Raw genomic sequence first — 57,671 nt, forward strand, 5'->3', positions numbered from 1 at the left:
TTCGAGTCCTCCGCCGTAGAGGTTGGCCTGAAACAGGTCCAACCGGAAACCGAAGATCAGGATCACGATGAACACGAGAATCGGAATGACCTTGGCGACCGTGACAATACTGTTGATGAAGGCCGCCTGCTGCACGCCCTTCAGGATCATGAAATGAAATAGCCAGATGCCGATCGATGCAACGACGATCGCGACGACCGTATTGCCGTCGCCGAACACGGGAAAAAACGCGCCGAGTGTCGACTTGATCAGCACCCAGTAAGAAACGTTGCCGATACAGCTACCGATCCAATAGCCAAATGCGGAGAGAAAGCCCGGATAGTCGCCAAAGCCCGCTTTCGCATACGCAAACACGCCGGCGTCCAGTTCGGGTTTTCGTTCGGCCAGCGCCTGAAATACGCGCGCCAGCATATACATGCCCGTGCCCGCAATCAGCCAGGCAATCACGGCACCCACCGGACCGGTGGCATTGGCAAAAGTGCGCGGCAGGGAAAAGATCCCGGCTCCGACCATGCCGCCCACCACCATCCCGGTGAGTTGCATTTTTGACATCTTTTGTGGAGTGGACGCCATTCGGATTCCTTTTAGTTACCTTTTTAACAAGGATCTTTAATCAGATTCGAACGAAACGTGTCTCTCGGCCAATCTTGCTGTTGATCAGCCGCGCTACTCTGCAACCACCACACGAAAAGAATGGTCTGTCCGTTGGCGTTTGTCAATTTATCGAAGACAAGGTAACGGACTGTGGCTCGCTATGCGATCGAATCGATCGATGCTGCGTTGCCGAATCTGGTTGAATTTGCGAATTAACTATTCACCACGCATCTGAATCGCTCGCATCGATAAGTCGCTTTGAATATCGATGATTTAACAATGATGCGACCTGCCGCATCACCGCCGCGGTTTTCTCAAATGATGGAGAATCGCTGAAGCGAGCTGAACCGGTGGCCGTTCAGAACTACTGAGAAGCACCAGAGCCACAGCTCGAAATGGCGCGCGGGGTCATTAATAGTCCAAACCCGATGGCGATTTCGTAATGGCGGGCTTTGTGAATTTTTTTGACGGAATCGCCCGCGTGTCCGCGGCGCAAGAGGTCCAACTATGACTCGCGCAACTTCCTCAACGTCAGCCGCGCTTCGAGACCGCCGCCGACGCGGTTGTGCAGCGTGAGCGTCGCGTCCATCGCGAGCGCGAGTTGCCGCGCGATCGCGAGCCCCAGCCCCGTGCCGCCCGTTTGACGATTGCGCGACCCTTCGAGCCGCACGAACGGCTCGAACACCGTCTCCAGCGACTCGACCGGAATGCCGGGACCGCGATCGAGCACCGACACGGTAGCCTCGCCATCGTGCAACGCCCCGATATGGATCTGCGCGGCGCCGCCGTACCTCAGCGCGTTATCGACCAGATTGCCGACGATGCGCTTCAACGCCTGCGGACGCATCGTCAGCGACTGGCCGAAGTGGCCCTGCAGTGACACTTGCTGACCCGCGTCGACGTAATCGCACACCAGGCTGTCGAACAGCGCATCGGGATCGATGCGGCGCGGCACCTCGGTCGTGCCATGCATCGTGCGCGCATAGGTGACCCCTTCCTTGACCAGCGCCTCCATTTCCTGCAGATCCTGGCGCAGCTTTGCCGCCTCGCTGTCGTTGTCCATCGTGTCGACACGCAGACGCATGCGCGTGATCGGTGTCTGCAAGTCGTGCGAAATCGCCGCGAGAATCTGCATGCGCTCGGTCATGTACGTGGCGATCCGGTCCTGCATCGCGTTGAACGCGCGCGCGGCGCGCGCCACTTCGGACGGACCGGCTTCGCGCAGACGCGCGGCCTTCAGGTCGGGGCCGAGCGTGTCGGCCGCGACTGCGAGCTGATTGAGCGGGCGCGTCGCGAGCCGTACCGCCAGCCAGCAGCAGGCCGCGAGCACGAGCAGTTGCAGCGTCAGCACGAGCGGCAGCCAGCGCGACAACGGGGCGCCGGGCATTGGCCGCAGGTCGATGGTGAGCGGCGTGCCGTCGCTCAGTTTCAGGTGCACCTGCAGACGCTCGCGATCGCCCGGCACTGCGTTGACGGTCAACGGATAACGCGTGCCGATGCCATCGCCGATCGACTGCGCGACGCGCGCCGACAGGCTCGCGTCGACCGGGGTACCTGGCACGCCCGGGCCGAGCACGAACTCATAGCTGCGCCGCGCGAGCCGCGGCAGCCACTGGGCGCGCTCGTCGGGCGGCAGATGATCGAGCAGCGCGACCGAGCTCGCCACCTCGCGCTCGATGTAGCCCATCATGATGTTGGTCATCGTCTGGTCGCGCTCGGTCATCGTGAGCCAGAACGACAGCGCCTGCGCGAGCGCGAGCCCGACGAACAAAATCACCGCGAGCCGCGCGAACAGCGTGCGCGGCCAATGCGGCCAGCGCAGCAACGACGGTGATGGAGATGCGTTCATTGCGGATCTCCGATCGCGGTCACGGCCGCTGAAAACACATAGCCCTCGCTGCGCAGCGTCTTGATGTAGCGCGGCTCGCGCGCGCCGTCCCGCAGGCGTTGACGCAGGCGGCTCACCATCAGATCGATCGAGCGGTCGAACGGATCGGCCTGGCGTCCCTGGGTGAGGTTCAGCAACTGATCGCGCGTGAGCACGCGCTGCGGATGATCGAGAAACACACGCAACAGACGGTACTCCGCGCCGCTCAACGCCACCTCGGTTCCGTCCGCGTCGAGCAGATGGCGCGCGGTCGTGTCGAGCCGCCAGTCGCCGAAGCACAGCATCGGCGCCGACTCCGTCACCTCCATGCCGGGCGGCAGCATGCGCGCGCGGCGCAGCACCGAACGGATTCGCGCGAGCAACTCGCGTGCGGCGAACGGTTTGGTCAGGTAATCGTCGGCGCCCATTTCGAGGCCGACGATCCGGTCCGCTTCCTCGCTGCGCGCCGTCAGCATCAGGATCGGCACTGTGCGGAACTTGCCCGCGCGCAACTCACGGCACAGCACGAGGCCGTCTTCGCCGGGCAGCATCAGGTCGAGCACGATCAGGTCGGGCGCGCCGTTCTCGAGCGCGGCGCGCATCTGGCGGCCATTGGCCGCGAGCGAGACACGCACGCCGTTTTTCTCGAGGTATCCCGCGAGCAGTTCACGGATACCGCGATCGTCATCGACGATCAGTACGTGGTCGGAGGTTTCCATCGACGGATTATCTGCTGCGGCGTTTGAGTTGCACGCCGCTCGACTGGATCGATGAACACTGCAACGGATGCGCGAGTTCGGCCGCGAAGCCGCCCGCGACGAACACAGCGATGGCAAACAGGCGTTTCATGCGTCCTCCAGCACGGAAAGACTCGCGCCATCGGCCACGCCGGCTTCGAGCGCGTAAGGATCGACCCCGTCGAGGCAGCCAATATTGACGCGCCATTGCTGCGGATCCTTGCGCGTCTGATGAAAAGGATAGATGCCGCAATGCTTGCAGAAGTAGTGTTTCGCGACCTTCGTGTTGAACTGGTATAGCGTCAGCGAATCCTCGCCACTCAGAATCTTCAACTGACTGGCGGGAAAGAGCGGCGTCATCAGCGCGCCCTTGCGGCGGCACAGGCTGCAGTTGCAACGACCAGCCGGAACGATTTCGGTGCGAACTTCGAACTTGACGGCCCCGCAGTGACAGGACCCTTGCAGCAACCCGGCGTTCATGATGCTCTCCGTGATTTGACGATGCATGCTTTATAGCCCGGTTCATCAGTCGAATTATGTCGTAATGTATCCGGCGGCCGAGACGATACATTACATTGCAATACGCCGCGGCGATTAGCGCAAGGCGAAACAGCAAAGATATACACGCGAGTTAGCATTTAAGCGGCACGCGCAAACGGATAACGCGGATTGCATGATTGCCACCGCATTATCGCGCTCAACCGTGCAAAGATACTCCGCCTATCCATGATTATGTGCGCGGCTTATGTGAGCGGCGCGACGGGGCGCGCCGGTTGGCCTCCCTACACGCTGTTTTTGACCTCGGCGTGACCAACCGGCTTTTCCGTATTCCGCTTGAATGGCCGGCATTGCCAGGCACAATCGCGCGTGGCCAGCAAGCGGGCGATGACGGCCACGAGCCGGTTGCTCGCAAGCTCTGTGAATCAAGTTGAATACGCTTGACTTTTAGTCACCGGCCACTTCCAATACCAATGGTGCAGTGCGATGTTTCGCCTTTGAAACACGCCTCACCTCATTCGGTAGTTCACAGCATTGGCCAGCAGTTCATTCGTCCGCCGTGCATGCGGCGTCAGCTCGCGAAATGGAGCACTCCTCACTACGGAGTCGTCTTGGCTGCAACAAAAAACCAACCAACCCACCGCGAACCCGCCCTTATCGACCTCGCATTGCAAGGCGGCGGATCGCACGGTGCTTTTACATGGGGCGTCCTCGACCGTTTGCTCGAAGAGTCGTGGCTGCAGATCGAAGGAATATCGGGTACGTCGGCTGGCGCGATGAACGCCGCGGTGCTGGTGAGCGGCTATCAGGCAGACGGCGCGGCCGGCGCGCGCGCCGCGCTCGAAGCCTTCTGGCGGCGAGTATTCGAAGCATCGGTGTACAGCCCGTTTCGCCGTACCCCGTTCGACGTGTTGATGGGCCGCTGGACGCTCGACTACTCGCCGCTCTTCATCGCGATGGACCTCGCTGCGCGCGTGTTTTCTCCATACGACCTGAACCCGCGCGGCGTACATCCGCTGGCGAAGATTCTGCAGGACTCGATCGATTTCGCGCATCTGCGCGACGCGCCGATCAAGCTGTTCATCACCGCGACGCGCGTGCGCACGGGCCAGGCGCGTGTGTTTCGCAATGGCGACCTGACGCCTGACGTGCTGCTCGCCTCCGGCTGCCTGCCCACGCTGTTCCAGGCCGTGCAGATCGACGGTGAAGACTACTGGGACGGCGGCTATGCCGGTAATCCGACCATGACGCCGCTGGTACGCGAATGCACGTCGAGCGACACGCTGCTGATCCAGGTCAATCCCGTGGTGCGGGACGAAACCCCGCGCACCGCGCGCGACATCATCAGTCGCCTGAACGAAGTTGCCTTCAACGCGCCGCTGCTGAAAGAGCTGCGCATGATCGCGCTGCTGCGCCGCGCGGCGGACCCCGGCAGCGACGAAGGCCGCCATTGGGCGGCGATGCGCATCCATCGGATCTCGAGCGAGCTGATGACCGAACTCGGCTACTCGTCGAAGCTGAACGCCGAGTGGAGCTTTCTGACGATGCTGCGCGACGAAGGCCGGCGTGCCGCCGACGCGTTCCTCGCCGAGCACGGCGATTCGATCGGCGTGCGCTCCTCGCTGGATCTCGACGCGTTGCTCGACGGAGTCTGACCATGGAAGTCATCACCCTGTCACCGCTCGCGATCGGTCTAGGGCTTTTCGGCATGCTCGCGAGTCTCGCGCTGCTGATCGGCTTCGCGTACCGCGGCTGGACCGTGCTGCTGCTCGCGCCGTTCGCCGGGATGCTGGCCGCCGCGATTTCGGGCGAACCGATTCTCGCGCATTGGACCCAGACCTTCATGCTCAGCGCCGCGCGCTTTCTCGCGCAGTTCTTTCCGTTGTTCCTGCTCGGCGCGCTGTTCGGCAAGCTGATGGAAGACAGCGGCTCCGTGAAGGCGATCGCCAGTTACATGACGGAGAAGCTTGGCGCGCATCGGGCGATTCTCGCGGTCGTGATCGGCGGCGCACTCGTCACCTATGGCGGCGTCAGCCTCTTCGTGGCGTTCTTCGTGCTCGCGCCGATGGCCACCGCCCTCTTCCAGGCCGCCAATATTCCGCGCCGTCTGATGCCGGCCGCGATCGCGCTCGGCACGTCGACGTTCACGATGTCCGCGCTGCCCGGCACACCGGCTATCCAGAACGCGATCCCGATGCCGTTCTTTGGTACGACGCCGTTTGCGGCGCCTGGGCTTGGCATCATCGCGAGTATCGTGATGGTGGTGTTCGGGCTCTGGTGGTTGTCCTTGCAGCAATCGCGCGCGAAGGCGGCCAATGAAGGATTCGACGGACTCAAGGCGGTGGTGAAATCCCCCGGGGCGCCGGCCAGCGACAACCTCGTGCGCGAGCGCGCAAGCGTATCGCAGAGTTTCGATCCGGAGGAAGCGAAGCGCGGGCATGTCAGCGAAAGTCTGCCCTCGTTCGGCGTCGCGCTCACGCCGCTCGTGCTCGTCGTGCTGACGAACTTCGTGATGAACGTGATCGTGCTGCCGCGCATCGACGCCGACTATCTGGCCGAGGTCCGTTGGGGCGAGACGTCGCTTGCGGCGGTCGGCGGTGTGTGGGGCGTGTGCGTGGCGCTCACCGTCGCGATCGTCGTGCTCGTGCTGCTCAATCGGCATCGCCTGCCAGCGCTGCGCGAGACGATCGATGCGGGCGCGAATGCATCGGTGCTGCCGGTGCTCAGCGTCGGCAGTCTGGTCGGCTATGGCGCGGTGATCGCCGCGCTGCCAGCGTTCGCGCTCGTGCGCGAATGGGTGCTGGGTATCGGCGGTGGTCCGCTCGTATCGCTCGCGGTCGCCACCAATCTGCTCGCGGCGCTGACCGGCTCGGCCTCGGGCGGTCTCACCATTGCGCTCGACGCGCTCGGCAGCACCTATCTGCAACTGGCTGCGCAATACGGCATCGACCCGGCGCTGCTGCATCGGGTCGCCGTGATTTCCTCAGGCACACTCGACAGCCTGCCGCATAACGGCGCGGTCGTGACGCTGCTTGCCGTGTGTGGGTCGAACCACCGCGAAAGCTATCGCGACATCGTGATCGTCGCGATTCTCGGCGCGTTACTCGCGCTGGTGGTGGTGATCGTGCTGGGCTCGCTGTTCGGGTCGTTCTGAGCGTTCTGAGCGTCTGAAGTAGCAAGGGGTCTTGCACTGACGTTGCTATCCGTCAGTGCAAGACCCCTTTCTATTTGCCGGTCGGCTCAGTTTGGGCTGCTTTGCAGCCGATTTCCGGCTCACTTCACGCCGCCGCGCGCGCCGCATTCATCCGGCCGAACACGAACTGCCCCAGATACCAGACCAGCTCGGTATTCGCGAAAATCGCATCTTCGGTGACCGTCGACGGTTCGAGCTTCATCCGACGCAGCATCAGCTTGCCTTCGCGCGACGTCGTCCACGCATGCATCAGTTCCTTGCGCGTCTTCGCATCGGCGGCGTTGAAATGGTCGCGGCCCTTGCGCGAATCCTCGTTCATGCGCGCGCGCACTTCTTCTTCGCGCGTCGCGATGCTGTGCGCCACGGTCTTTCTCGTTTCGGTCTTGACCGCCTGTTCCTGCGTTTCGTCGGCGAGCAGTTTGGCCTGTACGTCGACCATCGTGCGCTCGGCGTCGGAGATCTTCCAGTTGTCGCGTAGCGCGCGCATCAGGTAGCCCGCGGGGCTCTTCTTGACCTGGCCGCGCTTGACCCTGAAGCGCGTGTATTCGACGGCCTGCTGGATGCGTTCGTCGGTCCAGAGTTCGCGGTTCTCCGAAATCTCGCTGAACTGCTTGGTCGAGAGCCCGAATTCGTCGGTAAGAATCTTGTACAGATGGCTCGCGTCGGCGAGGCTCGCGAGTACCGCGTCGGCTGTGTCCTTGCGCTTGAGCAGGAAGCGGATGCGGTCGATTTTCTTCGACGTCGTGGATGCAGTCCGCGTCTCATAGGACATCTCGACGTCCGACACTTCGTTGATCTCGCGCACCGCCGGCTCGAGCCAATCACGCTTGAAGTATTTGAAGATGGCGGCATTCGCGCCCATTTTGCCGGGCCAGTTGCGCATTTCCTCGAGCTGGATCCAGTCGGTGCGTCCCGCTGGCACGTTGGGCAAAACTTTGTCGTAGATCGCGCGCGCGAGACTGCGCGTGAACGCGGTGGAAATGCGCAAGCTCAGCCAATGCGATTTCTGCGGATCGCGGATATGCGGAACGAGCCGCGGATGGACGTCGAAACGCATACGTCCGCGATGAAAGCCGACCATGCCGATCAACTGAACCTGCACCCACAGATCGTTTTCGTTGGGATCGCGGTCCGCGGGCGTATTCGTTACGCGAACTTTCGCGTTCTGAGCTTCGTCGGCGATCGTGCGCAAGTGCTTCAGGTTGCGGCTGTCGTAACGCATCAGCCACTTGAAGTAGTTGAGTTCGACGTCGTACTGATCGCGCTGCTCGGGCTCCTGCGCGACGATGAAGTACGCGGCATCGAGAAAGCGCCGCGCCGGTAGCCCCATATTGACGATTTCGGTGAAAAAATCGTTGCGCTGATAACCGATCTCGCGATTGGCCTCGTTGATGCGCAATCCCTGATCGAACATGTCTTCGAAGAGCGCGAGCGCCATCTGGCGTGACGTCGCTTTCGACCTGCCCTCTTCCGGATTGTCCGCGGCCATGTTCTTCATCCACTTTTTCGCTCCCGGGACTGTAAGCATGCGGTGGTGAGCTGTCAACACACAGAACCTCACCATCAAACGACCGCGACGGAGGCCGTTTCGGCGTCCCTTCCGCGTTTCGGCACACAGAACCTCACCATGTTCACAAAGAACCTCACCTTGCGGGCGTGCGTTCGCGCGGCAAGGCCTTATGCGACGGCCCTTTCAACCTCGTTCCCAATAGCTGCACAACCCACCTCACCTTCGTGATTTGACGCAGTGGCAAACACATCGAACCGCACCTTGGTGGGGAATCGGTCTCACCTTGCTGCACAACCAACCGCACCTCTGAGCACAGCGAACCTCACCTTCGACACAACGCACCTCACCTTTTGGAACTTAAGTGCTTGAACGGATTGAATAGTGTTTGGTTGCGTTGGTTTGTGGGTTTGTTCTCGGTTTTAAAAAAAACCTACCAACCCGGCACACACAAATAAATGCGGCTGAAGATTGCGCGGTGCAGCATGGTGAGGTTGATTGTGCGAAACGTTGACCGGGTTTGGAAGGGCTGCTGCCAAGGTGAGGTTGGTTGTGCTGCTACGGTGATGGCAACCCTTGGTGATGAGTTGAACCTCTGGCTGACGGCCTAGCGCCGGTGTGTCGCCGCTTCTGTGGGTGAGGTTGATTGTGCATTTGCGTTCTAAGTGCGGGGAGCGCTCGTAGGGAGGTGGCGAAAATCGAACAATGGTGAGGTCGGTTGTGCAGAAGATCGCCGGAGCGGCCTATCAGAAAATGAGAAAGTGCACAAATGACCTCACCAAGTGCCTAAGTCTCGAGCAGGAGTGCCGACTCCGCTACCCAGATTCCGAAGAAAGGTGAGGTCATTTGTGCCTTCGAGGACGCAGTGTTTCGAGGCTCGTTTAGTTTCCACGGCGATTCCGCAACCGAAAACGGTCTGGAAATACAGAAATTTGCAGAAAATCCGCATAAAAACAGTAATTTAAAAAGCTATTTTCAAGTATTTCCTGTATTCTGAGGTTTCTAGAATTTTATGGAAAAACCTCAGAATGGTCAGAACGAGCCAACTTCCTGCCGTAGACCGAACCGTTCACTTTGAGCAGATCAGTGAGTTCGCAGAAAAGGTCACCATTTTCACTAATGAGCTGCGTGACACGATTCTGGCTCCGCGTCCTCGAAAAACGGCTCCCGTTTTCAAGACCGGCGAGATTGCCGAGATGTGCAACGTCTCACACTCGCAGGTTCAGTATCTCGCGACAAAAGGCGACGGAGAACTGCCTTCGGGCACGGCGGCAGGCACGGGCCGTACCCGGACCTTCACGCTGGAAGAGGCGCGGATCTGGGTACAAAAGATTTCCGACATTTACCAGACTCCACTGGTCACGCGCCTGAAGGAGCCAGACGGGAAGATCATTATCACCGCGCAGCTCAAAGGTGGCTCCGCCAAGACGACGACGACGATGTGTCTCGCCCAGGGGCTGTCGCTGCGGGGACGCAAAGTGTTGGTGGTTGATCTCGACCCGCAGGCGTCGCTTTCGGAACTGTGTGGACTGTACGCGGAAAAAGACGTGACGCCTGAAGACACAGTATTGCCGTACGTCTACGACCAGGACATCGAAGGTGGCCTCGAGGGGCGGGTCCAGTCGACGTACTGGGATGGCATCGACGTGATTCCTGCGCACACGGAACTGATTGGAGCAGAGTTCCATCTCCCGGCGATGCAAAAGATGCGACCGGGTTTTCGCTTCTGGACCGTGCTTCGTCAAGGGCTCGAGCCGCTGCGCAAGAAGTACGACTACATTCTCATGGATACGTCGCCGTCGCTGTCGTACCTCAATCTGAACGCGCTGATGGCCGCGGATGCCATGGTGATGCCGATGGTGCCGGAAAACCTGGACTTCATCAGCTCGCTGTCGTTCTGGCGACTTTTCTCGGACGTGTCCAAAAGCTTTATCAAATTCGAGACGGACAAGAAGTACGACTTCGTGTCGCTGGTGTTGTCGCGGGTCGATTATGGGCGGAACTCGTCGGCGCCGATCGTGCGCGCGTGGGCGCAAAGCGCGTACGAAAACTGGCTGCATTCGATCGAGGTACCGGCGAGCTCGGTGATGAGCACCGGGGCGTTGGCGTTCTCGACCGTCTTCGACATCAGCAGCAATCACAGCGCGGCCAAGTCGTTGCAACGCGTGCGGCAACCTCTCGTCGACTACTGTCGCTGGATCGACGAGATCTATTCGGAAAAATGGAGGAACGCGCAATGAGCAATATGCGAGAACAGTTGCTGGCCAAGACGTCCGGCATTCGCAAAACTTCGTCGATCAACGAGGACGAGGTGAAGCGCAGCAACCGCACGCAAACGGCGCCCGGCCTTGCCGGCGCGCTGGCCGTTGCGCAACTTCGCGTGCAGGAACTGGAATCGACTGGCGTCGCATCGCAACTGGCGGTTGCTGGCATCTTGCCGAACCCTTGGCAGCCGCGTCGCGTGTTCAACGAAGCAAAGTTAGCCGAGCTTGCGGAGTCGATCCGGGAAGTTGGACTGATGCAGCCGATCGTGGTCCGTCGTGTCGCGGATGACTATCAGATCGTCGCCGGCGAACGACGCTGGCGTGCGCACAAGATGTTGGGGCTGGACACGATCAAGGCCGTGGTTGCGGATTGCTCCGACTCGGATATGGCCGTGCTCGCAATGGTCGAAAACATTAGCCGCGACGACCTTGCTGACTATGAAATCGGCGTGGCGATTCGTCGATCGGAAACAGAGTTCCCGAATCGCAAGCGATTGGCGGAAGCGATGGGATTGTCGCGGGCAGGTCTGTATCAGTTCTTGTCGTTCGACAATCTGCCGGACTTCATCAAGAAAGATCTCGATATTCAACCGCGACTATTGGGCGGGACTGCGGCGCAAGCAATTGCAGCGGCTATCAAAAAGCATGGCGAGGATGGCGTTAAAGCCGCTCGCGAAATTTGGCCTCTGTTGGTGAGAGGCGAAATGGATCAGGGCAAGGTCGCGGCGGGAATCACCGCCCTGGCGACCCGGCAGACGACGTCGGGTGGTACCAGCGGACGCAGCATCGAGAAATTTTTCGCGGGACGAGAGCACGCTGGGAGCATCACCAAGGATGTGAGTAACTTCACGATCAAGATCAAGACCGGAGTGATCACCGAGGCGCAAGAAGTTCAGATACGACAGTTGATCGGACAGATGTTCCAATCGCAGCCGAAGACGAGCTGATCGGTGGTTCGGTTGTGGTGTTGAAAGGCCCGCTTAGTGCGGGTTTTTTTTGGTCAATCAAATCGGTCCACCTCGAAGAGTGTCTAGAGTCTAGACACTCACTCAGCAGCCCTACCTTTGCGCCATCCGGTGTCTAGACTCTAGACACTCTCGACGACCCACGCCCGATGCCGGTGAAAGCGTGCCGCGTCCACGCGAACGTACATCCTTCGTGCCTTGCACGACCTGTGGAGCGATTCGCGCAGTATTGCGTTCGCAGCGATCTCGCAGGCACCTGCGGCGGGTCAGCCGCTCGCCATGAGCGAGACAGCCAATGACTGGGGATTTCTGATGCATCCATTGAGCCGGGTTCGGCTGCTTCGTTGACGGGTCGCATTACCCGGAGCACATACAAAATCGCACAGGCGACATATGACGGACGGGATGGAGGGCCAGCCCTCTATCCTATGAACGCAAACTCTATTCCGGCAGACCATCCACGGTCATTCTCAACCCAACGCCGCATCAGCGCGTTTCCCCGAGACGACTCGACTCCGCTATCGTCGGTTCCAATCTTCTCAATGAGAAAGGCCGCGGCCCTTAGTGCGCGACGTGCATTGCACATGGTTGTCCATGAACAACTGTGTTCATGATGGCGCTGTCGGCCGTAGCCAACCTCGGCGAAGATCGTCGACGTCCCGCAAGAATGCTTCACTCTCCCGGTGTACCTCAGGCAATGAACGCGCGCAGCGTTGACGCCACCGCTTATCGACCGCAAAGTCGGCAGTCGTTCTGCCGGAAAAGCTGTTCCGTACGATTAGCAATGAAAGCGGCACGAACAAACGCGCAAAGGAAGGCTGTGAATTGGGCTTGCCTCAGCGAACAGACGACATGCGTCAAGATCCGGCGGGAGCCAGTTATTACTGGAACGTCGTGTTAAGGGACCCTGAATCATGTATCGCGCGTTCTCTCAAACGATGCAGTCGCCGTTCCGCAAACGGTGTTCGCCACGGCGCAAGCTTGTCCTCAAATCAGATCCCGTTGCTGATCCAGCGTCTCGATCGACGACCAGAAAAGTCAATCGCGAACGCCTGCCGGCCGCGATGAATTGGCCGTAATCGCGTTAAACCAACATCCCACCGTCGTCAAGAGAGGACACTCTAAAGGTAGTTGATGTCGGTCGTCACGCCTACCGATCTACCCACCCGCTGGGGAGACACCGAGATAGAGGTATTCGAAGGGATGCATCGCGACCGCGCCGATCATTTTTGGGCAAGCACCGGAGTAATGAGTGACTCGACCGCAACGAATGATCTCCGTCCGATCGTATGTCATGCCACCCGGATGGGCCTGCGTCAGACTACTCGTTCAGCGCGAAATCAACATCGCTGTTCTCAGATCATCCGCAAGAAATCCGTCGGACGATGGACGGCAGGATAGGTGAGGGCAAGCGCCCAAATCTCCCGAACGTAAAGAGTCTCTCCCGGCCCGCCCTGTGATATTGATTAGCAAGACGATCGCGCATCCGCAATGCGAGCGACTGTCAGTCGCCACGCGTGTGGCCAACTTGAACTTCAGCAGATGCAGCAGTCGCGCATCGGCAACCTAACAATATACGGGGGCAGAACACCCGCTCAACTTTTGCGAACTAAATATCGAAAAACAAGTGACTCTTAGCCAATACGAGCGAGAATTTTCGATTCTTCGGCCAATCTCGCCAACCGACACGGCGTGAAACATAGCGGAATGTCTTCTGTTCGTGTCAACCTATTGTTTTAAAAGACTTTTTTCACCAATGCACGCCATTGTTTCACGCCAATCAGTCAAATTGGTGCACGATACCCCATTACTCCCACTAAACGGCGACAACACGCCAGAATGAACACACGTGCCCGCCAATCCGTAACATCCAATACGTAATTTGTAGCGAAAGAATTTCGAGCGGCCGTCGCGATCTTTCGAGCGTTCCGCTGACCTGACCGCTCATTCGAACCAATCTTCCGCGCCTGCCTCGATCACGCTGGCTTGATTCGGAACGCTGTACAGTGATTCGAACAGAGCCCAGCAACAGCAAGCTCGTCAAGTCCGAGCCCAAGTCCGACCCGCCGCAAAAGACAGCTGGCCCGTCCGCCATCACTTCGCTATCCCAACCTCCCCGCAAACCTCCCCGCGCTGATCGATCTGCGCAATATCCTCATGCAAGATCCGCCGAATCTCGAGGATCGCCCGCGGCGTCTCCTGCACACTGTGTCCAGCAACAATCACCTTCTCCGACAGCGCGCCCACGAGATGCGCGCTGCGATAAGGGACCACGCCATCATCGGAATCTTCGAGCGGCCCGTTTTCGCGGCGCCGTGCGATGATCGAATGGAAGCAAACCCGGGGGCTGATCGGCAACTGCGACGTCGCGCGAATCAACGGATCGGTTTCGCGCAGTTGTTCGATGCTGTTAGGCACATGGAAGGTCCGTCCCTGCGGTTCGATGTTCGTCGCCGTCTGCATCACTTCCTCGATCTCGTTCAGGAGGGCAAGCGGCAGACGCACGAGGTTGGCCGCCCAGCGCGACAGCCGGTTGCTCGCGAACGGCGTGCCTCGATGGGGGGCCGCGATAAATATGGCGCGCTCGATTTGCGGCATCGGCGTGAAGTTCAGTAGCCGATCGAGCCGCTCGTCCTCGCGATCGATATCGGTGCCCTCGGGCACGTATTTGTGCTCGAACGTCGCCCAAAGCGCGTCGCCGGAAGTCGACACGAGCAGCCGCGCCAGAACGCCGCCCATGCAGTGACCAATCAACACCATGCCATGCGACGCCGGCGCCGTACCGTCTGGATCGAAGTGCGCGAGCGTCTGCTGCGTGGCGCGGCGGATGCGCGCGAGGTTGACCAGAATGGGCACGTTGGTAGGGTAGTAGACCTGCCACACCTGGAAATGCTGGCGAAGCACTTCATCGCCCTGAATATCGTTGCCGACGTTGACCCATGCCTCGGGGCTGCTCGCGAGGCCGTGCAGCATCAGAATGATCCGTCGATTGAGATCGAACGGTTGCATCATGTAGATGCGGGGCGTATCGATACCGTGTGCGCTTCCAAACAGCGTGCGCAACGATTGCCCGGCGAAGCCCGAGCGCGCGAGCCAGATGCCGTAGCCCGCGCTGAAGTTGGCCGAAAGTGGCGCAGTCTGGCCGTGTCGCTCGACACTGTCTTCGCGATACGGATCATAGACGGACAGCACGACCCCATGCGAAGCAAGCACCTGTTCGAGCGTGCCCTGGCTGAACCAGATCAACGCGGTCACGTTCGGCGACGGCATCTCGCGGAAAAAGCGCGACGCCGGCCTTGGCCGACCCGCGGCTGCTGACGACACGCCGGGGTTGAACGGTGCGCTCGCGGGACCATCGACGCGGGCGGACACACGCGTGTCGGCGCTGGCATTGCCACCCGCATCGCCACCCGCATCGACGTCATCTTCAGGCGGCGGCACGTTCATCACAGCAACGAGTTCCGCCCCCAAACCATCGCGTCGATAAATGCTACGTATCCCCGCGAACGACAGCCGCGACGCCGGGATGACTTCGCGCGGTTCGCGCACGCCTTCGGGTAGCCGGGTTCGGCTCAGGTCGAGATGAATGGACCAGCCTGCGATGTACTGCGTGCCTGGCACGTTGTTGCCGGCATCGGTAGCGAGCGCGCCGCGCAGAAACAGCGCGTGGGCAAGTTCCTGCACCGCGTAGTTGTAGTAGTCACGGACCTGGGTCTGACGATCTTCGAATGCACGTTCGCCAGCAGTGCGTTCACCGAGGAACAGAAACGCATACGCGAATCGCGCGGCCCTGAGTCACAGATCGAATTGCGCGTCGCTCCAATCGCTGGCGTTGGCCGGCGTGTTGGTGATGGCCATCTGCAACGACAGTTCGGCGAGGCTCGACAATCGCCGGTCGGTATTGATTCCGCCGACGGTCGAGATCGTATTGATGCAATCGAGCGGCTCACGTTGGCAGGTGTTCCCATCGAGTGCCGCGATGTGCAGGGTGTCTCGCGTCGCGGCGCTCAGACGGCCGGTCGATAGAATGTCGCCGCGGCGCATCGCGATGTACTGCTCCGGGCCTTGTGAGCTGACGGTGACCATCGCGCAACCGCACAGAAGACTGCCAGTGAGCAGCGCGAGTGCCGCGCACCGCGATGTCCACGATGCGAGCGAGCGCGTCATGATGCGTCGAACCGGTTCGTGCGAGAGGGCAGCCGCGCTACGCCGATGCAAGCGATGAACGCTGGCGGCGGCCCGCGAGTTTGCAATTGCCAACATTCTTTTCACGCAGAGTTGCGTCACCCATCGGCGAAACAAAAATTCCTTGAAACCTATAGCATTTTTTCCCCATGGCATTTCGTGACTAGTACAGCAGAATAGCCATGCTTATTTTTCATCAACAGAAGCCGAAGCAACCATAGCACGAGTCGGTATGACCGTAGCAAGTCGCGAATCGATTGACGGCTTGCGCATTGTTCGGCCATGATGCCTGTGACGAACTGAAAGGGGGCAATGACGCACGCATGACACGGGCAAACCACCAGTGAACTGCGCGAAGTCATGAACGCCTATGACGGCTTTGATATACCGCTTAAGGTAGGTAATCGATACGATCGTGCTGCGCCGCTGAGGCTCTTGACAACGAATTGTTTGGGAACTTTAATAATTTTGCAGCAAGGTTCAATCGAAGGGATCTGATTCAACGCTGCAATCCGCCCGCATATTCATTCGTCTTCAGGTTATGCGGAATCGTCGTGCATTTCATACAGGGCGGACTCGTCAATTTCCTCAGTCTTGCTTCGACATGGCGAAGCAGTTTGGCAGTTCGACAGGATAGTTCGACAGGATGCCTGATGAACGGAGCCGGAATGACGACACATGGGTCGCGGCTGTAGTCCCGACGGCCACAACACCATTGTCGCCGATACACTGGTTTGAACGACGTTGCCGGGCCGACAGAAGGGATGCCGCTGTTCCTCGAGTCTGACCTGGCCGTGGAAGTCGAAGCGGATGCACCCATCGGTCCACTGTTATGGGCCCCTATGAATTGCTGAGCAACCTGTAGGGTCTCGTATTCGCCGGCCCGTGAGCTACGTTGCCGCCGGGCTTACGACATGGGTTGCGCCAGCAGTCAGCCGAGAACGTCATGAATGCAAACCGCTCCGATGCACCTCGGCCTCGCCGATCAGCCGGAATCGCACTGACGGGCGCATTGTCGTGCGCGTTGGCCTGCGCGCTTGTCGTTTCACTGTCGGGCTGCCAACGGCAGACCGAAACACAGAGTGGCGATACGAGGCCAGTCGTGCAGCTCACCAGGGTCGAACCGGCCGACGCTTCCGCCATTCGCATTTTTACCGGACGGGTCGAGCAGACCAGCATCTCGCCGCTCGCCTTCGAAGTATCGGGCCGGGTCGTGCAGATCGCGGTGCTCGAAGGCGCGTCGGTGAAACGCGGGCAACTGATCGCGCGGATCGACGAGGAACCCTACAAGCTGCAACTGCAACGCGCGAACGCGCAGTATCAGCAACTGAGCGACAACCTGAAGCGCCAGGCGGTGCTGCGCAAGGACGGCATTCTGTCTCAGGCTGCTTATGAGCAGCTCTCGGCTTCCACGGACGCCGCACGCGCGGCACGCGACCTGGCGAGCCGCGACCTGCGCAATACCCAGCTCGTCGCGCCATTCGACGGCCGGATCGCTCGCCGCAACATCGAGATCCAGCAGGTCGTGCAGGCTGGGGCGCCCGCGTTCAATCTGGAAAACATCGGCCGTGCCGATGTCGGCGTCGATCTGCCTCAGAGTATTGCCGAACGGCTATTCGTCGACAAGACGCTGAGAGCCGAGGCGTGGCTGCCCGGGCGGCCGCAGAATCGCTTCCCGCTCGTGTTCCGCGAACGGACCACGCAGACCTCGCCGACTTCGGCGGCCTACCGGCTCGTGTTCTCCATCGAAGGACCGCAAAGCGCGATGCTGTTCCCCGGCATGGCGATGCGCGTACAGATTTCCGAAACGGCGCGTCAGGTCGCGCAAAACGACAACAAAGGGTACTTCGCGATTCCGATCGCCGCGGTGTCGATCGGCGCGGACGGTCAGCGCCGTCTGTGGCGCTACGATGCCGCGTCCGGCCGTGTGCATGCGGTGCCGGTCAGCGTGCGCGAAATTCGCAATGACGATGTGGTGGTCGCGGGGGCGGTTGCGGCGGGCGACCGCGTGGTGGCCGGCGGCTCGCAGTTCATGAAAGAGGGAATGGCGGTCCGTCCAATGGATGCGCCTCAATGAATCTCGCGCGCCCCCTTATCGAAAAGCCGCTGATCGCGTGGGTTCTGACGCTCATCTCGCTGGTGGGCGGCATCTTCGCGTACTACAACATCGGGCGGCTCGAAGACCCGAAGTTCACGATCAAGACCGCGGTCGTCGTGACGCTGTATCCGGGCGCGAGTGCGCACGAAGTCGAGCAGGAAGTGACGGACCGGCTCGAAAGCGTGATCCAGCAGATGCCGCAGGTCGACAAGCTGACCTCGCGTTCGACACCGGGCTACTCTGAAGTCCGCGTCGAGATTCGCGACCAGTACACGTCGGCGCAATTGCCGCAGGTGTGGGACGAGGTGCGCAAGTCGGTATCGGATGCACAGCCCCGGCTTCCGCCGGGCGCGGGACCGTCACTCGTGGTCGACCGTTTCGGCGACGTCTACGGGATGTTCTACGCGCTGACCGGCGAGGGCTACACGCAGGCGCAACTGTATCAGTACGCGCGCGAACTGCGCCGCCAACTGCTGACACTCGGCGACGTGTCCGACATCGTGATCGCCGGTGAGCAGCAGGAGCAGATCTCGGTCGACGTCGACCAGGCGCAACTGATCGCCAACAATCTGTCCACCGACGATCTTGCGCAGACGCTGTTCGTGCAGAACGAGGTTCGGCCCGCGGGCCGCGAACGTGTCGGCGACCTGTCGTTGCGGATTGCGCCGTCCGGCTCGCTCGATTCGCTGCAGGCCATTCGTTCGCTGCCTGTCAACAATACGCCCGGCCCGCTGCTGCTCGGCGACATCGCGCGCGTAAGCCACGGCTACGCGACGATTCCGAACCACGTCATTCACTATAACGGCCAGCCCGCGGTTACGATCGGTATCAGCGCGCGGCCGCGCGTCAATGTGGTGAGGGTCGGCGAGGAGATCAAGGCGAAGCTCGCCGAACTCGAGCGTGACCGCCCGATCGGCATCAAGCTGCACTCGCTTTACGATCAGCCGCAGGTCGTCGACGAGAGCGTGCGCGGCTTTATCTTCGACGTGTTCCTGTCCGTGGCGATCGTCGGTGTCGCGCTGGGCATCGCGCTCGGCTGGCGCGCGGGTGTCGTGCTGGGCGTCGAGCTGTTCCTGTCGATCCTCGGCACGCTGCTGGTGATGTACGCGGCAGGCATCGAGCTGCAGCGTATCTCACTCGGCGCGCTGATCATTGTGATGGGCATGCTGACCGACAACAGCATCGTGGTGGTCGAGGGGATGCTCGTGAAGGTTCAACGAGGCATGTCGCATCTCCAGGCGGCGACCGAGATTCTCAAACAAAGCCAATGGCTTCTGCTCGCGTCGACCATTGTGGGGATTCTGGCTTTCTCGGGCATCGGCCTGTCGCCGGATGCGGTCGGCGAATTCTGTGCGTCGTTGTTCGCCGTCGCTGCGATTTCGCTGCTATTCAGCTGGGTGATCGCCATCGCCCTGACACCGCTGTTCGGCACGTATCTTTTCAAGCCCGCGGACATCATCGATGAAGACCCGTTCAAGTCGAAGCTGTACCAGCGCTACGGCGAGCTGTTGTCATGGGTCACCCGACAGCGCGTGTTCGTGGTCATCGGCCTCGTCGCGCTGACCGTGCTGGCCGGGTGGGCGTTCCGTTTTGTCGAGCGGAGCTTCTTCCCCGCGTCGACCACGCCGATCTTCTATGTCGACATGCGTTTGCCGCGCGGCGCCGATATTCGCGCGGTCGTCGAAAAGAGCCGCGAGGTGGAGAAGGTGCTGCTCAAGCATGCGGACGTCACCAACGTGCAGACCTATATCGGCTCGGGCGCGACGCGTTTCTTCCTCGTCTACGATCCGGAGGGGCGTGATCCGTCGTACGCGCAGTTCATCGTCGGCGTGAAGGACCAGGGCCTGATCGACGACATGATTCCGGAGATCGAAGCGGATCTGAAGAAGCGCTTCCCCGAACAGCATTGGACGGTCACGCGGCCGAACTTCGGCCCTGGCGGTGGCGCGGCCATTCAGGCACGTTTCTCCGGACCCGACCCGATCGTGCTGCGTCGCTTGTCTCAGGAAGCACAGAACGTGCTGAAGGCCGACGGCCGCATCATCGCGATCCGCGACGACTGGGAGAACCCGATCAGCATCGTGCGGCCGGAGTTCGACGAATCGCGGGCGCGCTCGCTCGGTGTGACGCGCCGTCAGGTTAGCGACACGATGGCTTATGCAACCGAAGGCCTGCGGGCGGGCATCTATCGCGAAGGCGATCAGCTACTGCCGATCGTGCTGCGTTCGCCCGACTACACGCGTGGCGTCGCGGGTCTGCAGGACCTGCAGGTGTTCAGCGCGGGGCTGCGCCGTTACGTGCCGCTCGGCGATGTAGTCAACGGCTTCATGGTCGGTACCGAGGAAGGCCAGATCGCGCGCGAAAACCGGATTCGCACGCTGACGGTTTCGGCCAACCCGATCTATGGGCAGAACAGTGTCGACGCGTTCAACCGCATACGCTCCAGCATCGAGAACATCAAGCTGCCACCGGGCTATAGTTTCGAATGGGGCGGCGAGCACGAATCGTCGACGCGCGCGCAGCAGAGCCTGTTCCGTCAACTGCCGCTCGGCTTCATCGGCATGGCACTGCTCGTGCTGATGATGTTCGGACGCCTGAAGCCGGCGCTCGTCGTGCTGCTCGTCGTGCCGATGTCGATCGTCGGCGTCACGCTCGGTCTGCTGCTATTTCGCGGCGCGTTCGGCTTCATGGCGTTGCTCGGTCTATTGAGTCTGATCGGCATGCTGATCAAGAACGGCGTGGTGCTCGTCGAAGAGATGGATTCGCAGATCGCCGCGGGCGTGCCGCGCATGCAGGCGGTGACCCACGGCGCGATGAACCGTCTGCGGCCGGTGATACTGGGGGGCGGTACGACGGCGCTCGGCATGGCGCCGTTGTTGTGGGATCCTTTCTTCAAGGACATGGCGATCACGATTATGGCGGGCCTTGTTTTTGCCACCGTGCTGACGTTGGTCGCCGTGCCGGCGCTGTATGCGATGCTGTTCTCGATCAGGCAGGCGGAATGGGAGCCGGGTCGACACCCGGAAGCAAAATGATCCGCGCGCGCCCTTATCTTCTCGCCATTGCGGCCCTGCTGCTCGAAGCCGGCTGTACGGGTTCGTTGCAGCTGCAAAAGCCCGCCGCGTTTCCGCCCCAGTATTCGGAGGCGCAACCGGGCGTGGCGACACCGATGTCCGAGCAGGATCTCGCGGCATGGTGGACGCAGTACAACGATCCGACGCTGAACAAACTGATCGATCTCGCGCTCGCGCACAACTTCGACATCGCCACCGCTTACGCACGCGTCGATCAGGTGCAGGCCGGCATCCGCCTGGCCCGCTCGCAACTGTTGCCGTCGGTCGGTGCTGGCGTGAGCGCCGCGAAGTATCACGGCGCCGAGACGCAGCTCGAATTCGCGGAATTCCTCGGCATCAACAATACCGATGCGCAGTTCTGGCGGGTCGGCTTGCAGGCGCAATGGGAGATCGACCTGTTCGGTCAGGGACGCGCAAGGCTCTCGGCGGCACGCGAACAGGCACGCGCGGCCGCGGGCGACGCGGAGGCGGTACGCCTGAGCGTGGTGTCGGGCGTTGCGGATCTGTATGTGACATATCGCGGGCTGCTGCGTCAGCGCATGATCCTGCTGCAAAGCCGCGCGATCGCGGACGACTTCGTCAACATCGCCGAGAAGAGCTTCAATGCGGGCCTCGTGCTGAGTACGGACATCGAAGCGGCGCGCGCTGGCCGCGCGCAGGTCGATGCGCGTTTGCAGGACGTGGAGAACGGCATCGCGCAGGCACGACTCAATTTGCAGAATCTATGCGGCGTGCAGCCCGCGGAATTCGCGGGAATTCTCGATGAAAGCGACACGCTGATGACCGCGCTGCCGCATATCGAGCCCGGCCAGCCGGTCGACCTGCTGATGCGGCGCCCGGATCTGATCGCGGCGCAGGCACGCGTGAATGCGGCGCTCAGGCAGTCGGATGTCGCGCGGCTCAACTACTGGCCGACCATGTCGTTGAGCGGTTTGCTTGCACGCAATGGTTGGGAGATCGCGGGTCAAAGCCTCGGGCCCAGCACGTTCTGGCTATTCGGCGCGGCGATGGCGCTGCCGCTGATCGACTTTGGCGCGCGGCGCTCGCAGGTGGAGTCGTCGGATGCGCAGGCGCAGCAGGCCATGTTGAACTACGAAAAGACCGCGCTCGGCGCGTTCTATGACGTCGACCGTGCGCTGGCGCGTTTGAACCGGCAGGACGAGTTGTTCAAGGCACGCAATGAAGAAGTCATGCGTCGCACCACGCAGTTGAGCCAGGTGCGACGTCGCTACGAACTCGGCGATACCGGCCGCGTCGATATCGATCAGGTGCGGGTTGCGCTGCTCGAAAGCCAGTCGTCGCAGGCGAGGGAAGAGGTCGGCGAACTGCAGGCACAGTTCGCGCTGTTCAGGGCGATGGGAGGCGGCTGGTTGGCCAATCCGCCAGTGGCCTCGAATGCACGATCGTCGACGGAACCCGCGCCCGCCACCGCGAGGGCACCGGCGCCGGCCTCACAGTGAACGACCAGGAGGAGTGCGGTCCGGTACTCGCAAGGCCGTTGGCTTCAGTCGGGGAGGACTGACAGGAGATGCGCAATGCACGCGTACCTGCTCCGCGTAAGTCCCTGTCTGGAGGAAATCAGCTTCTCTGAAGGGTGGACGATGGCAACCCAGGTCGAGACGAAACTTTCGTTGCCCGCATTGACCGCGATGGTCGTCGGCTCAATGGTGGGCGCAGGGATTTTCTCGTTGCCGCGCAATTTCGCGCGCGCGACCGGACCGTTCGGCGCGGTCATTGCATGGTGCGTGGCGGGCATCGGCATGTATGCGCTGGCGCGCGTCTTTCAGGCGCTCGCGCAGCGACGGCCCGAGCTCGATGCGGGGGTGTTCGCATACGCGCGAGCGGGCTACGGCGATTATGCGGGCTTTCTATCCGCATTCGGCTACTGGATGGCTGGCTGCTTCGGCAACGTGTCGTACTGGGTGCTGATCAAATCGACGCTTGGCGCTTTCGTGCCGGCCTTCGGCAACGGCAATACGGCGACCGCGATCATCGTGTCGTCGGTGGGCATCTGGCTGTTTCATCTGGTGATGCTGCGCGGCGTCCAGCAGGCCACGATGATCAACACGATCGTCACGGTCGCGAAGTTGATTCCAATCGTGCTGTTCATCGTGATGCTGATCGCGTTGTTTCGCGCCGACATGTTTCGCGCGAATCTGTGGGAACGCAGCGATCAGATCGGCAAGGGCCTGTTCTCGCAGGTTCGCGCGACGATGCTCGTCACCGTCTTCGTGTTCGTCGGTATCGAAGGTGCGAGCGTGTACTCGCGCTATGCGAAAAAGCGCTCGGACGTCGGCGCCGCGACGATCACCGGCTTCGTCGCCGTGCTGTGTCTGCTGGTGCTGGTGACGCTGCTGCCTTACGCGACCTTGCCGCGCGCCGATATCGCGGTGATGCGCCAGCCGTCGATGGCCGCGGTACTCGGCGCGCTGCTCGGCCCATTCGGTGTCGTGTTCGTCAGCGCCGGTCTGATCATTTCGATCCTCGGCGCGTACCTCGCATGGTCGCTGATCTGTGCCGAGGTGCTGTTCGCCGCCGCGCGTCTCGAGACGATGCCGCGTATCTTCGCGCGACAAAACGAGCGCAAGCTGCCGGTCGCCGCGATCTGGCTCACGAGTACCGTGGTGCAGTGTTTCGTAATCAGCACGTACTGGTCGACCGATGCGTTTGCGCTGATGCTCAATCTCACGAGCTCGATGGCGCTGATTCCTTATTTTCTCGTGGCCGCATACGGCATCAAGGCCGCGCGTGACGATAGTGGACAGAATGGCAGCACCTTGAGCGGCGCGTTGCGCACCGAGTATTTCGTCGCGATGTTCGCGACGTTGTATACGGCCTTTCTGCTGTTCGCGGGCGGCCTGAAGTTCCTGATGCTATCGGCGCTGCTTTATGCGCCCGGTACGGTGCTGTATGTGGTGGCCAAACGCGAGCGCGCTCATCGGGTGTTTTCGAAAGTCGAGTGGGTCATCTTTGCCGTCGCGGCCTGCGGCGCGATTGGCGCGCTGATCGGCCTCGCGACCGGCACGATGGTCATCTGAGCGGTCGATCATCGTAGTCGCACGAGCGCGGCTCGATCGGAACGTGTTCGCGGGAGAGCGATCGCAGCAATGGACAAGCGCGTCAGACTTTCAGCGCCGGGCCTGATGGCGATGGTGATCGGCTCGATGGTCGGGGTGGGCGTCTTTTCGCTGCCGCAGGCGCTCGGCAAATATACCGGCGTAGTCGGTTCGTTGATCAGCTGGACCATCACCGGCTCCGGCATGCTGATACTCGCGCTGATCTTTCAACGGCTCGCATGGCGCAAGCCGGAACTCGACGCTGGCGTCTACACGTATGCGCGCGTGGGGTTTGGACGCTACACGGGATTTCTATCGGCGTTCGGCTACTGGTGCGCCAGCTGTCTCGGCAACGTGGCGTATCTGGTGCTGATCAAGTCCGCGCTCGCGATCGTCGCGCCTTCATTCGGCGCTGGCAATACGTTTAGCGCGATCGTCAGTTCCTCGCTGATGATCTGGGTGTTTCACTTTCTGATACTGCGCGGCGTGAAGGGCTCGTCGGTAGTGAATGCGTCGATGACGGCCGCCAAGTTGTTCGCGCTTGGACTGTTCGCGGTGCTCGTGCTATCGAGTGTCAAGTGGCAGTTGTTCGTCGCGAACCTGTGGACCGTTCCCGAGCCGTCGGCGACCGGTCTGTTCGGCGAGGTGCGCAAGACGATGTTGGGCACGGTATTCGTGTTTCTCGGCGTCGAAGGTGCGAGTGTCTATTCACGGCATGCACGCGAACGGCGCGACGTCGGGGTCGCGACCGTACTCGGCTTTCTCTGCGTGCTTGCGTTGATGGTCATGGTCACGTTGTTGTCGTATGGCGTGTTGCCGCTCGAGCAGTTGGGCACGCTGAAAAATCCGTCGATGGCTGGCGTGCTGAGCGCCGCGGTCGGCGCCTGGGGCGCGGTCGCGGTCAAGCTCGGCCTGTTGATATCGGTACTCGGTTCTTATCTTGCATGGACGTTGCTCGCCGCCGAAATTCTGCACGCGGCGGGCAAGAGCCGCACGATGCCCGCGTTTCTCGGGCGAGAAAACCGCAACCACGTACCGGTCGCCGCACTGTGGATGACGAGCCTCGTAATTCAGGCTTTTCTGATCGTGACGCTGTTTTCGAAAGAAGCGTTCACGCTGGCCAAGGAGTTCACGACGTCGATGACCCTGATCCCGTATCTGCTCGTCGCCGGCTATGGGTTGAAGCTCGCAACGAGCGGCGAAACGTATGCGGGGCAGCCGTGGTCACGGCGCATCGATTTCATGCTCGCGCTGCTGGGCTGCGGCTACGCGCTCTTTCTCGTGTACGCGGGCGGCCTGCATTATCTGTTGATGTCGACCGTGCTTTATACGGCGGCGACCGTGTGGTTTTACATCGCCGAGCGTCGCAAGGGGAAACGGCCTGTGTTTGCGCTGCTCGAACGCTGGCTGTTCATTGTAGTTTTGCTTACCGGGCTGGTCGCGTTCGTCGATCTCGTGCGCAATCATTTTGCGGCCTAAGGCTCCCGCTCCCGCTCGCGGCCGCGCGGCACACATGATCGCGGCCTCGCGAATGCAGCGGATGAAATAGTCGGCCGGGCGCGTGTGAATCGCGCCTTCGCGCTGCATCAGATGCAGTCTCGCCGTGCGCGACGTTTCAATGAAATCCAGTTTTTTCATCTTCAACGGAATTCAGTACGCGGGGCAGCAACTAGCGGTTTCGGTTCAAATGGGCCCGCGAGGGCGGACCTGCTGTCGCGCGGTCCGCTAGAAGAAGCACGGCGGTGACGCCGGCGGCGATGGGGCATTGCGACGGGCCGACCGGGCTGGATGTTGAAAGCACTTCTTGCACCTATGACGCATATAGGACTCTGCTGACTTTTTTCTTGTCAGTGCATCGTACAATCCGCCTCTGCGCAAGGCGAAGATGTTTTAATTCCTCGCCGACGAGTTGGGGGGCGTTGCGCTATCCCATCTTCATGATTGATCCATGCCAGGTTGTATGCCCAAAAATTGCTTTGTCTTTACCAAAGCACACCGGCTTTCTCACCTATTTTGCATCGTTTTAAAAAACAGTGGTTCGAAAACTTCTATTTGCGTGGTGCCAAAATGCTTTTGTGGAACGATCAAGACAATTTGATATGCGCTATTTGGACTGCACCGACTGGTGCGCTTAGATGATAGGCGTTCCCGACGCCGTTCGCTTCATTAGAAGCAGGAAGGTTGCGGCTCTCGATCTTGCTGCTGAGGTGTGCGGCTATGCCCACGCAAACGCAGCGTCCCGTGGCGACACACAGGATCAGGGAAGTCGACGAGTGGATGGGACGAGATGCCCTGCGCCTTTCTCATCATGTAACGGCGTGAAATGACATGGTACTTTGGTGACAAATCATGCAGGGTGTTTCGGCAAGGAAAAGGTATTTACCTGCGTGGTATGGAGTGTAAGTGAACAAAATAAGAGTGGGTATCGCCGACGATCATCCATTTATTCTCCTCGGCGTCGAGCATCTTCTTCAGCGTTGTCCTGACATCCAGGTCTGCTTCAAAAGCGAAAGTATTGGCCTGCTTCTCCAGCGGTTGGTTGAAGTGCCAGTCGATGTTCTTGTGTGCGACTACGAATTCGAAGGCGATCCGTATGCCGACGGTCTCAACCTTCTTGACCGGATCCGGCGTGTCGCCCCAGCCATACGAGTCGTTTTTCTGAGCACGCATTCTTCCACGCACATCATTTCAGCTGCGCTGAACGCGGGCGCGGCCGGCTTCGTCGGTAAGGGTCCCGAGGGCTTTGTCAGCCTTACCGCTGCCGTTCGCGTTGCCAAAAATAAAAGCGTGTTTCTGCCTGATTCCATTGCGGACAAGATGTTGCGCGCAACGGGGCGCGCAGCGCAAGGCGGATCTTCTCTCAATTTGCTATCTGAAAAAGAATCGACGGTCGTGCGAATGATCTGCGACGGGATGTCGATCGCAACAATTGCCGAGCGGCTCAATCGCAGTCCGAAGACCGTGAGCAATCAGAAGAACGCTGGCATGAAGAAGCTCGGTGCCAGAAACGACGTAGAACTCGTCACGATCGTGCGCGAGTGGTCCTGCTCGTAGCAATTGCCGCGATTCTCAGGCGGATTCTGTCGTTCTCGTGGCGCCTTCTCCCTATCGTAGGGTGGTCCTGTGACCTGTTCAGTTCGAGGAATCGACACGTCGTTTCTCGACTGACCTATTTGGTCTTTCATTTTGGGTATTGGCCCATTAACACCGATCTTCTTCAATGAGATCATTCCTCTGCCTTGACGATCGCTGGACGTCCCGGCTTTACAAGGGTTTGTAGTTCTGAAATGGCAACAAAGAGGAATCTCATGAAAAAACAAGTAACGCAACTCATGATCGCGCTGATGGGCCTGTCCGTCGCGCCGATGGTTTTCGCTCAAGCTGTACCGGGCACAGGTCAGGTAACGTTCAATGGAGAACTGTATGACGACACCTGTGTGATCAACTCGGGTGACGAGGACCAAACGGTCACGCTGCCTCGGGTGTCTTCGCAGACGCTGCCTGCGGCTGGCGTAGTCGGCGGGTCCACGCCTTTCAACATTTCGGTGTCGCAGTGCCCGGCAACGCTGAAACAGGTCGCGGCGCATTTCGAGACCACGAACATGGACCCGGTTACGCGTAATGCCATTAACCAGGCAACTACCTCGCCGGCCCAGTACGTCGAAGTGCAATTGCTTGACCACAATTTCACGAATGGCGCGGCGCAGGTGCTTCCGCTGGGCAGCACGGGCGAGTTCGTTGATGTTGGGACCGACGGTACGGCAACGATGTACTACGCCGGCCAGTACTATGCAACAGACAGAGCCACGGCCGGTAACGTGACGGCTGTTGTTCGCTACACGTTGGCATACCAGTAAGCGAATCTAAGCCGAATGGCATCGGGTTGCTCTTCTAGTTCGAAGGCAACCCGAAGTGGCATTCCGCTTACCTGTCGCGTGGAGGAGCGAGTGTCTTCAATGAAGTTTCCAATGTTGTTCGCCGCAGCTGTCGCCTTAAGTGTGACCTCGTTCGCTGCACAAGCTGCTATCACCATTACCGGTACCCGAGTTATTTATCCGGCGCAAAACCGTGAAGTCAATGTTCGTTTGAACAATGTTGACAGCCGTCCGGTCCTGGTCCAGGCGTGGCTGGACGACGGCGATGCGGCAGCTGCCCCGAATGAAATCAAGGTGCCGTTCACGTTACTGCCGGCGGTATTTCGGGTCGAGCCTCACAGAGGGCAGGCTTTGCGCATCATGTTCACAGGCGGCGACATGCCGAAGGACCGTGAGGCTGTCTATTGGCTGAACGTTCTCGAAATTCCGCCGAAGCCCAAGGACGCTGATGACCGAAACATGATTCAGCTCGCGTTCCGAACGCGTATCAAGATGTTCTACCGGCCGGTATCGTTGCTCGATGACCCAACGGCGGGGCGGGCCCAGCTGAAGTGGCATGTCGAGGCAAATGACAAAGGTCAGAGCATCGTTCGTCTGGACAACCCATCGCCCTACTACATTTCCGTCGGCACGGCAGAGGTAGAAACGGCAGGCAGGAAAGTCGCTCTTTTGCCCGATATGGCACCGCCGTTCGGGCACGTCGATCTCCGTCCACAAGATGGAAAGCTGGATATCAAAGCTCCTGCCACCGTTTCCTATACGGTTCTGAACGACTTCGGTACAGCGATCAAGGACTCGGCGGAAGTGACAGGTGCTCAAAGCGCGGAAGCGCAAAAGAATCAATAATTGAAATACGGGATGTCGGGCGTGCGGAATAGTAAGACGGCGGTTGAAAGAGTATTCAGTAATGTCCCTTTCCGGTTTCACCCACTGGCTTGGGCGGCAATCATAGCGTCGGGCTGGGTCTTTTGCTCAAATTCCGCGGTCGCCGCGTGCGCGCCGGACTCAGCGGCGACGCCATCCAGCGACTGCTCGGCGTCCGAGTTGCCGCAACAGGAAGCCGGTGTCGACGGAGAGGCTGCGCGTACGGATGCGTCATCTACCACGGCGACATCAAATGCGCCCGCTGCGGAAGTTCCGCAAGAAGTCGAGTTCAATCCAGCATTCTTTACGGGCAACGTCGCCGATTTGTCACGCTATACGCGAGGCAATCCTGTTGCTCCCGGTGTTTATCCGCTCGAACTGCTCGTCAATGGTAAGAAGCGTGGACGCTTCGATGTCCTGTTTCAGGCAGTGCCGGGCTCGGATATCGCAACGCCCTGTTTCACGATGCCTGGCCTCGACCGCGCTGGCGTAGATACCGAGCGCGTGGCCCAGCGGTTGAAGGAAGCAGGAAAGGGCGACTTCGACGATATGGACGCGTCAGTGCAATGCGTCCCGCTGGTTGAAGCCGTACCGGGATCGGTTGCATCGTTCAACACCGCCGATCTGCAACTCGATCTGTCGATTCCACAGATCGAATTGCGCAAGGAGGCTGCCGGTTACGTTGATCCGTCCCGTTGGGACAACGGGATCAACGCAGGCTTCGTGCAATACAGTCTCGCCGGCTATACGACTCACCAGAACAATGGTAGCGGAGACTTCAGCAGTGTCTACCTCGGTCTGCAAAGCGGATTCAACGTGAACGGCTGGCGTTTCCGCCAGTGGTCCACGGTAAGCTCGCAGAACCGGGGTTCCGGCACGCATTGGCAAAGTGTCGCGCTGTTTGCGCAACACGATGTGACGGCGCTTAAGAGCCAACTGACGATCGGCGACAGCTCGACGAGCGGTGACGTCTTCGACTCATTCAACGTGCGTGGCGTCCAGCTTTCGAGCGACGACCGCATGTTGCCGGATTCCATGCGCTCCTACGCGCCGGTTGTGCGTGGCGTGGCTGATACCAATGCACGCATCATCGTGCGTCAGAACAACATCATCGTGGCCGAGACCAGCGTGCCGCCGGGGCCGTTTGAACTGAACGACCTGCCGGCTACGGGTTATGGCGGCGACCTTCAGGTCACTATTACAGAATCCGACGGCCGTCAGCGGACTTTTCTGGTGCCGTTTGCGTCCGTCCCGCAGTTGCTGCGGCCTGGCGTTGCACGTTTCAATCTGACGACCGGTGTCTATCGCGATACCGTGCTGAATAACCATCCGTGGGTGGCGCAGGCGGTTTATCAGCGCGGCCTGACAAACCTGTTGACCGGCTACACCGGTGCACAGTTTGCGGAAGGTTACTGGGCTGGCCTGGTGGGTGTCGCGCTCAATACGCCGCTCGGCGCATTCGCGTTTGACGTAACGGCGGCGGGAACAAATATTCCCGGCGTGTCTGGTGGTCGTCCCGGCTACAGTACGCGGATCAGCTACAGCAAGCTCCTTCCAGGGCCCAACACGAATTTTTCGGTTGCGGCTTACCGATACTCGACCTCACGCTTCTATAGCCTGCATGACGCGATGTACGCGCGATATGGCTCCCGAGACACCACGGGTCAGTATGACTACCGCACGCGCAGCCGTCTGCAGCTGAATATCAACCAGCCAATCGGCGAATCGAGTTCTTTTTATATCGCCGGCAGTTCGCAGAACTACTGGGGCGCGTCGAAGGGCTACGATCTGCAGTATCAGGTTGGTTTCAACAGCGCGTACAAGCGGGTGTCCTACTCGCTATATGCGCAACGCACGCGCCTGCAAAACTCGAAGATCAGCACGCAGGTAGGTTTGAACCTGACGATTCCGCTCGGCAAGGTCGACTCGAACGAGCATCATATGTTCGACTATCTGACCACCAACGTTTCGCGCGGCTCGAACGGGGATAGCACAATTCAGGCCACTGCGTCGGGCAACACGAGCGGAGCCACGCCGATCACCTACGGTGTCAACGCGTCACGGATCGTCGCCGGCGACAACCGGACCGTTTCCGCGGGTGGTTACGCGATGTATCGCGCGCCGTTCGGTACTTACAACGTCAATGCATCGATCAGCAATCAGACCCGTCAAGCCGCGTTCAACGCCGACGGCGCGGTCGTCGTTCACAGTGGCGGCATGACGCTGAGCCCGCCGCTTGGGCAGGCGTTCGCGCTTGTCGAAGCGAAAGGCGCGGAAGGTGGCCGGATCGTCAATGGCCAGGGTGCGAGGATTGACGCTAACGGCTATGCGGTGGTGTCTTCGCTGATGCCATACCGGGTCAACACGGTCGCGCTGGATCCGAGCGACGTGTCGCTCGACGTTGAACTGGGCAACACGAGTGAGGAAGTCGTGCCGCGCGCGAGTTCGCTCGTCAAGGTGAAGATTGCGACCACGCAGGGCACGCCGATTTTCGCCGAGGTTTTGGATCGGGAAGGCAAAGCCATGCCGATGGGCACCGAGTTATTCGACGAGTCCGAGAAATCGGTGGGCATCGTCGGTCAGGGTGGCCTCTCGTACCTGCGTGGCCTCGAGCACGAAGGCAAGCTGCTGGTGCGCTGGGGCAATCGCGCAGCGGAGCAGTGCGTGATGCCCTACACGATGCCGGACGACGACAAGGCGGACAGCGGTCAGCGCGCGGGAATCGTGGCGCGCATCAAGCTGAGCTGTGATCCAGCGCTAATCTGGTCTCCGCCGGCAAAGTCCGTAGCGCGACGTTCAGCGGGCGCGGCGCTTGTCAGTTCGCTTCGCTGAAGTGCGAGGGTCGATACCCGGTCAGCGCCAGCGCTGCGGCTTAGATGATTCCGCCGACAGTAGAGGTCAGAAAATGAAAAATATTTGCAGATACTTTCGGATTGCCGGACTAGTTTCCGGATTGATCGCAGGTGCGCTGTTGGGATCGGTTTGCGTACATGCGCAAGGCTCGCCTTCGGTCACGCTCAATTTTAGTGGCACCTATAACGCGGAGACGTGTGCGCTGGTGAGTTCGCCCGACATGACGGTCACGTTGCCGACGCTTTCGACGCGATCGCTGCCGACGGCCGGAGTTATAGATGGCTCAAAGTTCTTTACCATCACGATTCAATGTCCAAGCGGTGTAACGGGGGCGCGCGTGTATTTCGAGAGCGGTTCGTCGACCGATCCCAACACCGGGAATCTGGACCTGCAGAATGCGAGCGGGGCGGCGTCGGCAACGAATGTACAGGTCATGCTGGCCAATGCGGACGGATCGCGGATCAAGGTCGGCGACCGGTCTACGATGAGAGTCGTTCCGATCACGTCCACGGATCCGACGCCGGTGGATTTCATTGCCAGCTACTACGCAACCGGTCGAGCCACGGCTGGCACCGTCAATACATTCGTCACCTATGTCGTCGAAATGCCTTGAGGTGCCGGCGCGAATACGTTTCTTATTATGTTTGACTCAACAGTCGCGCTCATGCGAGCGACTGCGTTGCATGCAGCACTGCTGTCCGACGGCGCGGAGCTGCCGGCTATTCCTTTTTGGCGCGCGCGTTGCAGTACGTTGGTCGAGACGCTACAGCAGCAAATGCTGGATCGAACTTTTCCGGCAACGGACATCCGGGAAGTCAGCCTCGCACAATGCGTTCTGCTAGATGAACTGACGTTGCATGCATTGCCGTCCAGGCAGCGCGAGGAATGGTTGCGTGACCCGCTGCAGATGCGTTTTCATGGCGTGCGTGATGGCGCCGCATGGGTATGGCACCGGATCGAGGCGGTGGTGGACGGCGGCGATCCGGACCCCGTCGGACTTGAGTTCTACTCCATGTTGCTGGGGCTGGGCTTCGACGGCGGACGAGAAAACGCCAACGCATATCTGGAGCGTGCGAAATCGGCGTTGAACGGGCATCTGCGTAATAAGGCGGCGTTCTCCATACCCGACGCACCGGATAACGCCATGCCACTGACCAATTCGCTTCGGCCGTCGGACGTGTCACGCATCTCACATTCACGCAGAACCGCCGGCGGGGTGATTGCTGGTGCGGTTGCCATCGCGTCACTATGGACGGCGATGGACCTTAGTCTGGACGTTGCGACACGCGGTCTACCTCAAACTTCGTCGCCGCAGAGTAGTCCTATGCAGACGGAGCGTTCGCAATGATCTCCGAAAACAGCTACCGGGCGGCGCTGATCTGGATCGCTGTCTCCGTAGTTGGACTGATATGGCTATGTTTGCCGCTTGCTCTCCAACCATCGTGGCCCGTTGTGCTCAGTCTTGTTCTGTTGACGGGGGTGGGCGCCGCCGCGTTGCCAGCTTACGGGCGACCGCATCCGACCCACGAGGATCAGGATTTTCAGCTAGGGAACGTGCGTCAGTTATCGATCGTTCTCGTCGTCGGGCCGCATGCCGGCGCGTTGTTTGCACGCGATGGCCAGACATCCACACTGCGACGTAACGGTGATGCGCTGTGGTTGCGTGTCCGGTCCCCGCAGCAGTTGTCCAGCGTGTTGGCCACGGTGATGGAGTCGCATCAACGTCCGCCGGATGCCGTGTTGATGCCCGTTGTTCCCGACGGTGAGTGCGACGATGCTGTGATTCGCCGCGAATTTTCCCGCTGGAAGCGTCAAATCGACGCTTGCATCGGTCCCCGGGCGTTCGTATTACCCTGCTATATCGCGATCTACGCGTACCTCGGCTCGAAGAGCGACCACGCAGTGGAACCGGTCTGGTTCGGCGATGCCATGACTATCTCGACGATGCAACCCGCGACCGCAACCGCGCGGCAACATGTGCAAGCGCTCAGGCAACAGCTGGATCAGGCTTGGCTCGCTGTCGCCCACCCGGAACGTGCGTCGCGTGCCGGTCTGGGGCATGCAGTGTTCGACTGGCTAGAAGATGAGGCGCTGCTATCGATACTTTCATCGCTCGCAAACACCGCGCCGTTCTCGCTGCGCGGCTTGCTGTTGGCCGACATAGGACACCCGCCGATGCGTCCAGGCGCATGGACGCGATGGCTCACCGGCAAGACCACGCTGCGGCCGCTGCTGATGAGGCCGAGGGCTCAACCGAAGCCGCTGTCTCTGCCTTTACTTACGACCATCGCGCGGAACGACAGATTCCGGGTTTCGAAGAGCGAGTGGGCCCGGTCGTATTCCGGAAGCTTGCACGCGTTGGCTGCGTCGGTGGTCGTCCTGATGGTGTCGATTGGTGTCTCCGCATGGTCGAACAGCAGGTTGGTCACGCGAGTCGCCGACGACCTCGAGGCTTACACGCATATACCCACAGCCCGCGCGGATGCGAAGCGTGAGCGATTCGAATCGTTGCGCAGACAATCCGCCGAGCTGGCTCGCTATGCGAGCAACGGTGTGCCGACCGGGCTCGGCTGGGGACTGTATCGGGGCAAGCAGTTGCAAGTCGCGCTTGAACGCGTGACCGCGAGATCGCATTCCCCCACGATCGCCGCGCATTCCCCGCCCCTTGCTGTGACGATCGACAGCCTCTTGTTATTCGACAGCGGCAAGACGACGCTCAAGTCAGGGGCGGAGCCAAGGCTCCACGCGGTTCTCGATCTGATTCGCGCGAATCCCGACAAGCGAATTCTCATCGCGGGTCATACTGACAACGTGGGTGCCAGCGTCGCGAATCAAAAGCTCTCCGAGGCACGCGCGCGAGCCATCCGCGATTGGTTCGTCAACACGGCTACGTTGCCCGTCACACGTTTTGCAATTCAGGGGTATGGCGATACCCGGCCGATCGCCGGCAACGAAACTAGTCAGGGGCGCGAGATGAATCGTCGTGTCGAAATCACCGTTGTTCCCGATTCAGGCACGCACTGAAAGTACTCGTCGCGGGTAGCCCTCTGGGAGCCTGCGTTCGCGCACGCCAACCCGGCCTCGCTTTTGCGAACGGGACAGACTTTTGGGCAACCGCCCATATCGCCGCGCTGCTCCGAGACATAACATCTTCAGCTTGCGGATTTCATACGAAAGCGAGCGGTGTCGCCGCTCCTTCTTTTACTTGAGCGAACAACCTCAGAGCACTATGTCGGCTTCTACCAGTTCTCAAAAATTCATCGCACGTAATCGTGCCCCCCGCGTCCAGATTGAATACGACGTCGAAATTTACGGTTCGGAAAAGAGAGTCGAACTCCCGTTCGTGATGGGCGTCCTCGCCGACTTGTCGGGCAAGCCGCTCGAACCGTTGCCCGCCGTCGGCGATCGTAAGTTCTTCGATATCGACATCGACAACTTCGATGAGCGAATGAAGGCCATGAAACCGCGTGTCGCGTTCGCGGTGCCCAACACGCTGACGAACGAAGGTCATCTGATGGTCGATATCACGTTCGAAAGCATGGACGACTTCTCGCCCGCAGCCGTCGCGAAGAAGGTTGACGCGCTTGCGCAGCTACTCGAGGCGCGTACGCAACTCGCCAATCTGCAAACGTATATGGATGGCAAAAGTGGCGCGGAAAACCTGGTCAGCAAGGTGTTGAGAGACCCCGCGTTACTCGAAGCGCTCGCAAAGGCGCCAAAGCCGGAAGCGGCATCCGTCGGCGAACCGGTGACCAACGAATGACTTTTGCTTTCCGCACGAAAGCACAGCCTGAAACAATGGGGAAATGATGGCCGAACTTCAAGCGAACACGCGCGCCAAGGCAACGGCGAGCGTGACCAATCAGTCCGATTTCAATGCACTCCTATCGCGCGAATTCAAGCCCAAAACGGAGCGCGCGCGCGAGGCTGTCGAGGGGGCTGTCCGGACGCTCGCTCAACAAGCACTGCTTACATCGGCAACGGTGTCCGACGACGCGTACAAAAACATAGAGTCAATTATTGGGGAGATCGATCGCAAATTATCCGAACAGATCAACCTGATTCTCCACCATGAAGATTTTCAGAGTCTTGAAAGCGCATGGCGTGGGCTTCATCACCTCGTCGCGAACACGGAAACGGATGAGAAGCTGAAGATCCGCTTTATGGATGTGTCGAAGGACGACCTGCGTCGCACGATGAAGCGCTATAAAGGGATTGCGTGGGACCAGAGTCCGTTCTTCAAGCAAATTTACGAGGAAGAATACGGGCAGTTGGGTGGCGAGCCGTACGGCTGTCTCGTCGCTGACTACTACTTCGATCACACGCCCGCCGACGTCGACCTACTGGGCTCGATTGCAAAGGTAGCGGCAGCGTCGCATGCGCCGTTCATTACGGGCGCGGCACCGTCCGTGCTGCAGATGGACTCGTGGCAGGAACTCGCCAACCCGCGCGACCTGACGAAGATTTTTACGCAAAACCTCGAGTACGCACCTTGGAACTCGCTGCGTAGTTCGGAAGACGCGCGCTACATCGGCCTTGCAATGCCGCGTTTCCTTGCACGTCTGCCATATGGCGTCAAGACGAACCCGGTCGACGAATTCGATTTCGAAGAGGCGACCGCCGGCGCGGATCATCAACGCTATGTATGGTCGAACGCGGCTTACGCAATGGCGGTGAACATCAACCGTTCGTTCAAGAACTACGGTTGGTGCACGCTGATTCGCGGCGTGGAAAGCGGTGGGGTAGTTGAAAACCTGCCGTGTCACACGTTCCCGACGGATGACGGTGGCATCGACATGAAGTGCCCGACGGAAATTGCGATCTCCGACCGCCGCGAAGCGGAATTGTCGAAGAGTGGTTTCATACCGCTCATTCACCGCAAGAACACTGACTACGCGGCGTTCATCGGCGCGCAATCGTTGCAGAAGCCGATCGAGTACCACGATCCCGACGCAACTGCGAACGCGAATCTATCGGCACGTCTTCCGTATCTGTTCGCCTGCTCGCGCTTTGCGCATTACCTGAAGTGCATCGTGCGCGACAAGATCGGCGCATTCAAGGAGCGGGACGAAATGCAGCAATGGCTCAACGAATGGGTCATGAACTACGTTGACGCCGATCCCGCGAATTCGTCGCAGGAAACCAAGGCACGTCGACCGCTGGCCGCGGCCGAAGTGGTCGTCGAGGACGTCGAGGGAAACCCGGGATATTACCAGGCGAAGTTCTTCCTGCGTCCGCATTTCCAACTTGAAGGTCTGACGGTTTCGTTGCGTCTCGTCGCGAAGCTGCCGCTCGTGAAGGATGCGGCCTGATCTGACGTCTACCGTTCATTCGGTGATTGAGCGACGGACAGGCGCTCACTAAATATGCCTGACTTTCATTGAGCATCTTTAAAACTAATCGGTACCAAGGAGTATTTTTATGGCGCAAGACATCTTTCTCAAGATTAACGGGATTGATGGTGAGTCGGCAGACGCTAACCACAAGGACGAAATCGATGTTCTGAGCTGGGCGTGGGGCGTTACGCAGCAATCGAATATGCACGTTGGTTCCGGTGGTGGCGCTGGCCGAGCCACGGTCGACGACTTCACGTTTGAGCATTTCATCGATCGTGCAACGCCCAACCTGACGCAATACTGCCTGACCGGTAAGCACATCGACGAAGCCAAACTCGTCGTGCGCAAGGCTGGCGGTAATCCGCTCGAATACATCAAATTCACGATGAACGACGTGCTGGTTACCTCGGTGCATCCGTCCGGCGTCAGCGACAGTGAATCGCGTCCGTGCGAAACGGTGCGTCTGTCCTTTGCTCGCCTGAAGCAGGAATATGTGGTGCAGAACGCGCAAGGCGGTAGCGGCGGTGCGATCACGGCGACCTTCGATATCAAGAAGAACACGGCCTAAATCGCACATTTTCCTGAATCTTGGCACGACGACCCTTTTGTCCGGGACGCCGTGTCAAGGTTGTTAACCGGGATGCCCGGCTGGATGCAGGCATCCTGGTTCATTCAGGGCGATGTGCGAGATCACCTTGATACCGTCAGATGGTTTCGATCTTTTTTCCCCGCTTCGCGATATGGCTGCGTATCGGGGGCTGGCTAGCCCTAAGCGGGGCGAGCGCATGGCTGTCCGGGTGCGCTACCGCGTCGGCTCCCGTTGTCAAGGAGCGAACGACCCTTCGGCTTCAGATCGCGGCAAGCGAGAACGTCAATCCGAACGAGTGGGGAACGGCGGCGCCGATCCTCGTGCGGGTCTACGAACTGAAGTCGCCGACGGCGTTTCAAACCGGCGACTTTTTCACGCTGCAAAGCGACGACAAAAAAATCCTTGGCGACGACGTGCTGGTCGTTGACGAATTTATTCTGCGTCCCGGCGATACACGCGAGATCGTCCGGAAGTCGAACCCCGCCACTACCGCAATTGGCGTGCTGGCCGGCTACCGGGATCTCGGGAAATCGGTCTGGCGCGCGGTTTACCGGTTGCCAATCGCGCCCGACGCCGCATGGTACAGGATGGCTCTTCCAGACAAGGAACAGAAGCTGACGATCCAGCTCGATCAGCGCACTGTTTCGATTTCAAAGTCAGACTAATTTCGATGAGTTGGTATAGCAAAGTTGTTTGGAGCGAAGGACTCTTCCTGCGCCCGCAATTGTTTCAGCAGCAGGAGCGGTATTTCGAGTCGTTCGCGCATCGCCGGAGCGCGCCGCTGAGCCCGTTTTTCTGGGGCTTCAGCCGTTATGAAATCGACCAGGAATCGCTCGCGTTCGGCAAGCTGGTGTTCAAGAGCGGGCTCGGCGTATTTCCAGACGGCACACCGTTCGAGGTGCCTGGCCTGACGCTGCCCCCGCCCCCACTGACGATCGGACCGGAACATCAGGAGCAGGTGATTTACCTGGCGGTCCCGCTTCGCTTGCCTAACACCGAGGAAACCGCCTTCACCGAGCAGAGCGGATCGCTGGCCCGTTATCATGCGTACGACGCCGAACTGCGCGACAGCAACGCGATCGGCCAAGGTCCGAAGCCCGTCCAACTCTCGAATCTGCGCTTGCGGCTGTTGCCCGAGAAAGAGCTGACGCAGTCGTGGATCGGGCTTGCGCTGACGCGCGTGAAGGCGCTGCACGCCGACGGCGCCGTGTCGCTGCACAGCGCCGACCACATTCCGCCCGTGACCGGTTACGGCGCGAATCCACTGCTGCGGGAATGGGCAATGCAGCTGCACGGCCTCGCGCGACTACGCGCCGACGCGCTCGCCGCCCGTCTGTCAGGTGCTGATGGCCGTACGGGCGCGGCGGCCGAAGTGGCCGACTATCTGCTGCTCCAGGTGCTCAATCGCTATGAGCCGCTGCTGGAGCATATTTGCCAACTCGAGGAGACCGCGCCGGTGACCCTGTATCGCGAGCTCGCGCTTTTCGCGGGCGAGCTCTCGACCTTCGTGCGTCCGCAAACGCGGCGTCCGCGGGCGGCGCCGGGCTATGACCATGCGCAGCTCTACCGCAGTATCAGGCCCCTCGTCGAGGAGGTTCACTATCTGTTGAACCAGGTGTTGATTCGTGGTGCGCAGCCCATTCCGCTTACGGAGCAGGCGCATGGCATCCGTACGGCCGCCATGCTGCCGAACGAATTGGCCGGCTATTCGAGCCTCGTGCTCGCCGTGGGCGCGCAGATGCCTTCCGAATTGCTGCAGCAGCAGTTTCTTGCCCAAACGAAGATCAGTCATCCGCAGCGCTTGCCGGAATTGATCCGTTCGCACCTGCCGGGTCTGGCAGTAGCGGCGCTGCCGGTTCCTCCGCGCCAGATTCCGTTCAACTCGGGCTTTATCTATTTCGAACTGTCGCGTACCGGACCGTTCTGGGAACAGATTGCGCGGCACGGAGGGCTTGCCATGCATGTCGCCGGGCACTTCCCGGAACTCAAGCTCGAGCTGTGGGGCGTGCGTCAAAAATGAGTACCGGTGCATACGGGGACGACGCGTTCGAGTTTCTGTTGAACCCCGACAACTCTGCTTCTGGCCAGAGCCAGCCGTCTGCCATTCCCGCTGGACGTCCCACAACCGCGGGTGTCGCCAATCAGGAACCGGTGGTCGATGCGGCCGCGTTCGATCCGCCGGAACAAGCGCAGACGCGTCTGGAGCGCATGAAGGCTGCGCGCAATCCGTTGTGTGAAGCCGCGCAGCCTTTGTTGCGCATGCTGGCGGACATGCCGGCTTCGCTCGATTCGTTGGCTGCGGTCGCGAGCTTGCGCTCGCTGCTGGTGCGTGAGGTCGCCGCATTCCAGAAGGTCTGCGACAAAGCGAGTTTGCCGTGGAAGCACGTGGCGGCTGTCCGTTACGCGCTGTGCACCGCGCTCGACGAAGCCGCCAACCGCACGCGTTGGGGGAACGGTGGAATTTGGGCCGCGGGGGGGCTGCTGCTCAAGTTCGAAGGAGAAGTGGACGGCGGCGAGAAGTTCTTCCTGCTGATCGGCCGCATGGCAACGGATCCCCAGGAGTACATCGACGTCCTCGAGGTGTTGTATCGCATTCTCAGCCTTGGATTCGAAGGACGCTACAGTGTTGCCGCGGACGGTCCACGTCATCTGGAGCAGATTCGGCAGCGAATGCTGACGCTTATCAGCGGCACGCGGGACACGATGCGGCTCGAACTGTCGCCGCACTGGCGCGGCGAGGAGCCGGGCAGGATGCGGCTGCTGAAAAGCGTGCCGGTCTGGGCGACGGCGGGTGTCGCTGCGCTATGTGTGTTCTCGCTGTTCGCCTGGTACAAGTATCGGCTTCTGGCGCAAAGCAATGCGCTGGAAGCGAAGATTCTCGCGATCGGAGAGCCGATCAAGGCCGCGGCTCCGGTCGTTCACGAGCGCTTGCGCCTGTCGATTTTGCTGAAAGACGAGATTGCTCGCGGCCAGGTCTCCGTCGAAGAGAACGCGAGCAGCAGCCGGGTCGTGTTCCGTGGCGACTACGTGTTCCTGCCGGGGCAAAGCCGCATTCGACCGGAACTGGATCCGGTGTTGACCAAGGTCGCGCAGGAGGTCGTCCGGGTCGGCGGCAATGTCACGGTGACCGGGCACACCGACAACCAGCCGATTCATACGGCGGAGTTTCCTGACAACCTGGTGCTATCGGAAAAGCGCGCCGCGTTCGTCGCCGACGTATTGAAGGCGCACGGCATGCCCGGCAATCGCATCGAGGCTGTCGGCAAGGGCGATACACAACCTGTCGCGGACAACAGTACAGCGGAAGGTCGTTCCCGCAATCGACGCGTGGAAGTCTTCGTCACGCATTAACGGGAAAGCCTTGATGTCTTATTTGAACCGCTTATCGAAACTTGTGCTCACGCGCCAGACGCTGGTGCTCGCCGCGATCCTCGTGACGGCTGTGACCGTCTGGTTCGTGGGACCTCTGATTGCATTTGGCGACTACCGCCCACTCGAGAGCGTGCTCTCGCGCACGTTGTCGATCGTCGTGCTGTTATTGCTGCTGCTGTTCTGGCTGCTCGGCTGGTCGCCTGTCGTCATCGGCGTCGCGTTGCTGTGTCTCGCACTCTGGTATTTCGGACCGATACTCGCGTTCGGCCAAACGCATCCACTCGGCACCACATGGTCCCGCGTGCTGCTGATCTCGGTGCTGCTTGCCTGCTACGCGATCTATGGGCTGTATCGTCTGTGGCGGGCAGTGCGCAGCGATGACGTGCTGCTGCAGCGCGTTCTGAACCCGTTCACGAAGAAGTCGGCCGCGACCCCTGTCGCACGAGACGAAATCCGCGCGCTTCACGCGGTCGTCGCGAAGGCCATCGACAAGCTCAAACGCATGCGCGGCGGACCGGCAGGGCTGCGTCGTCTGCTCGAAAGCCAGCGCTATCTGTACGAACTCCCGTGGTACATGGTGGTGGGCTCGCCAGGCGCCGGCAAGACGACGTTGGTCCTGAACTCGGGTCTGGATTTTCCGGAGGCGGATCAGATGGTCGCGGCGTCGCTGAGAAGCCGCGTCGAAACGGCGAACTGCGACTGGTGGTTCGCGAACGAAGCGGTGCTGATCGACACCGCTGGCCGCTATACCGTTCAGGACGCAGCGTCGCAAGACGCCGCGAAGGTTGACGTCGATCCGGAAGACCTGAAGAGCGTGAACGAGGCCGAGTGGCGCGGCCTTCTGGGGCTGCTTCGCAAGCGGCGCCCGCGCGCGCCGGTCAACGGTGCGTTGCTGGTCGTTTCGGTCGAAGAGTTATTGACGCGCCCAGCGCCCGAACGAAAGGCGCTCGCCGCGTCGATGCGCGCTCGGCTCGGCGAGTTGCGCCAGCAGTTGGGGATTCGATTCCCCGTCTACGTGCTCGTCACGAAGCTCGATCTGCTGCCCGGCTTCGGGGAGTATTTCCAGTCGTTGACGGCGGAAAGCCGCGCGCAGATTTTCGGCTTCACACTGCCTTATCAGGAAGCCGCGGAAGAACACGGCCGCGACACACTGCGCCTGAACTGCGCGGCCGAAATGCGTGAGCTGGAGCAGGGACTCGAAGACGGCGTCAACACGAGGCTGCAAGAGGTGTACGAGGTCGATCTGCGCAAGAAACTTTATGCGCTGCCGTCAGAATTTCGTAGCCTGTGTGCGGAACTCAATGAATTGCTCGCGCTGGTGTTTCTCGATTCGAAATACGACGACTCGCAGTTGAACAGCACGCTGCGCGGCGTCTATTTCACGAGCGCGGCGCAAACTCACGAGGCCGTGTCCGCCGACAGCTCCACGCTCTTGCAGCGGCTGCGTCGCGGGCTCGCGGGTTGGTTCGGTGCCGCGCCGAAAACGGTCTCGCCGTCGTCCGGCGACGCGACGCCTACCGGCTATCGCGGCTATTTCTTGCGCAATCTGTTTCAGCGCGTGATCCTGGCCGAAGCGCATCTGGTGCGGCCGAACCTGTACTGGGAAGTCCGCTTCCGCGCGTTGCGTCTTATCGGACATCTGCTCGCGATCGTCGTGGCGGTGTGGCTGATTGGTGCGCTCGTCGTGAGCTTCGGCAACAACCGCGAGTATCTCGCCGCGATCGATGGCAAGGTCAATGCGCTCGCCGCGCGGGTCTTGTCGCAACGGAAGGCGCCGCAGCCCGGGACGATGGGGACGCTTCTGTCGGCGTCGCGTGACCTGCCTCAGTTCGACGGCATGGACCTCGACAGTCCCGGTGTCGCATGGCACTACGGGCTCTACACGGCGCCCGCCATCCGCGCCGCCGCCGCCGAGACTTACAACAATCTGCTGCAACAGATGCTGCTGCCGCACGTGGTCGGCCGGCTCGAAACGGTGCTCGATACGCAAATCGGCGTACAGGACGCGGACGGCGTTTATCGCACGCTGATGGTCTACCTGATGCTGTTCGATGGCTCGCACTACGACGCGAAAGCGGTCAAGGCATGGGTGCTCGGCGACTGGGAACACGCCAACAGCGTCGCATCGCTCGGCGAGCGCAACGTGATGGCGCGTCACCTCGATGCGCTGATCGTGGAAGGGGTGCCCGCGGTGCCGGCAAGACCAGTGAATGCACGGCTCGTGCGCCGCGCGCGCGAGTTCCTTGGCCGCAATCCGGCGTCCGGACGGCTCTACGAACGTGCGATGAACGCCATGGCTCCCGAGGCGCCCGAGAACGTCACGCTGCTGAGCGCCGCGGGTCCGCAGGCCACTACCGTGTTCATGCTGGCCGGCGGTTCGACGCTCGCGCGAGGTATCCCCGGTCTCTATACCTACGACGGCTATCACGCCGTTTTTAACAAGCGCCTCCCTGATTTTCTCGAGCAGGCGCGAAAACAGGACGCTTGGGTGATGGGCGAGGCCGATACATCGGCGCGGTGGCGGCGGATGGCAAACGGCAACGCACCGCGCAAGGACAGGCTCGCCGACGATATCCGTCGCCAATACCTGACCGACTATGGCAATTACTGGAGCCAGTTTCTCGACGACGTGAGACCGGTGTCCGGCAGCGAAGGCACCCTGGCGCCCGACCTGCAGACGCTTCGTACGCTGGCTGCGCCGGATTCGCCGCTGGCGAGACTCGCGCGAACGGCCGCGCGCGAGACGTCGCTGTCGATCGTTGATGGCGCGGACGAGCCGTCGGCCGCCGGTAGTGCCATCAATGTGATCATGCGTCGCTCGCAGGCGGCGCGCGCAGCGAGCGCCGTGGCCGCAACCGCCACGATCGGTCAGCTCGCGCAACAGAAGATGGAACGTGAACTGGTCGACAGACGCTTTGCCGCGCTGCGCGAAGTCGTGACCGGCCAGGCCGATAGCGGGAGCGCGCTGCCTGGCGGCAGCGGCGTGCTGCAGCTGGGCGGCGTCATCGGGCTGATCAACGAGCAGTACACGCGATTGATGACGGCCGGCGACGTGCTCGCCACCCACAGCATGCCGCCCACGGATGACCTCGGCTCCACGATGCAGCTCGAGGCGCAGAAGCTTCCGCCGCCGTTTCGGGCCGTGCTCGCGGGCCTCGCGTCGCAGTCGATGCGCAAGGTGGACCGCAATGTCGGCTCCCTGCTCACGATGCAGGTCGAATCGAGCGTTGGCGCGCAATGCCGACGTGCTGTCGAAGGCAAATATCCGTTTGCCGCGAGCGCCCAGGAAGTCGACATCGACGATTTCAATCGCGTGTTCGCGGCCGGCGGCCTGCTCGACGACTTCTTCCACAAGACGCTCGCCAGCCGCGTCGATACGAGCATGCGGCCATGGCGCTATAAGCCGGTCAGCCCCGGCATGCCGCCCATGCAGGGACCGGGCCTCGAACCGTTCGAGCGCGCCGCGGCGATCCGTCAGACATTTTTCCGCGATCCCGGCGCGACCCGGATGTCGTGGAACGCGGGCCTCAAGGTCGTGTCGCTGGACCCCGAAATTACCGATCTGCTCATCGACGTCGACGGGCAAAACCTGCGCTATGCGCATGGTCCGGTCACGACGTCCCCGATCACCTGGCCGGGGCCGCGCGGCGGTTCGATGGCCGGCCTCACCGCGAATCCGCGCGTGCGTCCGGACACGTCGACCGTCATGACCGAAGGTCCGTGGGCGCTGTTCCGTCTGATCGACCGGGGCCGCGTGACGTCGACGTTGTCGTCGAGCCGCTCGGCGGTGGACTTCAATTTCGACGACCGGCACGCGGTCATCGAACTGACATCGGGCGGACAGTCAGGACCGCAACTCACGGCGTTGCTGCGCGATTTTCGTTGTCCCGGTAGCGGAAACGCGATGGGAAGGCGAGCGGACGCGTCGTCAGGCTCCGCATTCGCCGACGAACTGTAGCGTCTTTTCGATATAGAGAATTTAGAGGAGTGCATGTCAAGTAATCCCTTGAACGCGATAAGTGTGCAAAGCCGCTCAGTGACCGTATCCAGCGCGGCGATACCGCGGTGGCCGGGGCAGACCGCGGACGGACAGACGCAGCCTGCGCTGGAGTTCATGTCACTGAACGGCGACGAGCATCTAGGCAAGCTGTTTGAGTACGAACTGCTGTTGCGCACGCCGGACGATTACACGGTACCGCTTGCCGTCAGTGCCAACCTCGACCTGAAGGCGCTGCTAGGCAAGGAAATGACCGTCGCGATCGACCTCCAGCCGAGCGCCGACACCGAAGCATGTCAGCGCGAAATCACCGGACTCGTCGTCGCCGCGCAATACCTGCGTCGGGAAGGCCGCTACAACGTCTATCGTGTCGTGCTGAAGCCGTGGCTGTGGCTGGCGACCCTGACGACCGACTACAAGATTTTCCAGAACAGGACGGTCATCGAGATCATCGACGAGGTGCTGAAGGGCTATCCGTACCCGGTCGAAAAGCGCCTCGACGTGAGCCGCTATGCGCTCGAGGGTGAGAGTCCGACCAACGAACCGCGCGCGTTCCAGGTCCAGTACGGCGAGACCGATTACGACTTCATTCATCGCCTGATGGAAGAGTGGGGCATCTACTGGTTTTTCGAGCATGCCGACGGCAAGCACCGGCTCGTGCTGTGCGATCACATTGGCGCGCACCGCCACTCGCCGAACCCCTCATACCGGACGCTGGCGTTCCTACCGCAGGGCGGCAAGACCGACACCGAATACATCAGCGCGTTTTCGACGGCCGAAGTCTTGTGCACCGGTCACTACGTGACGAGCGACTTCGACTTCACGCGTTCGCGCGCCGACATGCGGGCGATCAATCAGCAACCGCGCGACACCAGCTGGAACCTGCTCGAGCGCTACGACTGGCCGGGCGACTATACCGACAGCGGCCACGGTGAACTGCTGGCGCGTACGCGCATGGAAGCACTGCGCGCGCCGGGTACGCGAGCGAAAGGCGAAGGTAACGTACGGGGACTCGCGTGCGGGCAGACGTTCGTGTTGACCAACTACGACTATACGGCCGCGAACTGCGAATACCTCGTCATCGGTACGAAGCTCGACCTGACCGGTACGCCGGACGAATCGGGTAGCGGCTACGAATACACCTGCAGCAACAAGTTCGACGTGCAACCGACAAGCGAAGTGTTCAGACTGCCGCGGGAGACCTCGAAGCCGGTCGTCAACGGGCCGCAGTCGGCTGTCGTCGTGGGTCCCGAGGGCAAGGAACTGTGGACTGACGAATTCGGCCGCGTGAAGGTCCGCTTCGTCTGGGACCGTTACGGCCAAAACGTCGAAACCGACTCCTGCTGGGTCCGTGTGAGCCAGGCGTGGGCCGGTCAGGGTTTCGGTGGCATCTACATTCCGCGCATCGGCCAGGAAGTCATCGTCGACTTCTGGAACGGCGACCCGGATCGTCCGCTGATCACCGGGAGCCTGTACAACGCGGCGACGCGTCCGCCTTATGACTTGCCAGGCAACGCGACGCAGAGCGGTTTCATGAGCCGGTCGATGGAAGGGGGCCTGCAGAACTACAACAGCATCCGCTTCGAGGACAAGGCGGGTGCCGAGGAATTCACGTTGCAGGCGGAACGGGACATGAACCGCCTGACGAAGCTGAATGAGTCACACGTCGTCGGTGCCGACTACACGATCGGCGTGGCCGCGGCGCACAGCACGACCGTCGGGGCGACGTCCAGCACGATCGTCGGCGGCAAGTACTCGGTAAGGGTGAAGGGTGTTTCCTTCTATTCCGTGGGTCTTGCACACTTTGTCTCGATTGGCGGGGCGGAGGAGACCGCGGTTGGGGGTGCCTCCCTTCTGACGGTGGGCGGTGCACGTACGGTCACGGTTGGTGGCGCGTCGACGCACGCGGTAGGCGGAGCCTATTCGCTGTCGGCCGGGGGGGCGCTGTCTATCGTGTGCGGCAAGTCGTCGCTGACCATGAACAAGGATGGCGAGATCAAGCTCATTGGTAAGTCGATCCGCATCCAGGGTGACACCCGTGTCGTGGTGCAAGGCACGCCGCTGGACCTTAACCCCGGTGACAAGGAATGCGGCAGCTCAGTGACGGTGCCAGTTCCTGTCGTGGTGCTCGATGCGCTGGACGTTCCAGTTATTCCGCCACCTCCATCGGACCAGCCGCTTCCGACGATAGATCCGCTGCCGACGGAAGAACCACGGCCGTCGGAAGAGCCGCCGCCATCGGAAGAGCCGGCGCCATCGGAAGAGCCGGCGCCATCGGAAGAGCCGGCGCCATCGGAAGAGCCGGCACCGTCGGAGGAGCCGCCGCCGTCCGAAAAGCCGCCCGCAACCGGCTCGGACGCGTAACAGCGTATTTCGCAATACCGTGCAGCCGGCGAATGCCTTCGCGCATCGCCCTGCACGGACGTTCAGTTTCCATGAGGAGAAAATCGATCATGTTTCCAGCGGCTCGCAAAGGCGATGCGATCGGACATGGCGGTTCGATCGTCTCGGGTTCCCCGACGGTCTTCATCAATCGATTGCCTGCGGCGCTCGTCGGTATGAGCTCTGCCGTTTGCGCGCTGCACCCGTGCTCGCAAGCTGTGGTCGCGGGTTCGGGTACGGTGTTGATCAACAACGTGCCGGCGGCATTGGTTGGCGGCAAGGTTTCGTGTGGCGCGCCGTGTTCCGCTGGCTCGCCAGACGTGCGCATCGGTTCATGATGACGGTGGGGGCCATGTGACGACGGGAGTCGCGGGAATCGGCGGCGAGCTGGTCGGCTTGCCCGGCGTCGTATTGCCCCTCGCCAGTGTCGGACCGTTGCTCGATCGCTGTGAGCGGCTCGGCGACGTCGTCGACCGCTTTCGGATGCGTCGTGCGCTGTCGGGCATTCTGTGCGGCTCGGTCGATGTGATCAGCGGCAGCAAAGTCTGCCTACCTACCGACGAAACCGACTTCAGGCTGCGAGGCCGTCTTCCGCTCGTATGGTCGCGTTGTTATTCGAGCGAGCAGCACGCGCTCGGGCTGCTCGGCGTCGGTTGGCGCACGAGTTGGGAAGTCACGCTGCACAAGCGGGACGATCAACTGCTCTACACCGACGAATACGGCAGCACGCTCAGCGTGCCGTTTCCCGAGCGCGGGTCGCAGGTGATTGCGTCGGCTGCGCAGTTGCACATCGCGCATCTGAGCGACGGACGACTCGTCGTCGCGGATCTGACGCCGCATTACCGCGTGTTCGGCGACTTCGACGCGAACGGAATCGCACGGCTCAAATACGTCGAGGATCTTCGTCAGCAGCGGATCGGCCTGATCTGGGATCCCGGCGGGCGCTTGCTGCGCATGCGTGGAACCTGCGGCCACGAGCTGCGCATGCACTACGAAGCGCGGATGGGCGCGCGTCTGAGCGCTGTCGAGTGTGTCGACGGCGGTCCCACCGGCGCGCTGGTCCAGTACGGCTACAGCCAGCGCGGCGAACTCACCGAGGTACGCAACCGGGTCGGCGAAATCGTGCGTCGCTTTGCATACCGCGATGGGCGGATCGTCGAAGAAGCAGACGCGCTCGGAATGGCGACACGCTATGTGTGGCAGACGATCGGCGGCGCCGCGCGGGTGATTCGACGAGTCACGTCAGAAGGCGCGCGTGAGCGCTTCGCCTACGACTTCGATAGCCGGACCAGTGAGGTCAGCGACGTCTTCGGCAACACGGCGCATTGGCAATACGACGAGCAGGGCCGCGTGCTGTCGCACACAGATTTCGATGACCGGCGCTACCGGTTCGACTACGGCGACGCCGTCGCGCCGCTCACCATGCAACTGCCCGGCGAGCGGGTGGTTCACGTCGAATACGACGGGCTCGGACGCGTCGCGTGTGAGACGGATCTCCAGGGCGCAACCCGCTCGACGCAGTATGCGTTTGCGTCACGCGAGCCCGTGTCAGTCGCGTTGAGCGATGGCCGTGTGTGGATGTGGGCACGCAACGATCGCTTGCAGCCGTTGCACTATCAAACCCCGTCTGGAGAATTCACGCGTTTCGAATATGGTGACGATGGCGATGTCGTGTGCTCGACGGATGCGCAGGGGGTCGCCACGACCTTCGCGCATAACGCGTGGGGGCAGGTGACACGTCGCACTGGAGTCGGCGGAAGCACGACGGACTACGAGTATGACGTCGATGGTTACGTGGTCAGTGTGACCGACGCGCTCGGCGCGGTCACGCGAATCGAGCGCGATGGCCTCGGCCGACCGTTGACCATCACGCGTCCGGACGGACAGGCCGAGCGTCATGTGTGGAATGCGGCTGGCCAGCGGACGTCGTTCGTCGGCCCGAGTGACCGAAGCCGGCACTGGTATCGAGACCGGCGCGGCAATGTCGTACGCGCGGTCGACGAAGAGGGGCACGTGATCGTGCGTCGATACGATGCGCATGGGCGCCCGGTTCGAATCGAAAGCGCGAACGGCGCGGTGCAGTTGCTTCGGTGGAATGCGAGCAGTTGCCTGTCGATTACGGATGCCGATGGCGTGGAACGCAACTTCGACTATGCGGATACCGGGCAGGTCCGTTGTCTCACGTGGCAGGCGGGCGCGCAACAGCGTCGCGAAACGTTCGACTACGACCGCGCAGGCCGTCTGATCCAGCGTGAGACCGCGCACAACCGCTATATGTATCGCTACGGGCCGCGCGGATTGCTCGACTGCGTGAGCCGCGAGCCAACACGAGAAGGCGAGCTACTCGGAATCGGAGGGGATGAGATCCGCTTCGAACACGACGCCGGTGACCGTCTGATCGCCGAGCACGGCGCAAACGGCACACTGCGCTACACGTACGACGTCGTTGGCCGCCTTGTCGCGATTCAGCTGCCACAGGGGCAGGAGTTGCGTATGCGCCGCTTCGAAACTGGCGCTGTCGCGTTCGTCGAACTGGACGATCGACAGATTGCGCGCTTCTGGTATGACGCGATGAGGCGTCCGGTTGCGCGCACGCAAGGCCGTTTGCGCACGCATACGGGCTATTCGCCGCTCGGCTTGCCGGTGTGGTGGCGCTCGGTGACGGGGCGCGACGTGGATACGCCGGGCTGCGTGACAGAACCTGTCGCCGGATTGTGGCGCGAAGCCGATTACAGTCTCGCTGACGTGATCGTCAGGACGGGCGCCGAGGCCGACGGTCAGACGTGGTACGACTACGACCGGCGTGGCTGTCTGTTGCGCTCGGTGTCGGAGAAGGGGGACATCGAGTATTTCACGTGGGACGCCGCTGGCAATCTGCTCGATGCGCCTGGCGGCAGCTGGTTCCCGGCCGCGTATCCCGACCACCGGTTACGGGAATGCCGCGGACACCGTTATGACTATGATGTGTGGGGGCAATTGGTGCGTAGGCGTGGCCGCAACCATACGCTATCGCTCGATTGGGATGCGGAGGGGCACGTCATCGCCGCGCATCGCAAGGGCTATACCGTGCGCTATCAGTATGACGCAATCGGTCGGCGTATCGGCAGGCGTGTCGAACCCGCTTCGTCACGGCGCGCGCAGCAGTCATCGACGCCGGAACAGGACGAGCTCACGCGCTATTTGTGGCAAGGACACAGACTGATCCAGCAGCAGCGCGCGATGGAACTGCGCACGTACCTGTATCAACCCGAGCCCGACCGCTCAACCGGCTTCGCGCCGCTCGCTTGCGTGGACCAGACCCTCACCGATGATGGCGCGATCAAGAACACGCAGGTCTATCACTATCACACTGACGTCGCCGGTACGGCCGTCGCGCTCACGGATGAGACCGGCCAGGTGGCATGGCGCGGGCGTTACCGGGCGTGGGGCAGTCTCGTGACGCCGGAGTGGCCAAGCAGCGACGCGTTTGCGCAGCCGCTTCGTTATGCCGGCCAATACGCGGACGATGAAACCACGCTGTACTACAACGGTGCGCGTTTTTATGATCCTCACGCGGGCCGCTACATCAGCCCCGATCGCAACGGCGAAGGCGGAGCCAGTCCGTATCGCTACGCGCCGAATCCGCTGACGTGGTGCAGTCCTGTCGGCCGCGCGACGCCGGAGGCGTTTCCGTGCGTCGTCGTCGCGGATGCGTCATGCATCGATGGCGCACCGGACCCGGCTCAATACCTTGCCGGCGTCGTCGAACAACTCCACGACGTAGCAGGCTGGGAACTGGCCAAGTTCTGATTCGAAAATCACATGGAAGTCGAGCCAGCCGTTTTTTCGGTATCGGGAAAGACCGCTGCCGTCGACGGTCTCGCGGCGCAGTACCGTCTCGTCGTTGCCGTAAATCACGACGGTGACTGACGTCGCGGCCCGCAGCGCGTGCTCGACGCCGGGCGTGACCAGATGCCTGTCGAATCCATTCTGATGTACGCACACACGGACGTCGTTTGCGCGTAGCAGAGAAGCTTTCCATATCGCTTCGTCGGGACGTTGCGTGCCCGCGACTGGTGGAACATCATTCAATACCGACTGCTGGACACCGCGCCACCTGAAGCCGATGCCCGCGTAGGCCTCGTAATCGGCGAGCGTGCGTTCCGCTCCGAGTCCATACTTGCCGAACTCAATGTCAGCCAACGTTTCTCCGTCGATACCGAGCAGAGCACGATTGCGCTGCAACGAGCGCTCGTTGCGCGCGTGCCAGGGCTCGTCGATTTCACCCCGTTCCTTGGCCTCGTGATTGTGGTCGTTCCACATCTTGACGCGGTATGAGCGCAGATATTCGTGCCAACCGATCAGCCTGTGCGGACTGTACAGGTCATAGCCGTGGGTGAACGCACGGACGGCAAGCGAAATCTCTTCGCCGTGAAAGAAATAGTCAGGATCGTGCTGGACCGCCTGGGCAAAGTGACCGTCGGCAAATGCGAAGTGCGCGCTGAAGAAGCGCGAACGGACCGGGCGAATGCGCGTTCTCCAGTCGGAGAGTGTCTTCAAGCGAAACAGGACCACCCCTTCCCTGGAAAACCTTGCATAGGCCAATATCCCCGGCTCGTCGCTGGATCGAGCGTCGTCTTTCTCGGGGTCGTACATCGGAAGGTAGGCGGTCAGCACGGGTTTCGGACTTTCATCGCGTAAAGACTCCAGCATCTCGATTGCGAGCGTGTCCCATGCATCGACGAAGCGGTGGTGCGAATCGAGTTGCAGCGTGTAGCGCTCGCCGCCGTATCGCTGTTGGACCAGATTGCGAGCCCAGCATGCGCCCTGCGTCATCATGTGGGGCACGTCGATCAATTCGATTTTCGCTTCACGATGACTGAGATGTTGGATGGTCCAACCGTCGGTATGCTCGGTTCGCCAATTGCCAAAGCCGTGCTGCCAGAATTGGATCATCGTCTCGTCGTGCGCATGCTGCCAGCAGACGATGATCCGTAGTAGATCAGGTTTTCTAGCTTTCTGGATCAAATCCAGCAGGGTGGGGATCAACTGCGGGTCGCGATAGCTCGCGATTTGCACGAAGATCGAGTTCGGCGGTGTGACGGATAACTGGGTCATGCGCGTTGATTCTGGTGGACCTTCGTCGTTGAATAGTCGATTCAAAGAATGGTCATCGTGACTGTTGCGGTTGCCTGGATCCTGCCTGCGCTCGGCGTTGCTGTTCCGACGCGCAGCACCGTCGCCTCGAGTGCAAACGGCGATTGCATCGCGCCCTGCGGTGTGTGGACGAGGGTGCTCGTCGGGTCGTTGGGCCTGAAGATTGTGTTGGTTGAAACATCCCGCAAACGAATCGCGAGATGCGTCGCGCCGGTGTTCTTCAACATGCTGCTATCTTCTGTATCGGGGGTTCCGGAAAGTACGGCAGTAATCGAAGCCGGTGGCGTGGGCCCGGTGCAGAGCACCGTAAAGTCGACTGGCTGGGTTGGCCCGCTTGTGGTCGATACATCGCTTGGGCCGAACGTGCCGAAATCGATGTTCAGTGTGCTGGTATTGACCGAGCAACTTGGAAGAACCTTGACGTTGATGCTGCCGCCCGTGATGGTCACGACCCGATTGCCGTCACCCTCGGCGACGCCGGCTCCCACGGTGTTGAGTATCACGTTGACGTTGCTTGCGATGTCGCCCGTTTTGACCAGTTCGATCTCGAATTGCGAGCCAATGCCGAAGCGCCCATACATAACCTGATTGGGTTCGCCCGCGGGAAAGGAAGGCGTAAACGGAAGTGGCGAGTTCACGCCGGTTGCACGAAGATAGGTCAAACGAAAGCCGATGCCTGGGACGTTCGTGTTATAGACGGTAGCCCCCAATACAACGGACGGCGTTGCGTTGGAATACTGTATTGATACCGTGCCCCCGTCGGTGCAGTCCGCGAAGTTCGCATAGGTCGCGTACGCCGGCGACAAGCCCGTGGCGATCACCGAGCCGACCGGTAACGCCGGATCGATCGATACCGAGCTTTCCCGGAACGGTATGTTGACCGCTAATGGTTGTCCCGCGATGTAGCCTTGAGACAGCAGTTCGGAAATTTGCGAAGGCTTCAACTGGATGCAGGTGGCGAACGCGAAATGGGGTATCGCGAAGCAAACCAGGATAAGAAAATGAATGAGTCTTTTCATTGGAAGTTGTTGGTTGACCGGCGGACTGAATGGGCTGACAGCGGGGAAAGTCGCACATGCGCGCACGTCGCCTCAACTGTCGGCTACGTCCCATTTAGCGAGTAAATCGGCGGGAATGATATGGGCGAGTTCTGAAAACCGTTTGCCCACCATTCGTTCCGATTGGCGCAGCAAAACAATGACAGGACTGCTCGGTTCGTTTTGCTCGAACCACATGCGTGTTTCCTGAATGGCTGCGAGCGCGCTCCAGCGATCCATTGGAGAAGGCGCAGTGATTGGCAGATCGGCGGGCGCGTCGGACTGCGGTAGCGTCGCCGTAGCCACGATCGCCGACGCCGATCCACGCACGCTGTCGTTGTCCTGCTTGTTGTCCTGCTCGTTGACGGCTCGGGCGGGCGCTGGCGCGGACCCGCCGCCGCCCACCCGATGCTGCGCGAATGGCTCCAGCGCTCGGGACAACGCGCCGAGATCGGGCGCGTCGGCGTCGAGCATCTCATCGCACCATGCGGCAATGCGCTGCGTCAGACACTGCGCTTCGACTAGTGCGGCCATTGCCGCGTCGCGTCGGCCCCACAATTCCTTTAGCAACCGGGCGACGGATTCAGGGGCGAGCGCGTCCTTCTGGCGCGGCGTCGCGAATGATTTTTCGATATCGCGCAAATGCAGTTGAAGCCCCGCGGCCCTCGGCATCGGGATGTCGCGCGCATCGGCCAGCGTGCCATCCGGTTCGACGAGTCCACCGATCGCGTTGGCGAACATCGCCGGGTCTCGCTCGCCTTCGAACACGGGCAGCGGGTGGAGCGCATCGCCATAGCATTCGAGCATCGCCATCAGCAATGCCAGTCCGTCGCGCAGGCCAGCCGCGCCGTCGAGCCGGGTTCGGCAACGCAGCAGGATCACCGCGAGGCGGATGTCTTTTGTCCGCAGCAGCAGCGCGCGGCAGTCGCGTTCAATGTCGGCCCAATTGGCCGTTGGCGGCACGTCGACGAAGTCGCCGTACTGCGCTTCGGCGCGTGGGGCCGCGGCCGCCTGCAGCATCACGAAGGCCGGATCGTATTCGAGATCGGGACCGCAAGGCGCGTGTGCGGAGACCGGTTCGAGCAGATCGGCGTAGCGCAGCACGACGGCGGGAGCGTTGGCGTTCATGCGAGGGAACTCCGGGGTCGGTCGTTGTACTGTTCAGGTTCGAAAACCATGCCGACGACCGGCAGGTCGTCGAGGGAATCACCGAGCCACGTCGAGTAGCCGAGTCTCTGCGACGTGCCGATGCAGGCGGGTGGCGCCGCGCGGGGGTTGACGAGCAGCTTGACCTCCCACGCGTATTCGTGGCCGACGAAGGCTCGCACCCATTCGACGAACGTCGGCAAGTCCTCGCCGTGCGGCGTGAGGCGCAAATACTGATCGAGGTCGAGCGGACCCACGACGAGCCGGAACTTGTGTTGCCGGTCGGGAATTGCCTCGCCCAGCTGTGCGCATTCACCGATGATTGCCGCGGGCCCCGGCACCCCGAGCCTCGTATGTTCCGATGCGCACAGATGGATCCAGTGCGGCACGAATTCTTCGATCGTCATCGGAACACCGAAGTAATGCGAGAGCGTCGCCGCGATGCCGTGCGGAGTCCGCGCCTCGCGCACGAGGTGCGCCGCCGCGCTGTAGCGCGAGTGCGTGGGCAGACAGGACTGCTCCGCCTCGGCCGGGTCGACGCCGATCAGACTGGCGACGTAGAACGAAAACGTTTCGTCGCCGGCACGGTCGAGCGACGCGGTGGCTTGCCCCGATGCCCACGCGCGATAAAACTGCGACAGCGCGCGGTGATGGAACAGATCGACCAGCCCGACGAGCGCATGATCCTGGTGGCTTTCCACACGACTGTGAGCCAGCTCCGTCATATGCAGCGGCAGCGGCCCCTGCGGCCCCCACAGGCCGAGCCCGAACAGCCGCACGTCGAGGCGACCGTCTCGCATGCCGAGCGACGCGATTTCGCGTGGCGCAAACGCCAGAGTGGGTTGCTGACCGATCCGGAACGGCTCTTCTTGCGGCAGACTCGCGGTGCCCGGCAACGGCATCAGCGGGTCGCGCGCGGCGATAGCCCGCAGCAGGCTCAGGAAGCCGGACTGCCACGGCGTGTCCGGATCGAACCACGCGTCGAGCGATTGCGGATCGAGCGATGATCGCGTTGGCGCGACGGCGCTCGCCATTGCCCCATCCATGCTCATACCGCTCCGCGTCCGCCCATGCGTGGCCGCCATTGGGTGATCAGGCCACGTTGCATCGAACGAAGTTCGGTTTCGGTGAACACGTTGATCGAGACGTGGCGCGCGAGGTAATGCTCGAGCACGAGGCCGAGCAGATACGGGCTGATGCCTGAGAAGCCGGTTTCGTCGACCGTCAGTTCGCAGCGCACGCCACGCCCATACACGAGTAGTCCGTCGCCCGGCAGACGCCGGACCACCGGTTCAGTGCGTGCGCCGACGAGTGCCTCGATTTGCCGTGCCTGTTCGCGCTCGCCTGGGGCGATGAAGAGGCCGAGCATGTTGCGCAGCGCCTGGCCGCCGTCGCCGTGGTCGAGTTCGGCGAGCGGCATGTAGTTGAAGCTCAGCTGCCTGATCAGACGCCACGCCGTTTCACCGCTCGCGTACGGCGCGCGCGGCGCGCTCGGTGCATGCACGAGGCGCACGCCCTCGATCGGCACGGAGTCCGACATCGTGAGGTCGGTTTTGCCGTTACGCGGGATCAGGCGCGGCAGGTCACGGTTCGTGACCCACGCTTCGACCGACAGGTAGCGGATGTCGTCAGCGTACGGCGCCTCCGCCTGATCGACGAGCGACACGTAGACCTCGGTCCCGATATACGGCGTACGGGTGCCGTACTTGCGTGCATTGGCCGACAGCGCGCGCTGCTCACGGCGCACCGAAAAATAGCGGCCGTGGTTGCCCACGTCGCTATGCAGCGTCTGATAAAGCGGATTGAACTCGACTTCGAGCGATGTTTGCGCGCGCTGACCGAATATGCGCGACACCGAAAAAATCTCGTAGTCGAGCGGCCGGGTGCGGTCGGCGAGCAGATGAAAATCGGTTTGCGCGCGATTGATTTCGACGCGGTCGGTGCGCTTGCGAAACAGGTTGATGACCGGCGTACAGAACAGCAGGAAACGCGCTGCGTCGACGTGCGCGGCCAGCTCTTCCGGCAGGCGGTCGAGCAGCAGCACGACCTCGGCCTCCTTGCTGTCCACGCGCGCGAGACCCGCCGCGAGCTGCGTCAGCGCAAAGAAATAGAAGCGCTGGCGGCATGCGAAGTATTCCTGAAGCAGGTTGTGGCCGTGAAACGTATTCCACGTGAGCGGCAGCAGACCCTGTTGCGCTTGCAGACCTTCAAATTCGACCGGTGTTTTCGCGACCACGTGCCCTTCGTCTCTCGACGCGCCGTACGCGCGCACGACGGAGGCGACGCTACCGGCGTGGATCAGCTCGAACAGATGCGAAGCGATACGTTCGTCGCCACCGATGTAAATGGGCAGCCGGTCGAAGTCTGTCATCTGGTTGAACTTCACTTCGCCTGTTGTGCGCAGGCGCAGCCGTAACGCGCCGCGCAATTGCAGGTGCGGCAACAGATGGCGATCGGTGTCGGGGATATCCGGCGGCACGGCGCTGAGCCGGGCTTCAGCGATCTCGATAGGCCATAGCGTGACGTCCTGGCTGCTGCGGAATTCGCACGCGGTTTGCTCGCCGGGCGGGATCGCCGAGCGCAGCATGCTTTGCCGGGGCACCTTCAGCCCCCTCGTGAAATCGCCTTCGCGCAGGCTCGGACGCAACTGCGCGACGGCGATCGACGGCGTCGGCGCGACATAGTTCGGATAGACCACTTCGAGCAGGCGCTGCGTAAAGCGCGGAAATTCGGCGTCGAGTTTGATCTGCGTGCGCGCCGATATGAAGCAAAACGCCTCGATGAGCCGCTCAACGTAGGGGTCGGCAACGTCGATGCCCTCCATGCCAAGGCGGCGCGCGATTTTCGGGTGCTGGGCGGCGAACTCGCCGGCCATTTCCCGCATGTAGGTCAGTTCGCGGCTGTAGTAGTCGAGAAATCGTGGGTCCATGTCAACTTCCCTTGCCGGAGCCCAGCTCGAACGTGACGTGATTCATTTCGATGTCGAATGCACTCTGGATGCGAAATTCCAGTGGATAGGGCGACCAGCGCATGAGGCCATGAATCT

40 protein-coding genes (2 of these 40 cut by a window edge) are annotated in these 57,671 nt (G+C 61.2%); 26 read left to right on the top strand and 14 right to left on the bottom strand.

All coding sequences use genetic code 11. From position 1 onward, the window contains the following. The 5 genes from HDG33_RS07700 to HDG33_RS07715 all read right to left on the bottom strand — a co-directional run. On the bottom strand, positions 1-573 hold the beginning of the coding sequence (locus tag HDG33_RS07700; RefSeq protein WP_184023610.1) for a basic amino acid/polyamine antiporter. The gene continues 849 nt to the left of window position 1, outside the view; only the first 573 of its 1,422 coding nucleotides appear in the window; it begins with the start codon at positions 571-573; its stop codon lies off the left edge, out of view. Between the two features lie 526 nt (positions 574-1,099). Further along, complete coding sequence (locus HDG33_RS07705) at positions 1,100-2,443, bottom strand: ATP-binding protein (protein WP_184023612.1); 1,344 nt, start codon at positions 2,441-2,443, stop codon at positions 1,100-1,102. Then, positions 2,440-3,180, bottom strand: a complete 741-nt coding sequence (locus tag HDG33_RS07710; protein WP_018422680.1) for a response regulator — start codon at positions 3,178-3,180, stop codon at positions 2,440-2,442. The genes HDG33_RS07705 and HDG33_RS07710 overlap by 4 nt, the downstream gene beginning before the upstream one ends. A 7-nt stretch (positions 3,181-3,187) precedes the next feature. After that, on the bottom strand, positions 3,188-3,310 hold the full coding sequence (locus tag HDG33_RS37200) for a hypothetical protein (protein WP_260330349.1): 123 nt from the start codon (positions 3,308-3,310) through the stop codon (positions 3,188-3,190). Continuing rightward, positions 3,307-3,678, bottom strand: coding sequence for a GFA family protein (locus HDG33_RS07715; RefSeq protein WP_090810665.1), 372 nt, complete (start codon positions 3,676-3,678; stop codon positions 3,307-3,309). Before HDG33_RS07715 ends, HDG33_RS37200 begins: the two co-directional genes overlap by 4 nt. Before the next feature lie 629 nt (positions 3,679-4,307). Here HDG33_RS07715 and HDG33_RS07720 point away from each other — a divergent pair. Then, a complete protein-coding gene (locus HDG33_RS07720) occupies positions 4,308-5,351 on the top strand; it encodes a patatin-like phospholipase family protein (protein WP_184023614.1) in 1,044 nt (347 codons plus the stop codon). Between the two features lie 2 nt (positions 5,352-5,353). Continuing rightward, on the top strand, positions 5,354-6,850 hold the full coding sequence (locus HDG33_RS07725; protein ID WP_184023616.1) for a GntP family permease: 1,497 nt from the start codon (positions 5,354-5,356) through the stop codon (positions 6,848-6,850). Positions 6,851-6,974: 124 nt separating this feature from the next. On the opposite strand, the gene HDG33_RS07730 is transcribed toward HDG33_RS07725, so the two are convergent. Then, the gene (locus tag HDG33_RS07730; protein ID WP_167368809.1) at positions 6,975-8,378 is read right to left on the bottom strand and encodes a replication initiation protein; all 1,404 of its coding nucleotides are present in this window, start codon (positions 8,376-8,378) and stop codon (positions 6,975-6,977) included. 1,046 nt (positions 8,379-9,424) lie between these two features. Between HDG33_RS07730 and HDG33_RS07735 the strand changes: the two genes are divergently transcribed. Next, positions 9,425-10,636 (top strand): ParA family protein, encoded by a 1,212-nt coding sequence (locus HDG33_RS07735; protein ID WP_167368785.1) that lies wholly within the window; start codon positions 9,425-9,427, stop codon positions 10,634-10,636. Continuing rightward, positions 10,633-11,607: a ParB/RepB/Spo0J family partition protein gene (locus tag HDG33_RS07740; protein WP_184023618.1), complete on the top strand. Its 975-nt coding sequence runs from the start codon at positions 10,633-10,635 to the stop codon at positions 11,605-11,607. Before HDG33_RS07735 ends, HDG33_RS07740 begins: the two co-directional genes overlap by 4 nt. A 2,112-nt stretch (positions 11,608-13,719) precedes the next feature. Here HDG33_RS07740 and HDG33_RS07745 read toward each other — a convergent pair. Then, positions 13,720-15,309, bottom strand: coding sequence for a triacylglycerol lipase (locus HDG33_RS07745; protein ID WP_260330350.1), 1,590 nt, complete (start codon positions 15,307-15,309; stop codon positions 13,720-13,722). A gap of 111 nt (positions 15,310-15,420) precedes the next feature. Continuing rightward, positions 15,421-15,792 (bottom strand): hypothetical protein, encoded by a 372-nt coding sequence (locus HDG33_RS37205; RefSeq protein WP_260330351.1) that lies wholly within the window; start codon positions 15,790-15,792, stop codon positions 15,421-15,423. Between the two features lie 1,120 nt (positions 15,793-16,912). Here HDG33_RS37205 and HDG33_RS07750 point away from each other — a divergent pair. The 22 genes from HDG33_RS07750 to HDG33_RS07855 all read left to right on the top strand — a co-directional run bounded on the left by HDG33_RS07750 (position 16,913) and on the right by HDG33_RS07855 (position 51,095). Continuing rightward, positions 16,913-17,887, top strand: a complete 975-nt coding sequence (locus HDG33_RS07750) for an efflux RND transporter periplasmic adaptor subunit (RefSeq protein ID WP_184023620.1) — start codon at positions 16,913-16,915, stop codon at positions 17,885-17,887. Continuing rightward, positions 17,884-20,943 carry an efflux RND transporter permease subunit gene (locus HDG33_RS07755; RefSeq protein WP_184023622.1) on the top strand — a complete coding sequence of 1,020 codons (3,060 nt, stop codon included), beginning with the start codon at positions 17,884-17,886 and terminating at the stop codon, positions 20,941-20,943. The genes HDG33_RS07750 and HDG33_RS07755 overlap by 4 nt, the downstream gene beginning before the upstream one ends. Beyond that, positions 20,940-22,442, top strand: a complete 1,503-nt coding sequence (locus tag HDG33_RS07760; protein WP_184023624.1) for an efflux transporter outer membrane subunit — start codon at positions 20,940-20,942, stop codon at positions 22,440-22,442. The genes HDG33_RS07755 and HDG33_RS07760 overlap by 4 nt, the downstream gene beginning before the upstream one ends. Positions 22,443-22,583: 141 nt before the next feature. Next, the gene (locus tag HDG33_RS07765) at positions 22,584-24,020 is read left to right on the top strand and encodes a basic amino acid/polyamine antiporter (RefSeq protein WP_184024255.1); all 1,437 of its coding nucleotides are present in this window, start codon (positions 22,584-22,586) and stop codon (positions 24,018-24,020) included. A 69-nt stretch (positions 24,021-24,089) separates the two neighbouring features. Continuing rightward, on the top strand, positions 24,090-25,517 hold the full coding sequence (locus tag HDG33_RS07770) for a basic amino acid/polyamine antiporter (RefSeq protein WP_184023626.1): 1,428 nt from the start codon (positions 24,090-24,092) through the stop codon (positions 25,515-25,517). A gap of 924 nt (positions 25,518-26,441) precedes the next feature. Beyond that, positions 26,442-27,092 (top strand): response regulator transcription factor, encoded by a 651-nt coding sequence (locus HDG33_RS07775; protein ID WP_184023628.1) that lies wholly within the window; start codon positions 26,442-26,444, stop codon positions 27,090-27,092. Positions 27,093-27,346: 254 nt separating this feature from the next. Further along, positions 27,347-27,895, top strand: coding sequence for a fimbrial protein (locus HDG33_RS07780; protein ID WP_184023634.1), 549 nt, complete (start codon positions 27,347-27,349; stop codon positions 27,893-27,895). A 99-nt stretch (positions 27,896-27,994) separates the two neighbouring features. After that, positions 27,995-28,759 (top strand): fimbria/pilus periplasmic chaperone, encoded by a 765-nt coding sequence (locus HDG33_RS07785; protein WP_260330353.1) that lies wholly within the window; start codon positions 27,995-27,997, stop codon positions 28,757-28,759. A gap of 12 nt (positions 28,760-28,771) precedes the next feature. Further along, on the top strand, positions 28,772-31,609 hold the full coding sequence (locus tag HDG33_RS07790; protein ID WP_184024260.1) for a fimbria/pilus outer membrane usher protein: 2,838 nt from the start codon (positions 28,772-28,774) through the stop codon (positions 31,607-31,609). 73 nt (positions 31,610-31,682) lie between these two features. Next, the gene (locus HDG33_RS07795) at positions 31,683-32,243 is read left to right on the top strand and encodes a fimbrial protein (RefSeq protein WP_260330355.1); all 561 of its coding nucleotides are present in this window, start codon (positions 31,683-31,685) and stop codon (positions 32,241-32,243) included. Positions 32,244-32,294: 51 nt separating this feature from the next. Then, complete coding sequence (locus tag HDG33_RS07800) at positions 32,295-32,978, top strand: DotU family type IV/VI secretion system protein (RefSeq protein ID WP_260330356.1); 684 nt, start codon at positions 32,295-32,297, stop codon at positions 32,976-32,978. Next, a complete protein-coding gene (locus HDG33_RS07805) occupies positions 32,975-34,654 on the top strand; it encodes an OmpA family protein (protein WP_184023638.1) in 1,680 nt (559 codons plus the stop codon). The genes HDG33_RS07800 and HDG33_RS07805 overlap by 4 nt, the downstream gene beginning before the upstream one ends. A 205-nt stretch (positions 34,655-34,859) precedes the next feature. Further along, positions 34,860-35,393, top strand: a complete 534-nt coding sequence (gene tssB / locus HDG33_RS07810) for a type VI secretion system contractile sheath small subunit (RefSeq protein ID WP_184023650.1) — start codon at positions 34,860-34,862, stop codon at positions 35,391-35,393. A 46-nt stretch (positions 35,394-35,439) separates the two neighbouring features. Next, on the top strand, positions 35,440-36,942 hold the full coding sequence (tssC, locus tag HDG33_RS07815) for a type VI secretion system contractile sheath large subunit (protein ID WP_184023661.1): 1,503 nt from the start codon (positions 35,440-35,442) through the stop codon (positions 36,940-36,942). 109 nt (positions 36,943-37,051) lie between these two features. Further along, a complete protein-coding gene (locus tag HDG33_RS07820; protein WP_184023663.1) occupies positions 37,052-37,534 on the top strand; it encodes a type VI secretion system tube protein Hcp in 483 nt (160 codons plus the stop codon). Between the two features lie 140 nt (positions 37,535-37,674). Further along, positions 37,675-38,220 (top strand): type VI secretion system lipoprotein TssJ, encoded by a 546-nt coding sequence (gene tssJ, locus HDG33_RS07825; RefSeq protein ID WP_184023665.1) that lies wholly within the window; start codon positions 37,675-37,677, stop codon positions 38,218-38,220. A 5-nt stretch (positions 38,221-38,225) separates the two neighbouring features. Next, entirely contained in the window at positions 38,226-39,575 is a 1,350-nt protein-coding gene (gene tssK / locus HDG33_RS07830; protein ID WP_184023673.1) for a type VI secretion system baseplate subunit TssK, read from the top strand. Next, positions 39,572-40,906, top strand: a complete 1,335-nt coding sequence (tssL, locus tag HDG33_RS07835) for a type VI secretion system protein TssL, long form (RefSeq protein ID WP_184023677.1) — start codon at positions 39,572-39,574, stop codon at positions 40,904-40,906. Before tssK ends, tssL begins: the two co-directional genes overlap by 4 nt. A gap of 13 nt (positions 40,907-40,919) precedes the next feature. Continuing rightward, positions 40,920-44,885 (top strand): type VI secretion system membrane subunit TssM, encoded by a 3,966-nt coding sequence (tssM, locus tag HDG33_RS07840; protein WP_184023685.1) that lies wholly within the window; start codon positions 40,920-40,922, stop codon positions 44,883-44,885. A gap of 33 nt (positions 44,886-44,918) precedes the next feature. After that, on the top strand, positions 44,919-47,288 hold the full coding sequence (locus HDG33_RS07845; protein ID WP_260330357.1) for a type VI secretion system Vgr family protein: 2,370 nt from the start codon (positions 44,919-44,921) through the stop codon (positions 47,286-47,288). A gap of 89 nt (positions 47,289-47,377) precedes the next feature. Continuing rightward, positions 47,378-47,644: a PAAR domain-containing protein gene (locus tag HDG33_RS07850; RefSeq protein WP_090810707.1), complete on the top strand. Its 267-nt coding sequence runs from the start codon at positions 47,378-47,380 to the stop codon at positions 47,642-47,644. Between the two features lie 16 nt (positions 47,645-47,660). Then, positions 47,661-51,095, top strand: coding sequence for an RHS repeat-associated core domain-containing protein (locus tag HDG33_RS07855; RefSeq protein WP_184023687.1), 3,435 nt, complete (start codon positions 47,661-47,663; stop codon positions 51,093-51,095). Here the strand turns inward: HDG33_RS07855 and HDG33_RS07860 are convergent. From HDG33_RS07860 to tssE, 6 genes are all read right to left on the bottom strand, one after another. After that, a complete protein-coding gene (locus tag HDG33_RS07860) occupies positions 51,000-52,403 on the bottom strand; it encodes a GlcNAc-transferase family protein (protein ID WP_184023689.1) in 1,404 nt (467 codons plus the stop codon). The two genes, HDG33_RS07855 and HDG33_RS07860, sit on opposite strands and share 96 nt — an antisense overlap. A 41-nt stretch (positions 52,404-52,444) precedes the next feature. Next, a complete protein-coding gene (locus tag HDG33_RS07865; RefSeq protein ID WP_184023691.1) occupies positions 52,445-53,461 on the bottom strand; it encodes a fimbrial protein in 1,017 nt (338 codons plus the stop codon). A 72-nt stretch (positions 53,462-53,533) separates the two neighbouring features. Continuing rightward, a complete protein-coding gene (locus HDG33_RS07870; RefSeq protein WP_184023693.1) occupies positions 53,534-54,607 on the bottom strand; it encodes an ImpA family type VI secretion system protein in 1,074 nt (357 codons plus the stop codon). After that, entirely contained in the window at positions 54,604-55,671 is a 1,068-nt protein-coding gene (gene tssG, locus HDG33_RS07875) for a type VI secretion system baseplate subunit TssG (RefSeq protein WP_090811834.1), read from the bottom strand. Before tssG ends, HDG33_RS07870 begins: the two co-directional genes overlap by 4 nt. 2 nt (positions 55,672-55,673) lie before the next feature. Further along, the gene (gene tssF, locus HDG33_RS07880) at positions 55,674-57,554 is read right to left on the bottom strand and encodes a type VI secretion system baseplate subunit TssF (protein WP_184023701.1); all 1,881 of its coding nucleotides are present in this window, start codon (positions 57,552-57,554) and stop codon (positions 55,674-55,676) included. A 1-nt stretch (position 57,555) separates the two neighbouring features. Beyond that, on the bottom strand, positions 57,556-57,671 hold the 3' end of the coding sequence (tssE, locus tag HDG33_RS07885; RefSeq protein WP_184023703.1) for a type VI secretion system baseplate subunit TssE. Its footprint extends 403 nt past the window's final position; only the last 116 of its 519 coding nucleotides appear in the window; its start codon lies beyond the right edge, outside the window; its stop codon occupies positions 57,556-57,558.

It is taken from the genome of Paraburkholderia sp. Cpub6 (assembly GCF_014201065.1).
GTDB lineage: Bacteria > Pseudomonadota > Gammaproteobacteria > Burkholderiales > Burkholderiaceae > Paraburkholderia > Paraburkholderia tuberum.

What these genes read in the sequence shown, in the direction of transcription:
- tssF (WP_184023701.1), bottom strand. Translation starts at nt 57,554, where the DNA reads ATGGACCCACGATTTCTCGACTACTACAGCCGCGAACTGACCTACATG.
- HDG33_RS07805 (WP_184023638.1), top strand. Translation starts at nt 32,975, where the DNA reads ATGATCTCCGAAAACAGCTACCGGGCGGCGCTGATCTGGATCGCTGTC.
- HDG33_RS07865 (WP_184023691.1), bottom strand. Translation starts at nt 53,461, where the DNA reads ATGAAAAGACTCATTCATTTTCTTATCCTGGTTTGCTTCGCGATACCC.
- HDG33_RS07760 (WP_184023624.1), top strand. Translation starts at nt 20,940, where the DNA reads ATGATCCGCGCGCGCCCTTATCTTCTCGCCATTGCGGCCCTGCTGCTC.
- HDG33_RS07820 (WP_184023663.1), top strand. Translation starts at nt 37,052, where the DNA reads ATGGCGCAAGACATCTTTCTCAAGATTAACGGGATTGATGGTGAGTCG.
- tssM (WP_184023685.1), top strand. Translation starts at nt 40,920, where the DNA reads ATGTCTTATTTGAACCGCTTATCGAAACTTGTGCTCACGCGCCAGACG.
- HDG33_RS07705 (WP_184023612.1), bottom strand. Translation starts at nt 2,443, where the DNA reads ATGAACGCATCTCCATCACCGTCGTTGCTGCGCTGGCCGCATTGGCCG.
- HDG33_RS07710 (WP_018422680.1), bottom strand. Translation starts at nt 3,180, where the DNA reads ATGGAAACCTCCGACCACGTACTGATCGTCGATGACGATCGCGGTATC.
- HDG33_RS07845 (WP_260330357.1), top strand. Translation starts at nt 44,919, where the DNA reads ATGTCAAGTAATCCCTTGAACGCGATAAGTGTGCAAAGCCGCTCAGTG.
- HDG33_RS07715 (WP_090810665.1), bottom strand. Translation starts at nt 3,678, where the DNA reads ATGAACGCCGGGTTGCTGCAAGGGTCCTGTCACTGCGGGGCCGTCAAG.
- HDG33_RS37205 (WP_260330351.1), bottom strand. Translation starts at nt 15,792, where the DNA reads ATGACGCGCTCGCTCGCATCGTGGACATCGCGGTGCGCGGCACTCGCG.
- tssG (WP_090811834.1), bottom strand. Translation starts at nt 55,671, where the DNA reads ATGGATGGGGCAATGGCGAGCGCCGTCGCGCCAACGCGATCATCGCTC.
- HDG33_RS07780 (WP_184023634.1), top strand. Translation starts at nt 27,347, where the DNA reads ATGAAAAAACAAGTAACGCAACTCATGATCGCGCTGATGGGCCTGTCC.
- tssJ (WP_184023665.1), top strand. Translation starts at nt 37,675, where the DNA reads ATGGTTTCGATCTTTTTTCCCCGCTTCGCGATATGGCTGCGTATCGGG.
- HDG33_RS07765 (WP_184024255.1), top strand. Translation starts at nt 22,584, where the DNA reads ATGGCAACCCAGGTCGAGACGAAACTTTCGTTGCCCGCATTGACCGCG.
- HDG33_RS37200 (WP_260330349.1), bottom strand. Translation starts at nt 3,310, where the DNA reads ATGAAACGCCTGTTTGCCATCGCTGTGTTCGTCGCGGGCGGCTTCGCG.
- HDG33_RS07785 (WP_260330353.1), top strand. Translation starts at nt 27,995, where the DNA reads ATGAAGTTTCCAATGTTGTTCGCCGCAGCTGTCGCCTTAAGTGTGACC.
- HDG33_RS07850 (WP_090810707.1), top strand. Translation starts at nt 47,378, where the DNA reads ATGTTTCCAGCGGCTCGCAAAGGCGATGCGATCGGACATGGCGGTTCG.
- HDG33_RS07790 (WP_184024260.1), top strand. Translation starts at nt 28,772, where the DNA reads ATGTCGGGCGTGCGGAATAGTAAGACGGCGGTTGAAAGAGTATTCAGT.
- tssL (WP_184023677.1), top strand. Translation starts at nt 39,572, where the DNA reads ATGAGTACCGGTGCATACGGGGACGACGCGTTCGAGTTTCTGTTGAAC.
- tssC (WP_184023661.1), top strand. Translation starts at nt 35,440, where the DNA reads ATGGCCGAACTTCAAGCGAACACGCGCGCCAAGGCAACGGCGAGCGTG.
- tssB (WP_184023650.1), top strand. Translation starts at nt 34,860, where the DNA reads ATGTCGGCTTCTACCAGTTCTCAAAAATTCATCGCACGTAATCGTGCC.
- HDG33_RS07740 (WP_184023618.1), top strand. Translation starts at nt 10,633, where the DNA reads ATGAGCAATATGCGAGAACAGTTGCTGGCCAAGACGTCCGGCATTCGC.
- HDG33_RS07870 (WP_184023693.1), bottom strand. Translation starts at nt 54,607, where the DNA reads ATGAACGCCAACGCTCCCGCCGTCGTGCTGCGCTACGCCGATCTGCTC.
- HDG33_RS07860 (WP_184023689.1), bottom strand. Translation starts at nt 52,403, where the DNA reads ATGACCCAGTTATCCGTCACACCGCCGAACTCGATCTTCGTGCAAATC.
- HDG33_RS07755 (WP_184023622.1), top strand. Translation starts at nt 17,884, where the DNA reads ATGAATCTCGCGCGCCCCCTTATCGAAAAGCCGCTGATCGCGTGGGTT.
- HDG33_RS07730 (WP_167368809.1), bottom strand. Translation starts at nt 8,378, where the DNA reads ATGGCCGCGGACAATCCGGAAGAGGGCAGGTCGAAAGCGACGTCACGC.
- tssK (WP_184023673.1), top strand. Translation starts at nt 38,226, where the DNA reads ATGAGTTGGTATAGCAAAGTTGTTTGGAGCGAAGGACTCTTCCTGCGC.
- HDG33_RS07795 (WP_260330355.1), top strand. Translation starts at nt 31,683, where the DNA reads ATGAAAAATATTTGCAGATACTTTCGGATTGCCGGACTAGTTTCCGGA.
- HDG33_RS07800 (WP_260330356.1), top strand. Translation starts at nt 32,295, where the DNA reads ATGCGAGCGACTGCGTTGCATGCAGCACTGCTGTCCGACGGCGCGGAG.
- HDG33_RS07770 (WP_184023626.1), top strand. Translation starts at nt 24,090, where the DNA reads ATGGACAAGCGCGTCAGACTTTCAGCGCCGGGCCTGATGGCGATGGTG.
- HDG33_RS07725 (WP_184023616.1), top strand. Translation starts at nt 5,354, where the DNA reads ATGGAAGTCATCACCCTGTCACCGCTCGCGATCGGTCTAGGGCTTTTC.
- HDG33_RS07735 (WP_167368785.1), top strand. Translation starts at nt 9,425, where the DNA reads ATGGTCAGAACGAGCCAACTTCCTGCCGTAGACCGAACCGTTCACTTT.